Source organism: Microbacterium sp. NPDC056736 (assembly GCF_042790415.1).
In the GTDB taxonomy this organism is placed as follows: domain Bacteria; phylum Actinomycetota; class Actinomycetes; order Actinomycetales; family Microbacteriaceae; genus Microbacterium.
Genome location: NZ_JBHTZE010000010.1, coordinates 44324 through 89159, shown reverse-complemented (window position 1 = coordinate 89159; position 44836 = coordinate 44324). Strand labels below are relative to the sequence as shown.

Here is a 44836-nt window from a genome sequence, read left to right as displayed (position 1 = left end):
CCCCCATGCCGGAGCATGGGGGTTCGCGCGTTCTGCGGGCCTTCGGACGTGCGCCCGCGGGCGGACCGTCGCAGCAGGTGTCAGCGCGTGACGCCGCGGCGGCGCGTGACGGCCACGTAGATGCCGAGGACGATGATCGCGCCGATGATCGAGCCGATGATGCCCGACGGCTGCAGGAAGCCGCCGTTGGGGTCGGCGCCGAAGATCAGGAAGCCGAGGAAGCCGCCGACGAACGAGCCGACGATGCCGAGCACGATCGTCATGAGGATCCCGATGCTCTGCTTGCCGGGGATGACGGCGCGAGCGATGAGACCGGCGATGAGGCCGATGAGGATGAGTCCGAGGATTGTCCAGAGCATTTGATCTCTCTCCTTTTCTCGTGGACGCTGCGGGGGGTTGCGGCGTCTCGTGTGAGATGACGAAGACGCTACAGCGACTGTCGACCCTCCTGTGAGAATGCGGATGCCCCTACCCATCCGCGTCCGCGAACGCTACAATCACTGGCCGCCGAGTCGGGGGAAGCGTTTTCCGTCATCCTGCGCCACAATGGAGGCGTGCCCGATTTCCTCCTCCGCCTGGATGACACCTCCCTGACCGTCACTGCCGCAGGCGTGGACATCGCCCGCTATGCGTTCGACCCGGGCGGACCCGTGGCCGAAGGCCCGAAACCCTTCTTCCACCCCGTGCGCGCGCTGGACGGCGCACCGCTGACCGCGTACCGGCCGTGGGACCACCGCTGGCACAAGGGGCTGCAGTTCACGTGGACGCACGTGTCGGGGCAGAACTTCTGGGGAGGAAACACGTACCGACCGGAGCACGGCGACTACGTCCTTCTCGACAACGTCGGCCGCATCCGCCACGACGGCTTCACGTCGGTACGGGATGCCGGATCCGAGGCGTCTTTCAGCGAGGACCTGACCTGGATCACGCAGGCCGGCGTCGAGTGGCTCAGCGAGGTGCGCACGCATCGCTTCCACAGCCTCGACGAGGATCGGGGCATCTGGGCGCTCGACTTCGCCACGACGCTGCGCAACGTCTCCGACCAGGACCTCGAGTTCGGCAGCCCGACGACGCAGGGCCGGCCGAACGCCGGCTACACCGGCTATGCGATCCGGATGCCGCGCGCCTGGACGGGCGCCCGGGTGCTGGCGGCGGGCCTCGCCGACGACGCCGGGGCCGACGCCGTGATGGGCCGCGTGGCCGAATGGGTCGCCTTCTCGGGTGAGCACGACGAGGTCGACGGCGGCGGCACGGTGCTCGCGTTCGCCGGCACGTCCACGGGCGGCCCCGCCATCCGCTGGTTCGTGCGCAGCGAGCCGTTCCCGATCGTCGCACCGTCGCCCTCGTTCGACGAGCACATCGTGCTCGCGCCGGGCGAGGAGCTGGCCCTGCGCCATCGGCACGTGTTCGGCGCCCGGATCTGGACCCCCGGGCAGACGCGTGCCCTCGCGGAGGAGTTCGCGCTCTGACGATCGCCGGGCGATCTCGCACGGCGCCCCGCGAGCGGCCCACCGCTCGGGTGGCTCAGAGGGCGATGGGGACGCGGCTGGTGAGCAGTCCGGCGTCCGCGAGGAATCGCTCGAGCGCGGTGGTGGCGACGCCCGTCGCGACCGAGTTGCGGCTGATGGTCGAGACCTCCAGCTCGAGCTCGCGGGCCGACCACCCCGGGGACTGCTCGCGCAGGTGCATCCCCGTCGCGGGGAGGAGCTTGTCGGCCAGCGCCCAGACCGTCCAGCCGGTGAGCACGACGGCCTCGGGGTTGACGATCGCGACGAGATCGGCGATCGCCGAGCCGAGGTAGTACGCGGTGCGCTCGATCGTCTCGGTCACGGCGGGATCCGGATCGGCACTGTCGGCCGCGCGCGCGAGGGCGGCGATGAAGTCGCTCTGGTCGAGCCCCACCAGGGCGTGGTCGGGCGCGAGCTCCCGGAGCGTCTGCTGGATGCCGGGCACACCGAGGTAGGCCTCCACGCAGCCGTGACGCCCGCAGCGGCACCGGCGGCCGTCGAGCACCAGCAGCGAATGCCCCCACTCCCCCGCAGAGTTCGTCGCGCCGCGCAGGATGCGCCGCTCGAGCACGATGCCCGCGCCGACGCCGGTGCCGAGGTTGATCGTCACGAGGCTGGAGCTGTAGCGGCCGCGACCGAGCCACAGCTCGGCCGTCGTCATCGCCTTCAGCGGGTTGTCGATCACCAGCGGCAGTCCCACGCGCTCGCGGAGCCGGTCGAACTCCAGCTGATGCCACGACCATTTCGGCACCACGACCGACACCGACGTGGGACCCTGCACGAGGCCGGGCAGCGACACGCCGACGCCCAGCACGTCGGAGCGCGCGATGCCGGCCTCGGCGATGACGCGCTCCAGCGCCGTGCCGATCCCCTCGACCACCGAATCCGGGTCGAGCACGTGCTCGTCGCGCACCACCTGCGCGTGGGCGATCTCGACGAGCGCGGCGTCGAACAGGACAGCGCGGATGTACGTCTCGGCCACGTCGATGCCGATGACGCGGCCGCGCGCGCCGTTCATCGCGAGGGTCGCGGTGGGGCGGCCGATGCGGCCGGCGGTGGTCTTCGTCTCGACGACGAACCCCCCGGCCATCAGCTCGCCCACGACCGTGGCGATCGTGGCGGCGCTGAGCCCTGTCAGCTGGGCGAGCTCGTTGCGCGTCGTCTCACCGGCCGACAGCACCGCGTGGAGGACGTCGAGGCGCGAATCACTCCGGATGTCGCGCGACGTCCGTCGAAGCACCCCCATGCTCACCTCTGCACCCTGGCGGCCGCCGACGCCGGAACGCCCGGATCGGATGGGCTGCGACTCGGATCTGGCCAGTATGTCACGCCCCCTGCACCACCAGGGCGCCGTCGAGGCCCGGGCTGCTGAGCCGGACCGAAGCACCCTCGGAAGCACGCACGAACACCACCAGCCGGCCGTCCAGCGTGCGCCGCGCGGCGCTGTCGTAGGGGGTGTCGTCAGCGAGGTCGCCGTTCTCGATGCCCAGGAGCTCCCCACCTTCGACCGCCACCTCGATGACCCTGTCATCGCAGGCGACGCCGCCGTTGGCGTCGCGGAGCACGCATTCGATCTGGACGATGCCCTCCAGCGCGATTCCGGCGCGCCGGCACGCGTCGGCGACGTCGGCGGGAGACTCCCAGACCGCGGCGGCGATCGCCACGGCCTCGCCGCGCGCGCGCAGCTCGTCCCGTGCGACGACGCGGCCGTCGCGCCACGACTCCAGCACGAGCGGCTCGTCCCGGCAATCGGTCACCGCCGCCCACCAGCCGTGCTCGTCGTCGCGTTCGAGCGGTATCCGCTCGCCGCCGCACGAGAGCGAGAGCTCGTCGCCGTTCGCGAACGCGAGCACCTCGAGCTCGCCTGGGACCGCGGCATCCCACGTCCGGGATACCGGGTGGGTCCAGAACGAGCGCTCCTCGTCGCCGGTGTGAGGGCGGGTGACGAGGTAGGCAACCGGGTCGTCCGCCCACCAGCTGCGCCGCAGGTGCCACGTGTGCTTCTCGTGGCCGGCCAGCGTCAGCAGCCCCGCAACGGAGCCGCGCACGGGCCAGCCGCGGGCCTCGCCGAGGTAGTCGATCCCGGTCCAGAGGAACTGGCCCGCGACGAAGTCGTGACGCGTCACCGGCAGCCACTGCGCATAGCCGTGCCCGTTCTCGCTGCCCAGCAGCGGCTTGTCAGGGAACCGCGCGTGATCGGCCTCGTAGAGGTGCTCCTTGTAGTTGTAGCCGACGACGTCCAGGTCGTCGAGGAGGCCCGTGCGGCTCGACAGCTCGGGGAACGCGGCGGCGAGTGTCACCGGACGCGACGGGTCCGTGCGCCGCACGATGCCGGCCAGCCGCCGCGCGATCGTGGTGAGCCGCCGCACGTCGGGCCGGCTGGCGTCGTACAGGCGCTCGGCGGCGGGCTTGTTCGCGTCGTTGTTGCCGGTCATCTCGGCGAAAAGCGGGCTCGCGTAGGGGTCGTTCGGGTAGTCGACCTCGTTGCCGATGCTCCACGCGATGACCGACGGGTGGTGGCGGTGCGCCTCGATCATCGCGACGAGGTCGCGCTCATGCCACTCGAGGAAGTCCTTCGCGTACCCCTCGTGGCGCGGCGGATAGACGTTGTGGCCCTGCCACCACTTGTTCTTCGGGTTCTCCCACTCGTCGAACGCCTCGTCGACGACGTAGAAGCCCAGCAGGTCGCACAGCGCGTACAGCTCGGGCGCGTGCGGGTTGTGGGCCATGCGCACCGCGTTGCAGCCCATCCGCTTGAGCGACAGCAGCCGGCGCACCCAGACCGCGGCGGGCACGGCGGTGCCGAGGCATCCGGCGTCCTCGTGGAGGCAGACCCCTCGCAGCACCCGCGGCTGCCCGTTGACGGAGAACCCGCGGTCGGCGTCGAAGGCGAAGGTGCGGATGCCGGTGACCAGGTCGTACGACGCACGGCGCTCCGCGCCGTCCGACCGCCACTCCAGCGTCGTCGTCAGCCGGTGCAGCGCAGGGTCGTCGTCGGACCACAGCTCCGGGTCGGGGACGACGGCCTCGAGGGCGATCTCGGCGGCGTCGCCGGCGGGCACCTGCACCTCGGCTCCGAAGCGGTGGACGCGATCCGTCGTCAGCGAGCGCAGCTCGTGGAGCACGCGCACGGCCACGGCCTCGTCGCCGTCGTTGCAGACCGTCTGGCCGATGCGCAGCGTCGCGGTCGCGGCATCCGCCGACACCGTCGTCACCGACGTGCCGTGCTCGCGCAGCCGCACCCGCTCGTGCACCTGCAGCTCGACGCCTCGGGTGATGCCCGAGCCGTTGTACCAGCGGGAGTCCGAGATGTCGGTGTGGTCGACGCGCACGCTCACCACGAGGTCGTCGTCGGGCGCGTAGGAGAGGATCTCGGTCAGGTCGAAGGAGAACGGCGCGTAGCCCGAGGGTCGACCGCCCACGTGGTAGCCGTTGACCCAGACGTCGGCGTTCTTGTACACGCCGTGGAACGCCAGCCGCACATGCTGGTCGGCCTGGGCGGCGAGCTCGCGCAGCGAGACATGGGCGCGGTACCAGCCGACACCGCCGGGCAGGTAGCCGGTGCCGCTGGAGTGCGCTGCCGAGAACGGCTGCTCGACGCTCCAGTCGTGGGGGACGCGCACGGCACGCCACCCCGAGTCGTCGTAGCGCTTGGCACGGGCGCCGGGGTCGTCGGCGAGCGCGAACGACCAGCGTTCGAGCGGGAGGGTGCGCATGGTGGGTCAGTCCTGTTCCGGGGAGAGGGCGGCGGGCATCGGGGCGTAGCGCGCGAAGACGCGCGCGAAGAGCAGGGCCCCCAGGTAGGCGAGGCCGGCGAAGCCGATGAGCAGCCACAGCAGCCCGTAGCCGGTCGCCTGGGGCGAGAAGATCGTGACGACAGCGGCGAGGAAGGTCAGCACGAGGACCGCGAGCGGGGCGAGCGGATGCCGCAGCGACAGCAGCCGCGCATTGCGCAGGACCTCGCCCAGCGTGCCCTCGAAGCTCGCCAGGTAGGGGAAGACGTACAGCGCGGCCATGGCGGCGAGGAAGGCGAGCGCGTACCAGACCGCCAGCAGCGCGAACTGCGCGACGGGCGCGGTGACCAGCTCGGTCGCCACGAGATACCAGGCGGCGAGCGCGGCGGCGAACGCCGCGACGACGAGTCCGGCGAGCGTCGCCTGCCGGAAGTTCTGCCGGAACGACCGAAGGTAGTCCCCCACGATCGTCCGGTCGGTGTCGGAGGCGATGCGCAGCGTGACGAAGTTGAGCGCCGTCAGCGACGCCCCGAGGGTCACGATCGGCAGCGACGTCACGATGAAGAGGACGTTGAGGATCATCAGATCGGCGATCCGCGTGAGGAACCGCATCAGCGCCGAGTCGGGCGCGAAGATGCTGCTCATGTGTTCTGCCTTCCTCGCAGAGCGATCGTGTGGGAGGCCGGGCGGGCCCGCGGGCGCGCGGGCCCCCCCCCGGACGGGGGACGAGGACGATCAGTCGAGGCCGCCCGCGTCGGCCCATTCCTGGACCTGGCGCTCCAGTTCGGCGCGCGCGTCCTCGAACCCGACGTCGGCGAGCTTCTGCCGCATCTCGGCGACCGCGGCGGCCGGGTCCTCGAACTTGCCGTACTGCAGCTGCGGGATGTACTCCGACAGCACTCCGCTGACGGCTGCGAGCGTCGAGTCCAGCGGCGTCTTGTCGACCACGAAGGTCGAGTACGGGTAGTCCTTGGCCACCGCCGAGAGCTCGTCGTAGATCTCCTGCTTGTTCGGCGCGTCGGTCACCTTGTCCGGCTCGAACTCGTCCATGCGTCCGGCCCAGAAGTTGGAGCCGAGCGAATCGGTCGACGGGTCGTAGCCCTCCGGGTACCCGAGCTTGCCGTCCTCGGTCATGACGTAGTCGGTGCCCTCGATGCCGAAGTTGAGCAGGCCGTAGTTCTCCTCGTCGTTGCGGAGCAGATCGTAGACCTCGAGAGCCTTCTCGGGGTGCTTCGAGTTCGCGCTGACCGCCATCGCCCCGTGCGTCTTGATGTCCTTGAAGAAGTTGCCGTTCTCCTGGCCCCACGAGAACATCCGCGGGTCGGAGCCGGGCTGCTTCTCGTTCATGTTGTAGACGATCTGCGTCACGAACGTCTGCGTGTGGTGCTGGTCGGCGCCCGTCAGCCCGGCGTAGAGCGACTCGCGCGTGTCGCCGTCGTAGTTGAGCGCGTCCTCCCGCCACACGCCGATGTCGTTCCACTCCTTCGCGAGCTCCGCGGCCTCGATCAGATCGTCGCCCTCGGTGTACCAGGAGGTCACGCTCGTGGGGTCGGACTCCGACGTCTGGAACGGGAAGTAGTTGCCCGCGGTCACCTGCTGGATGGTCTGCAGGTCGGTGTGGCCCTGGAGGTAGCCGGTCAGCGCCGACTCGTTCGCGCCGACCACGTCCCAGGGGTAGACATCGGGCTTGTTGTCCTTGATCCACTGGAAGTAGGTGGTGAAGTCCTCGAACTGCGTGATCTCGCCGTCCGCGAAGCCGGCCTCGGTGGCCCAGTCGCCCCGGTAGAAGAAGCCGTGGTTCGTGTACTGGGTGTAGTTGTCCTCGGGGATGAAGTAGATGCTGCCGTCGAGCTTGGTCAGCTCCCAGTCGCCGTCGGCGTCGACCTGCTCCCATGTCTTGGGCGCGTGCTCCTTGAGCATCTCCTCGGTGAGCGGCAGGAAGGCGCCCTTCTCGGCGTTCTCCCACGCGAAGAGCCAGTCGGTCGCAGTGGTGATGAGGTCGACGTTGTCGTCGCCCGAGAGCAGCTGCAGGTTGTACTGCGTCTGCCAGTCGGCCCATTCGACGTAGAAGAGGTCGAGCGTGGCGTTCGCCTGCTCGACGAGGTTCTCGTTGAGCTTCTCGAGCATCGCCTCGAGCCGCCCGTTGGTGGGCTTGTTGCCCAGCACGAGCATGGTGATCTCCGCGGGCTTGTCGGGGTCGTCCTGGCTGTCGGCTGTGCAGCCGGCGAGCGCGGCCGTGGCGAGGCCGAGGGCGGCGAGTCCCGCCGCGCCCTTGATCAGGCGGTGTGTCATGTGAGGCTCCTTCGACTCATTTCTTGGAGGGGGTGCGGGATGCCGCGCCGGTGGGCGGCATCCCTCGTCGCGGTCCGCACGGGGGCGAACCGCTGATCGTCAGCGGGGAGTTCAGCCCTTCACGGCGCCGACGGTGATGCCGCTGACGAAGTACCGCTGGACGTAGGGGTAGGCGAGCAGGATCGGGCCCGTCGCGATGACCGCGCTCGCCATCTTGAGGGTGTTGCTGGGCAGTTCGGCGATGCTGACGTTCGCGCCCGCGACGGAGGTGCGCAGAGCGTTGGCCGTGTTGATCACGTTGTAGAGGTAGTACTGCAGCGGTTTGAACTCGACGGTGCTGCCGAGATAGAGCGAGGAGAGATACCACTCGTTCCAGTAGCCGAGGGCGAGGAACAGTCCGACCGTCGCGAGCGCGGGCTTCATCATCGGCAGCGACAGCTGCCAGAAGATCCGGAAGTCGCCCGCCCCGTCGACCTTGCCCGACTCGACGATCTCGTACGGGACGGTGCGCATGAAGTTCTTCATCAGGATGATGAGCCACGGCGTCATCAGCAGCGGCAGCCAGACGGCGAGGTAGCTGCCGCGCAGGCCGAGCGTGCGGCTGATCCAGAGGAACGTGGGTGCGAGTCCTGCCGAGAACAGGGTCGTGAAGTAGATGAAGAACGTGATCTGGTTGCGGAAGCGGAAATCCTGCCGGTAGAGCGCGTACCCCGTCATCGCGATGATGAGGAGGCCGACCGCGGTACCGGTCACCGTCATCGTGACGGTGACGATGTACGAGCCGATCACCTGCTGCGGGGCGGCGAAGATGTACTCGTACGCCGTGAAGGTGAACCCCTTCGGCAGCAGCCCGAACCCGGTCTTCATGATCTCGTCCTCGCTCGAGAGCGACGCCGACAGGATCAGCACGAAGGGCAGCAGGCAGAACAGCGAGAACAGCGAGATGAAGACGTACGAGATGCCGCGAAGCACGTAGTCGCTGCGCGAGAGGCGGACCGGCCGGGCGCGGTTGGATGCCGTCCACCAGCGCCGTTTGCCGGGGGCCGTCGTGAGCGTCTCGGTCACCGAGGGCAGCAGCAGATCAGAAGAGGGCATAGTCCTTGTTCATCTTTCGGACGATCCAGTTCGCCAGCAGGACGATGGCGAAGCCGAACAGGGATTGATACAGGCCGACGGCGGTGGACGTGGTGAAGTTGTTCTGCGACATGACCATCCGGTAGACGGAGGTCTCGATGATGTCGGTGGTCTGGAAGAGGGCGGCGTTGTTGCCCACGAGGTTCCAGAACAGCCCGAAGTTGCCGTGCATGATCCCGCCGAGCGAGAACAGCAGGAGGATGATGAAGGTCGGCTTCAGGCTCGGCAGAATCACGTAGCGGATGCGCTGCCACGCCGACGCGCCGTCGATCGCCGCCGCCTCGAAGAGCCCCTTGTCGATGCCCATGATCGCCGCGAAGTAGACGATCGATCCGTAGCCGGTGCTCTGCCACAGGAAGACGATGATGATGATGAGCGGCCAGGCGCCGGCCATGCTGTAGATCTTGATCGGGTCTCCGCCGGTCTGCTCGATGAGCGTGTTGAGCGCACCGGTGTCGTAGTTGAGCAGGTTGAAGGCGATGACGCCGACCAGGACCACCGAGATGAAGTACGGCAGGAACATCACGCCCTGCGTGATCTTCTTGAAGAACTTCAGGCGCACCTCGTTGAACATGATCGCGATGGCGATCTGGAGCACGTTGCCCACCACGATGAACGCGAGGTTGTACAGGATCGTGTTGCGGGTGAGCACCCACAGCTGGCCGGACTTGATGAGGAACTCGAAGTTCTGGAACCCCACGAACGGGCTGCCGAAGACGCCGTCGGTGTAGTTGAAGTTCGTGAACGCGATCCACACGCCGGGCAGCGGGCCGTAGCTGAACACGAGGAAGAACAGCACCGCCGGCACGCACATGAGCAGGAGCATCCTGCTGTCCTTCACGTGCCGCCAGAACGATCGGCGACGGCGCGGCGGCGTGTCGTCGGGCCACGCCGGGGTGGGCGGCGCGCTCTCTTGCCGTGCTTCCAGTACAGACATCCTCCGCCTCTCTGCGGTGGGCCGGGCATCGACGCCGACACCAGGAACGAGGATAAAACTAACCCTCGAAGAAACTTCGGCCAGCGTATGGTGAGGGGTATTCCGAGCGCAAGCCCCAATTTGTCCGGACATGAAAAAGCCCCGGACCGGCGGTGTTTCCGCGGTCCGGGGCGAGGACTGCCCGCGCTCTAGCCGCCGTCGGCGATCTCGAGTGAGGCATCTGTCCGGAGATCCCACGCCGAGGGTCCGGCGGCGATCGTGTACGAGCCCGGCTGCACCCGAAGGGCACCCTGATGGAGCCAGTCGTCGACGGCGCCGGGCAGGCGCACGGCGTCGTCCCATACGGCCAGACGCCCGGGCGAGAACGAGAGCTCGACCTCCCGCACCTCACCCGGGGAGAGGACGACGCGCCGGTAGGCGACGAGGAGCCGGCGCGGCGCCGCCAGGGCGAGGTCATCGGCCGGGAGCGCGTAGAGCTGCACGAGTTCCTCCGCAGCCCGCTCCCCCGCGTTGCGCACCCGCACGACGGCGCGGACGGCGGCCTCGCCGGGCCGCGGCTCGAAGGACGGATGCCGGTGGGTCGGCGGCGGCGCCGCGGTCGCGGCATCCGACAGCTCGACGCGCTCGTAGACCACCTCGGTGTAGGTGAGGCCGTGACCGAAGGCGAACGTCGGCTCCTCGGCCTGATGCCGGTACGTGGCCCCCTGCCGGAGCGTGTCGTAGTCGAACAGGTCACCGGCCTGCGCCTCGGTCGCGGGCCAGGTCTGCGACAGCCGGCCCGACGGCTCGCGGTCGCCCGAGAGCACGTCGATCACCCCGTGCCCGAGCTCCTGCCCACCGTGGCTCGACCACACGACGGTCTCGGCATCGACGCCGGCCAGCACGTACGGGTAGCTCGAGACGATCGTGAGCACCGCGCGGGGGTTCGCCTCGCGGGCGACGCGCCACAGCTCTGCCCACGCCTCCGGCAGTCGCAGGTGGGGGCGGTCCTCGGTCTCGCGCCCGTTGAGGTGCGGGTCGTTGCCGACGGCGACGATGACGGCGTCCGCCGCCGCAGCCGCCTCGGCCACCTCCTCCGCGCCGGACCGGATGACGCGCACGCCGAACCGCTCCGCCTGCTCGAGCGTGACCGCCTCGGCGGCGAGCAGGCCCGAGTCGCGGAACACCCGCACCCAGCGACCCGATCCGAGGTGCAGCAGCGACCACGTCCCGTCGGCGTGGACGTGCCGGCGGAAGCTCTCCTGCACGACCCACTCGCCCACCCGTGCCGCGTCGGCCCGCGTCGGCCACTTCCCGCCGGTGAGGAGCAGACCGCTCGCGTGGGAGCGGAGGGTCAGGATGCCGTCGCCCCAGTCGGTCACGTCGAACAGCGCGTCCGCGCCGGCGGCGGCGCCTGCCGCCTCGACGACCGATCCCTCTGCGTTCGTCACGACGTAGCGGCCGGTCGAGACCGCGCGGAGCGCGACCGTGTCGGCTCCCGTGACGACCTCGGCCTCGCTGAAGCGCTCGGTCGCCGCCGCGCCGATCCCGACCGCGTACGGCGGCGTGCCGGCGTACCAATCGGTGAGCACGAGGTCGGCGAGGTTGCCGACCACCGCGACCCGTGAGGCCCGGGAGAGCGGCAGGACGCCGGCGTCGTTCCGCAGCACGACGACCGAGCGCACCACCGCCTCCCGGGCCAGCTCGCGCGCACCCGGCGCGTCGATGGCGTCGGCGCCGATGCCCCCATAGGGGTCGGCGTCGCCGTCGAACTCGCCGGTGCGGATCCTCAGCTCCAGCAGGCGCAGCGCCGCCTGGTCGATGTCGTCCGTCGAGAGCAGGCCCTGGGCGATGGCGTCGCGCAGGTAACCGATCGTCGGCGCCGCGTCCGCGTCGTTGTCGGTGAACGAGTCCAGCCCGGAGCGCACGAGGGCGGCCGCGGCATGGACGTGGTCGGGCTGCGCGCGCTGCGTGGTGACGAGGAAGGTCGGGGCCCCGGCATCCGACACCACCGCGATCGACTCGTCCGCCCAGGACCGCGCCTCGGCGACCAGCTCGGGCTGCGTGTGCGCGGGGACGCCGTTCACCCGGTTGTAGGCGAGCATCATGCCGCCCGCAGCGCCCGCCTCGATCGCGCCGCGGAAGGCGGGCAGCTCCTCCTCGTGGAGGGTGCGCAGCGACATCTCGGACGACGTCGTCGAGCGGTCCGTCTCGTTGCTGTAGCCGAGGAAGTGCTTGAGCGCCGGGACGGTGCGCCACACGCGCGGATGGTTCCCGCGCAGGCCCCGGGAGTACGCCGTGCCGAAGACCGCGGTCACGTGCGGGTCCTCGGAGTAGCCCTCCTCGTTGCGCCCCCACCCCGGGTGGCGCAGCGTGTTGACGACGGGCGCCCACACGTTGAGGCTCACCAGCGGGTTCTCGGCGCGCTTCGCGCGCACCTCGACCGCCGCCACCTCCCCCACCCGCTCGACCAGGTCGGTGTCCCATGTCGCGGCGAGTCCGACCGACTGGGGGAACACCGTCGCCCGGCCGAGCCACGCGGCGCCGTGGAGCGCTTCGCAGCCCGTGCGCCACTCGGCCACGCCGAGCCGCTCGATCGCGGGGGCCGCCTGATGCAGCATCGCGAGGCGCTCGTCCGGCGTCAGCCGATCCAGGAGGTCGCGCGCCCGCGCCGCCAGGGGCTGGTCGACCTGCCGGAACAGCGGCTGTCCGCCGGCCGCGTCCGCCGCAGGCCGCGGGGCCGCGGCCGCCGGATCGAGTGGGCGCTCTGCGCCCGTATCGAGATCATCCGTCATCGTCTCGGTCATCGCTGGTCCTCCTCGATCTCGATCCGGAGCTCGCCGGATGCCTCGGTCCGGGCGATCCGGTCGCCCGTCTGCAGCGCCCACGGCGCGCGCGCGTCGTCCGACGACGCGATGATCGCCGCGCCCTCGCGACGGACCCGGAAGGTCGTCGCCGGTGCTCCATCGTGCCCGGGCACGGTCGTGACGGCGTCGTAGCCGTCGGGGAGCCGGAAGCAGCGCAGCGTCACGCCGTCCGCCCAGTCGTAGTCGGGGCGGTCCTCGACGGCGCCGATCGGCAGCACCGTCCCCGGCCGCACCCGCAGCGGCACCGAGTCGTAGCCGTGCGACTCGGTCACCCACCGGCGTCCGTCGGCGACCGAGCCGTCGAGCAGCGACGTCCACTCCCCGTCGGGCAGGTAGTACTCCACCGATCCGTCGGCGGTGAGCACCGGCGCCACCAGCAGCGCGTCGCCCAGCATGTACTGGCAGTCGGCGTCGAAGCCGGTGCGGTCGCCGGGGAACTCCAGCACCATCGGGCGCATCATCGGCGTGCCGTCGGTGTGCGCCTCCTCCGCGACGCGGGCGAGATAGGGCATGAGGCTCATCTTCAGGCGGGTGAACTCCCGCGCGACGTCGACGGCCTCGTCGTCGAAGGCCCACGGCACCCGGACCGACGACGAGCCGTGCAGGCGCGAGTGCGACGACAGCAGGCCGAACGCGAGCCACCGCTTGAACAGCCCGGGGTCGGGCGTCCCCTCGAAGCCGCCGATGTCGTGGCTCCAGTATCCGAAGCCCGACATCGCCAGCGACAGCCCGCCGCGCAGCGACTCGGCCATCGAGAGGAAGGTGGAGTCGTTGTCGCCGCCCCAGTGCACCGGGAACTGCTGCGAGCCCGCGGTCGCCGAGCGGGCGAACACGACCGCGTCGCCGACGCCGCGGTGCTGCTCGAGGGCGCGGAACACCACCTCGTTGTAGAGCTTCGCGTAGTAGTTGTGCATGCGGTGCGGGTCCGACCCGTCGTGCCACGCGACGCCCTCGACGGGGATCCGCTCGCCGAAGTCGGTCTTGAACGCGTCGACGCCCTGGTCGAGCAGGCCCTGGAGCTTGCCGACGTACCACTGGGCGGCATCGGGGTTCGTGAAGTCGACGAGCGCCATGCCCGCCTGCCACATGTCCCACTGCCAGACGCTGCCGTCGGTGCGCTTGAGGAGGTAGCCCTGGTCGGCCGCCTCGCGGAACAGCGCCGAGCGCTGCGCGATGTACGGGTTGATCCACACCGAGACGTGGACGCCCCGCTCGTGCATGCGGGCGATCTGGCCGACCGGATCGTGGAAGGCGCGGGAGTCCCACTCGAAGTCGGTCCACTGGTACTCGCGCATCCAGAAGCAGTCGTAGTGGAACACCGACAGCGGGATGTCGCGCTCGGCCATGCCGTCGACGAAGGCGCTGACGGTGTCCTCGTCGTAGCTGGCGGTGAACGACGTCGTCAGCCACAGCCCGAACGACCACGCGGGCACGCGGGCGGGACGCCCGGTGAGGGCGGTGTAGCGGCGCAGCACGTCCTTCGGCTCGGGGCCGGCGATCACGTAGTACTCCAGCGACTCGCCCTCGACCGAGAACTGCACGCGCGAGTTGACCTCGCTGGCGACCTCGAAGGAGACATTGGCGGGGTTGTCGACGAACACGCCGTAACCGCGGCTCGTGAGGTAGAGCGGCACGTTCTTGTACGACTGCTCGCTGGAGGTGCCGCCGTCGGCGTTCCAGGTGTCGACGACCTGGCCGTTCTTGACGAAGGCGCCGAACCGCTCGCCGAGCCCGTAGACGCGCTCGCCGGGCTCGATGGTCAGCTGCTGGTGCACCCACGTGGGCTGGGTTCCCCCGGCGGCCGTGCCCGCCGTCCCCGCGGTGCCGGCCGTGCCCGGGGTGCAGTACGTGCCCGTCGTGTCGGTGAAGTGGCCGATCGAGCGCGGCAGCGAGCTGGTGAGCACGCGGCCGTCGCTCTCGAAGTCGACCCGCCACTGCCCCGCCGACTTCACCACGCGCACCCGCAGCGGGCCGGAGTCGAGGATGCCGCCCTCGCCGTCGATCGAGACCTCGGGGCGGAAGCCGTCTTGCCCTGTCACCTCGAAGTCCGGACCCCGGTGCACCGCGCCGGCGTGCCGCTCGAGCCGCACCTTGACCACGCCCGGGGCCGGGGCCGAGAACGTGACCGTGAGCATCGGCCGGTTCAGCGTGTCGCCGCGGTCGCGGATGACGGCCGTCGGCGCGTAGACGGTCATGGTCCCCGCCGCCTCGTCGTGGCGGATGTCGTCGACCTCGACCGCGTAGAGCGGGGCGAGCCCGGGCCTGGTGAGCCAATAGCCATCGGTGAACTTCACTCTGCGTGCCTTTCGATGAGCACCATGGCGGCGCCGGGGGCCAGTGCGACCCGCCCCTCGACGTCCGCGTCGGTCAGGAGATCCCGGCGCCGGCCGGGCACGGTGACGTGCTGCGCCTGGTCGCCGTGGTTGAGGAGGAAGAGAGCCGCCCCGCGGCGGACGGCTTCGACGCCGTCCGGCAGCACACGCTCGGGAAGCACGCCGGTCACGTCGGCGGCGTCGAGCGCGTCGTCGAGCACGGCGGAGAGCGTGTCGTCCGCGACGACGGCGCCGAGATACCATGCGATGCCGGCGCCGACGCGATGCCGCGTGACGGCGGGCGCCCCCGTGAGGTGGCCGGAGGCGAAGCGCGCCAGGACGTCGGCACCCTCGGCGCGGAGCCGCTCGCCCAGCACGCCGGCCTCCGGCGTCGCGGGTGCGGAGTCCCAGTGGGGCTCCGCGGTGAGCGGGGTGGGGTCGTCCGGCAGGCCGACCCACTCCTCGCCGCTCACGCCGACGAGGTCGCGCAGGAGCACGGGCGACCGCCCGGTGAGCACCCCCGCGTTCGCATCGGCGACGCCGGAGAAGGGGCCGACGACGAGGCTCGCGCCCGCCTCGACCGCCCGGCGCAGGGCGGTGGCGGCGTCCGTCTCGACGATGTAGGAGTGCGGCACCAGCACGACGCGGTAGGCCGACAGGTCCGCACCCGGGCGCACCAGGTCGACCGCGATCCCGCGGCGCCACAGCGCCCGGTGCCAGCGCTGCACCTGCTCGAGCGTGCGCAGGCGCTCGGTGGGACGTGCCGGCTCCTCCGCCGCCCACCACGAAGGCCAGTCGAACAGGACGGCGACGGATGCCTCCACCCGCCCGCCCACGACGGGCCGGAGCGTGCGCAGGTCGGCGCCGAGCGCGATCGCGCCCCGGAAGACGTCGGTATCGGCGCCGGCGTGCGGCACGAGGGCGGAGTGGAAGCGCTCGGCGCCGGTGCGCGCCTGCCGCCACTGGAAGAAGCAGATCGCGTCGGCCCCGCGCGCGACGGCCTGCAGCGAGTCCAGGCGGGCGCGCTGCGCCGTCTTGGGCAGGTTGTGCGCACGCCAGGACGTCGCGCTCACCGACTGCTCCATCATCACCCAGGGGCTTCCGGCGCCGAGGGAGCGCATGAGGTCCTGCACGAGGGCGATGTCGGAGGAGGCTGTGGCCGAACCGTGGTCGGGGTACTGGTCGTCGGCGACGACGTCGACCTCGTCCGCCCACTCCCACAGGTCGGTGAGCGGCTCGAAGCCCATGAAGTTCGTGGTGATGGGCTGCTCGGCACCGGTGGCCCGGATGGCGTCGCGCTGCTCGGCGTACACGCGCTGCAGCGCCCACGACGTGTAGCGCCGGAAGTCGAGCGACTGCGCGGGGTTGACGAGGTACGGCATGCGCCGCGGCGGCAGGATCTCGTCGAAGTCGCGATAGCGCTGCGCCCACACCAGCGTGCCCCACGCGTCGTTGAGCGCGTCGATGGTGCCGTACCGCTCGCGCAGCCAGAGCCGGAACTCGCGGGCCGCCTCATCTCCGAAGTCGATCTGGCCGAACTCGTTCCCGACGTGCCACATGCGCACCGCCGGGTGCGCGACGTAGCGCTCGGCCAGCGCGGTCGCGATGGACCGGGCGTGCTCGCGGTAGACGCGCGAGGCAGGGGTGAACTGGTTGCGGGAGCCCGCGACGAGCCGCACCCCGTCGGGGTTCACCGGCAGCGTTTCGGGGTGGAGCACGCCCAGCCATGGCGGCGGCGACGCCGTCGGGGTCGCCAGGTCCACCGCGATGCCGTGCGCGTGGAGGATGTCGAGCACCTCGTCGAGCCAGGCGAAGTCCCGTTCCCCCGGGGACGGCTCCAGGCGGGCCCAGCTGAAGACGCCCACCGTGACGAGATTCACCCCGGCGCGCACCATCAGCTCGGCGTCCTCGCGCCACACCTCGCGCGGCCACTGCTCCGGGTTGTAGTCGCCGCCGAAGCAGATGCCGAGATCGCCGGTGAGCTGCGACAAGGCGTCGGCGCGGCGCGGGAGCGGGGTGCGGGCCATGGCGGGAAGAACCTCTTCGCTGAGTTTCGGTCGGAGCGGCGGTCTGATGTCTGAGCGCCACGACTCTGCCACCGGCTTTCGAAGCGCTTCAACACCGAGACCATATACTAGGGACTGTGACGATGTCCACGCGCCGCGATGATGCGACCGACCAGCCCGCCGCCGAAGCGCTCCACGTGCTGCGCGCCTCTGCCCCCGCCTCCCGCTGGCTCGAGGCCTACCCCGTCGGCAACGGCGTGCGCGGCGCCATGTGCGCGGGCCTCGCGGGCGGCGATCGCCTCTGGCTGAACGACATCACGGCCTGGTCCGGCCACGCCGACCGCGACCCGCTCGAGGGTACGACCGCCCGCGGCGCCGACGCGCTGGGCGACGTCCGCGCGGCGATCGACCACGGTGACCTCGACGCCGCCGAAGGCCTGCTGCAGCGGATGCAGACCCCGTGGGTGCAGGCGTACCTTCCGCTCGGCTGGATCGACATCCAGGTGCTGGAGGCGGATGCCGCACCCCCGGCGGGCGCGTTCACGCGCCGGCTCGACCTCGCGACCGGCATCGCGACGCACGAGTACCGGATCGGCGACGCCGCCGTGCGCCACCGCACGTGGGCCGATCTCGTGACCGGCGCCCTCATGCACGAGATCACCGCCGACGCCCCCGTGCGCGCACGACTCACGGTGGGATCGCTGCTGCGGAGCCGTTCCGCCGCAGCGGACCGCGACGGCGACCTCGCCACCGACTGGTGGTTCCCGGTCGACGTCGCACCCGGCCACGAGGATCCCGCCGAGCCGATCCGGTACGACGATGCGGCAGGGCGCCACGGCGCCGTCGTCGTGCGCGCCCTGGGTCCGTCCGCGGTCGCCGAGGGCGCGCTGGTCACCGAGCCGGGGACCACGCTGCTGTTCGCGGTGGCCACGGGGACGGCCCCGTCGCTGCCCGGCGATCCGGACGTCGCCGGCGACGCGCTCGAGAGGGCCGCCGCGCTGCTGCACGGCATCCCGACCCTGTCCGATGTCGCCGCCGCAGCGGACCGCGCGCAGACGCACGCCGCCGCCCACCGCGCGCTCTACGAGCGCTGCCTGCTCGAGCTCCCCGACCCCGCGGACGGCGAGGCGATCGACACGGTGGAGCGCGTCCACCGCGCCCAGGAGCGCGACGATCCGGCCCTCGCGGCGCTGACCTTCCACTACGGGCGCTACCTGCTGATCGCGTCGTCGCAGCCCGGCGGCCTCCCCGTGACGCTGCAGGGGCTCTGGAACGCCGAGCTGCCCGGCCCGTGGTCGAGCGCCTACACCCTCAACATCAACACGCAGATGGCGTACTGGCCGGCCGAGACGACCGGGCTCGCGCAGTGCCACGAGCCGCTGCTGCGCTTCGTCCGTCGGCTCTCCGAGACGACGGGCCCGGTCGTCGCCCGCGAGCTCTACGGCGCCGACGGCTGGGTGGCGCACCACAATTCGGATGCCTGGGCGCACGCCGCGCCGGTCGGCGCCGGGCACGGCGACCCGGCGTGGGCGAACTGGTCGCTCGGGGGCGTGTGGCTCGCGCTGCACCTGTGGGAGCACTACGCCTTCGGCGGCGACCGCGCGTACCTGCGCGACGAGGCGTGGCCCGTGCTGGCCTCCGCCGCGGCCTTCGCGCTGTCGTGGATCCAGGGCGACGACGAGCGCGCGTGGACGAGCCCCTCGACCTCGCCCGAGAACCACTACCTCGACGACGGCGGCCGCGAGCGCGGCGTCGCGACGACCGCGACGATGGACGTCGCACTGCTGCGGGAGCTGGCCGTGGTGTGCCGAGCCGCCGCGAGCGTCCTCGGCCTCTCCGAGCCCTGGGTGGAGGAGCTCACGGCCCGCACCGGCGCGCTGCCGGATCCGCAGGTGTCGGCGCGCGGCGAGCTGCTCGAATGGGACCGCGACCGCGTCGAGGCCGAGCCGCTGCACCGTCACCTCTCCCACCTCGTCGGGCTGTTCCCGTACGCGCAGATCACGCCGGAGGCGACGCCTGAGCTCGCGCGCGCGGCGGCCGAGTCGATCCGCCTGCGCGGCCCCGAGTCGACCGGCTGGGCGCTCGCCTGGCGGGCCGGCATGCAGGCCAGGCTCGGCGACGGCGAGGCCGTCCACGCGCAGCTGCGCCTGGCGCTGCGACCGGCCGACGAGGACTCGCACGAGCACCGCGGCGGCGTGTACCCGAACCTCCTCAGCGCCCACCCGCCGTATCAGATCGACGGCAACCTGGGGGTGACCGCGGCCATCGCCGAGGCGCTGGTGCAGTCCTTCCACGAGCCGGTCGCCGCGGGCGATCCCGGCCCCGGGGTGGCGCAGGACGCGCCGGCGCCCGCACGTGTGCGGGTGAAGCTGCTCCCCGCGCTCCCGCCGGCGTGGCCGGACGGGGCGGTGCGCGGCATCCGCTCGCGTGGCGATGTGGCGGTCGACCTGGAGTGGGCGGGCGGACGCCTCGTGCGCGCCCGGTTCGAGGCGGGGTCGCGAACGACGACAATGAGTGTGAGCGGACCCGACGGTCCGATCGACACGTTCGAACTCGCCCCCGGAACCTCGAGGGTGATCGACGCGAGAGAGCTGGGTACCTCATGGTGACGATCGCGGACGTCGCACAGGCGGCGGGCGTGTCGATCTCGACCGTCTCCTACGTGATGAGCGGCAAGCGCGCCATCTCGCAGGAGACGCGCGTGCGCGTCGAGAAGGCGATCGACAGCCTCGGATTCAGCCCGCACGCGGGTGCCCGGTCGCTCGCGTCGCGGTCGACCAACGTCATCGGCCTGCAGGCCCCGCTGCGCACCGGCGTCGACGTCCACGTGGTGATGCAGATCGTGACCGGCGTCGTGACGCAGGCGCGCAAGCACGGGTACGACATCCTGCTGCTGGCCAGCGACGACGCGAAGGCGCTGCAGCGGGCGGCGAAGGGGTCGATGGTCGACGCCCTGCTGGTGATGGATGTCGAGTCCGACGACCCGCGCATCGAGACGCTGTCGGGGCTGGGGCATCCGAGCGTCCTCATCGGCCTTCCCGAGGGCCGCCGCGCGATCCCCTGCGTCGACTTCGACTTCGAGGCCGCCGGATGGCTCGCCGTCGACCGGCTCGTCGATCTGGGACACCGGCGCATCGCGCTGATCGGCTCGCCGCCCGAGGTCATGTCGCGGCACACGTCCTATGCCGACCGACTCGTGCGCGGCTTCCTGGCCGCGTGCGAGGCGAACGGCGTGACCGGGACCGTCCATGCCTGCCCGAGCACGGCCGAGGCGGCGGCCACGGTCGACGCGGTGATGGACGAGAACCCCGATATCACCGGCTTCTTCGTGCACAACGAGGGCGCGCTCCCCCACGTCGCCGCCACGATCGCGCAGCACGGCCGCAGGCGCAGCGACGAGCTCTCGGTCGTGGCCCTCTGCCCCGAGGACGTCGCCCGTTCCGTGGCGGGACTCGCCGACAGCATCGCCGTGCCGGCCGAGGACATCGGGGCCGCCGCGACCGACATGATCTGCGAGATCCTCGCGAACGGCGCGAAGCCGGCCGTGCGCCTGCTGCCGCCGGCGCTGACCGGAAGCACGCCGGCCCTGTGAGGGCGAGACGAGCCGCCCGCCCGCGCGGCGGCAGGTGACCACGGATGCGAATCGACCCCGACAGCCGCGCCCTGAACGGCTTCTCGACCTTCCTCACGTTCGTCGCGCTGAACCTGCTCTACATCGTGCTGTGCCTGCCGGTCGTGACGATCGGGGCCGCCACGAGCGCCCTGTTCGAGGTCACGATCCGGTACTCCGACGACGAGAGCGGCCGGCCGCTCAAGGACTACCTCCCGGCATTCCGGGCGAACTTCGGGCGGGCGAGCGTCCTCATGCTGTGCCTGCTCGCGCCGGCCGCACTGCTGGGATTCTCGAGCGTGTTCTGGTTCGCCCATCCCGCGCTGTTCGCCGGTGTGGCGGGCGTGCTCGCGATCATCGGCGCTGTGTACCTGTTCGCGGCGTTCCTGTACGCCATGGCCCAGGTCGCGTACTTCCGCAACACCGTGCGCCAGACCCTCCGCAACGCGCTGCTCCTCCCCGCCGCCGAGCCGGTGCGCACCCTGGGCCTGCTCATCATCCCGGTGACCGCCGTCGCCCTCACGATCCTCTTCCCGCCGGTGGGCTTCCTCGTGCTCACGATCGGCTTCTCCGTCGGCGCGTACGCCACGGCGTTCCTCTTCCGCAGCGTCTTCGCCCGCCACGAGGCCTGATCGCCGCGGCGTCCGCGTCGACGGATGCCTCGGCCCCACGGCATCCGTCCCCCCTCCCCTCCCCTCCCCGGCGCGGCGACGCACGCCTCGTCGTCCCCGCGGTCGGACGCCGGGTCCCGAGTATGTGGGCAAACACCGCAGATGCGACGACACACCAGCGCGCGGCGTCGTGTCTCGTCGCGAACGCGGTGTATCGGCCGCCTCAGGGCGACGGAACGCGGGGTGACGACGGGACGCGGTCGACGCCCCGGCGCGGGGTGGGACGGCAGAAGGGCCCGGAATGCCGCAGCATCCCGAGCCCCTCGCCTGCCGGCCTGTGTCAGCCGGCGAACTCCTCCGTCACGGCGACGCGGGCGTCGTCCTGCGCCTTGGCGTTCTCCATGTCGAACTCGAGCACCTTCTCGTAGCCGAGACCGTTCGCGGTCTCGATCAGCTCGTCGCGCAGCGACTCGAACTTCGCCTCGCTGTCGGCGAAGACCATCTGCCACGAGAACTGCTTGACGATCTCCTTGACCTGGTTGCGCAGCGTCTCGATCTCGGAGCTGTCCGCCGGCGGCGCGTAGCTGGCGCCGGGGGCCACGAGCACCTGGTCGTTGGTCTGCAGGTACTCCATCGTCGAGGTCGCGCCGCCCATCTTGGCCGACCAGTCCTCGGTCAGCGGGTTCGCGATCGCCGCCTGATAGGTGGGCCAGAAGGTGTAGCTGTACGGGAAGCCCGTCTCGGTGTCGACCTCGATCGGCAGCACGGCGCTGATGTTGAGGGCCGAGACGCCGTCGGCGTAGTCGCCGCCGCCCCACTCCTCGGGGACGGTCCCGCCGCCCTCGAGGAAGACCTGCTTGCCGAAGTCGGTGAGCTCCGGCTCGCCGGCGTCGTTGACGTCCCACGTGAGACCCTGCGGCCCCGCCGAGGCGCCCGTCTGCGCGTTGTTGGCGTAGGCGCCCTCGGCCGAGTACAGCCAGTCGATGAACGCGGCGATCCGCTCCGGGTCCTCGGCCTTGGAGCCGATCGCGAAGATCGGCTTGCCGCCGTACGCCTCGGCGCCGTAGGAGAAGATCTCCTGGTCCTCCATGGGCACCATCTGGAAGCCCTTGCCCGCGGCCATGTTCTCCTCGGTGTTGAACGCCGACTGGCCGAGCCACGGCCACCACGAGAAGAGCACCTGGCCGTTCTGGAACTTCGAGAACAGGGTGTCGTAGTTCTGCGTCGTCGACTCCGGGTCGACGAGTCCGAGCTGGTTGGCGTCGAAGTAGAGCTTCAGGCTGCGCATGTACTCGCCGTCCGGATCCAGGATGCCCTGGTAGTCCGAGCCGTCGGCCTTGGCCAGCACGAAGCCGATCTCGTCGTAGCCGTAGAAGCAGGCGGGCTGCTTCGCGGTGACCATCATGTTGCCGTCCCAGTCCTTGAACAGCGAGAAGCCGTAGACGGGCTGGCCGTTGTCGGTGGTCGGGTGCGCGGCCTGCATGTCGGCGAGCACCGGCAACAGGTCCTCGAGCGTGCCGATGTCGGGGTAGCCGAGCTCCTTGTAGTAGTCCCACCGCACGAAGGGGCCGAACGTCGGGTTGAGACCCTCCGACGGCTCGGTCGGCTTCAGCGACGACACCGACGACGGGAAGGCGAAGACGCCGTCCTTGCCGTCGTTGAGGTGCTCGACGGCCTTGTCGAACTTCGACACGCTCTCCATCGCCGGGTAGTAGTCGGCGGCGTCGAGCACAAGGCCGCCCTGCACGAGCTCGTCGAGCTGCTCGCCCTTGTTGACGATGATGAGGTCGCCCAGCTCGCCCGCGGCGACGCGGGTGTTGTAGAGCGTGTCACCGCCGCCGGCCACGTTGGGGGCGATGATGTTCAGCTTCATGTTGAACTTGTCTTCGACGATCTTGGCGAACCAGCCCTGCTGCACGCCCATGTAGTTGGCGAGGCCGTCGAAGACGTCGATCGTGATCTGCTCGTCCCACTTCTCGGGGAACTCGTCGATCGCGCCCTGTTCGTCACCTCCCCCCGCGCTGCACGATGCCAGCGATCCCGCGGCGAGCAGCGCCACGAGTGCGAGGGACACCTTCTTCCTCAGCTTCATTGCTTTCCTTTCTCGGTGGTGCGTGGCCGCCGTCAACCCTTGACGGCGCCCAGCATGATGCCCTTCACGAAGAAGCGCTGGAACAGGGGGTAGATGAAGATGATGGGCAGCACGACGAGCACGGAGACCGTCATGCGGATCGACGTCGGCGTCTGCGTCGTCGCCGCGCCCGCGATCTGCCCGAGATTGCCGCCGGCGTCCTGTGCCGCCTGGGCCAGGCTCGACGCCTGGTTGATGAACATGTAGAGCAGGTACTGCAGCGTGTACAGGCTCTGGTCGGTGATGTAGATGAGGGTGTCCTGGAAGCTGTTCCACTGCATCACGGCGCTGAAGATCGCGATCGTCGCGAGGATCGGCGTCATGTTGGGCAGGTACACGCGGAAGAACACCTGGAGGATGTTGGCGCCGTCGACCTCCGCCGCCTCCTGGAGCTCCTTCGGCATCGACTCGACGTACGTCTTGGCGAGGATCACGTTGAACGGCTGGACGACGAACGGCAGGACGTAGACCCAGAAGTTGTTCGTGAGCCCGAGCGACTTCATGATGATGAACACCGGGATCAGGCCCGCGCTGAAGTACATCGTGATGATGAGGAAGCGGTACCAGAACTTGCGGCCCCACATGCGCGTCTGCGTGAACATGAAGCCCAGGAACGCCGAGGCGAGGACGGTCAGGACCGTCCCGATCACCGTGCGGCCGATGGAGACGACCGTCGCCATCGGCAGGCCGGGCAGCTGGAACACCTGCCCGTAGTTCGACAGGTGGAAGTCGACCGGCCACAGTCGCACATCGCCGAGCGCCGAGACGTCGTTGGCGCTGACGGAGTTGATGATCAGGTAGTAGAACGGGTACGCGCAGATCAGGGCGAACACCGCGAACAGCACGTAGTTCAGGAACCGGAACAGGATGTCTCCGGCCGACGGCCGGTACCGGGCCGAGCTGTCGCCCCGGTGGGCGGTCGTGAGCGTCTTGGTCATCGTCGTGGTCATGGCCCGGCCCTCAGACGATCGATTCGCCGCGGACACGCTTGGAGACCGCGTTGACGGTGAGCAGCAGCGCGACCGAGATGAGGCTCTTCAGCATGCCGATCGCGGTGGCCAGCGACAGGCTGTTGCCCGTCATGCCGATGTTGTAGACGTACAGGTCGAGCACCTGGATCCACTCCTTGTTGAACGCGTTCTGGAACACGTAGTACTGCTCCATGCCGTTGTTGAGGATGTTCGCGATCGACAGCAGCAGCAGCACCAGGTACGTCGGCATCAGCTGCGGGATGGTGATGTGGCGCATCAGCTGGAAGCGCCCGGCCCCGTCGATGCGCGCCGACTCGTACAGCGACTGGTCGATGCCGGCGATCGCGGCGAGGTAGATGATCGCGCCCCAGCCCAGCCCCTTCCAGATGCTCCAGAGCGTCATGGTGAGCCAGACGTTCTCGTCGGTGTCGAGGAACTTGACCGGGGCCGTGACGAGCCCCGCGTCGATCAGCACGTCGTTGACGAGACCCGAGCTCGAGAACAGCGAGAACGCGATCATGTACACGAGCACCCACGAGATGAAGTTGGGGAGCGCCGTGAGCGTCTGCACCGAGTTGCGGAACCACGGCGCCTTCACCTCGTTGAGGAGGATCGCGAAGAAGAGCGGGAGGACGGATGTCGCGATCCCCAGGAAGCTGATCGCGAGGGTGTTCATCAGCACCTGTCCGATCTGCGCCATCTGGGTCGGCGAGCTGACGAGCATCTGGAACCACTGCAGGCCGACGAACTCGCTGCCCTCGAGGCCGAGCGCGGGCTTGTAGTCGTAGAGCGAGTAGATCCAGCCGTACAGCGGGAGGTAGGAGAACAGGAACGCCAGCACCAGGAACGGCACGATGCAGAGGAAGAGCTTGAACGACGTCCTGCTGCCGGCCGGGCGGATCCGCGGGCCGCGGCGCTTGCGGGTGTTCTTCTCGAGGTTGTGGACGGCCGCCTCCTGGAAGACCGTCTGCGCCTGAGCCTGCGTGGTCATCGGACCGTGACTCGGAGAAGGGCGTCCGGGTCGGATGCCGTCGGGTGAGCATGCCGCGCTTCCATGTCACTCCTTCGTGTACGAGGGTGCCCCGGGCGGGGGCGGGATCCGTGGTAAACAGTCGAACCGCTTCGATTTCGAACCGCTTCGATTGAAGAGTAGGCGGGACGTGTTCGGTTCGTCAAATGTCTTCTCGTAACGCGGGGGTAACGATCGTCGCCGGGGGCGCAGCGGCGGCGTGCGTCGGAAAGCGCCTACCATAGTCGGACCGAGCGCGCAGGCGGGATCCACGTCCGCGACAGGGAGCAGGACGGGACGACCGAGATGAAGCGAGTGGGCATCCGCGATGTCGCGGAGCGCGCCGGCGTCTCGATCAGCACGGTCTCCAACGCGCTCAACCGGCCGCACATGGTGAGCGAGCGGCTCGTCGCCCGCGTCCGGTCCGCGGCCGATCAGCTGGGGTACGTTCCACTGCAGGCGGCGCAGGCGCTGCGCGCCGGACGCTCCGGCCTGCTCGGCATGACGGTCATCAACATCGCCAATCCCTTCTTCGCCGACATGGTCGCCGGCGCCGAGGACGCGGCATCCGCCGCAGGCCTGCGCGTCCTCGTCGGCAACAGCTCCGACGACATCGCGAAGGAGCGGGACCACCTCGAGCTGTTCGAGCGCGTCCAGGTCGAGGGTGCGCTGGTGAGCCCGTTCGGCCCGCTCGCACCGTGGCTCGACCGGCTGCGCGGGCGCGGCATCCCCGTCGTCCTCGTCGACGCCGTCGACGACGCCGGCGAGCTCCCGTCTGTCTCTTTCGACGATGTCGCCGGCGGTCGGCTCGCCGCGGAGCACCTCCTCGCGACGGGACGACGCCGGCTCGCCTTCGTCGGCGCCCGTCAGGCCGTGCGGCAGGTGCGCGAGCGGCTCGAGGGCGCGCGGCAGGCCGTGGCGGCCTGCCCGGGGGCGACCATCGAGCCGATCTGGACCGAGCGCACGACGTCCGCGCGAGGGCTCGCCTTCGGCGAGCAGCTGGCCGCACGCCCCCCGGCCGAACGGCCCGACGGCCTGGTCGCCTCCAACGACCACCTCGCGATCGGACTGGTGCACGGTCTCATCGCGGGAGGCGTGCGCGTGCCCGAGGACGTCGCCGTCGTCGGCTACGACGACATCGAGTTCGCGGCCATCGCGGCGGTGCCGCTCACGTCGGTGCGCCAGCCGGCGCGCGAGATGGGCCGGACCGCCGCCGAGATGCTGCTCGCGCGGATCTCGGGAACCGCCGGTCTCGACCTCACCGATGTGGTCTACCAGCCGGAGCTGATCGTGCGGGCGTCCACCGCGCGGTAGCGGCACCGCTCAGCTGACGAGCTGCGAACCCCGGGCGGGCTCGTCGCCGTCGCGCCTCTCGATCGCGCGGAGCGAGCGTGCGACGAAGGCCGCGATGCGCCGTGCGCCCCGCTCTTCGTCGTCTCCGGACCCGCGGGGGCGGCATCCGTCTACCATGTCATCATGGCGCAGAAAGCGTTTACCGGGACCATCCGCGTCATCGCGATCGCCCAGCATCCCAAGCCCGGCCGCTCCGTCCTGCGCCTGCTCGCCCGTCGGCCCGGGCGGATGACGCTCGCCATCCTCGCCTTCGCGTGCAAAGAGATCCCACTGTGGTTCCTCCCGGTGGTGACGGCGCGGATCATCGACCTCGTGGCGACGGGCGGCGACGTGTCGACGGTGCTCATCTGGTTCGTCGTGGCGGGGGTGCTGCTGATCCAGAACTACCCGATGCACATCGCGTACACGCGCAACTTCATGACCGTCGTGCGCGACACCGGGGCCGACCTGCGCAACGCCCTCGCCGCGCGACTGCAGAGCCTCTCGATCGGCTACCACACGCGCGTGAGCTCCTCGATCGTGCAGACCAAGGTCGTGCGCGACGTCGAGAACGTCGAGCTCATGCTGCAGCAGGTCACCCACCCGCTGCTGTCGGCGACCATGGTGCTGATCGGCGCGGTCGCCATGACCGCGATCGCGGTGCCGCAGTTCCTGCCCGTCTACGCACTCGCGGTCCCCATCGCGCTCGGCCTGCGGTGGGCCCTCAGCCGCCGTTCCCGCGCCCGCAACGAGGTGTTCCGGCGCGAGGTCGAGGGCTTCGCCGCCCGCGTCGGAGAGATGGCATCCCTCATCCCGGTGACGCGGGCGCACGGGCTCGAGCGCACCGCCGTCTCGCGCGTCCAGGCGGGCGCGGACGGGGTGCGCCGCGCGGGGCTGCACCTCGACATGCTCAACGGCCACGTGGCCTCGATCTCGTGGGTCGCGATGCAGCTGCTCGGACTCGGATGCCTCGTCGCCGCCGCCATCTTCGCCCTCACCGGGATCCTCCCCATCACGCCCGGCGAGGTCGTGCTGCTGTCGACCTACTTCACGCTGCTGACCCAGGGCCTCACGTCGCTGCTGATGCTGATCCCCGTCGGCGCGCGCGGCATGGAGTCCATGCGCTCGATCTCGGAGGTGCTCCAGGAGCCGGACCTCGAGCAGAACGAGGGCAAGCGCCCGGTCGCGACGGTGGACGGGCACCTCGAGCTGAAGCACGTCTCGCACCGCTACGACGGCGCCGACCGGGATGCCGTCCACGACGTGTCGCTCGACATCCGGCCCGGGGAGACGGTGGCCTTCGTCGGCTCGTCCGGCTCGGGCAAGTCCACGATGCTCAACCTCGTCCTCGGTTTCGTGCGCCCGACCTCCGGGCGCCTCCTGCTGGACGGCGACGACATGCAGGACCTCGACCTGCGCACCGTCCGGCGCGCGGTGTCGGTGGTGCCGCAGGAGTCGGTGCTCTTCGAGGGCAGCATCCGCGAGAACATCGCCTACGGCCTCGACGACGTGTCGGACGAGCGGCTGCGCGCGGCGCTGCGCGACGCCAACGCCGCCGAGTTCGTCGACGCGCTGCCCGACGGCTGGGACACCGTCGTGGGCGAGCGCGGCGCCCGCCTCTCGGGAGGACAGCGGCAGCGGCTCGCCATCGCCAGGGCGCTCGTGCGCGATCCGCGGATCCTGCTCCTCGACGAGGCGACGTCGGCGCTCGACCCCGAGTCCGAGGAGCTCGTCAAGGAGGCGCTCAACCGTCTCATGCGGGGGCGCACGACACTCGTCGTCGCGCACCGCCTGTCGACGATCCGCCAGGCCGACCGCATCGTCGTGCTCGAGCACGGCGAGGTGGTCGAGATCGGCAGCCACGACGACCTCGTCGCCGCCGGGGGCCGCTACGCCCATCTGCACGCGACCCAGGCCGGCCTCCAGCGCTGAGCGGGCGCGGCGTGTCCCCTCCGGCGGGCGCGATCCGGAATTCGGAGACCGGGCGCCTTTCCGGAGCGACGCGCCGGCGGCGGTCCGGAAAACGTGCGGAAGTCCGAATTCCGGATCGGCGCAACGGCGGCGGCGCGGGGATGGGATAGCGCTTTCCGCCCCGAACGCCTACCCTGGAGGGGACGGGATGCCGGCGGCTGCGGCATCCGCTCGATCCCGAGGAGCCACCGTGACCGACACCCTTCGCTGCGCCATCGTGGGCACCGGAGCCATCGCGCACTCGCACATCCGAGCGATCGCGGCCTACCCGAACGCCGAGCTCGTCGCCGTCACCGACCTCTCGCGGGCGTCGGCCGAGGCGTTCGCGCAGCAGTACGGCGGGCCCGCGGTCTACGACGACCTCGACGTGCTCCTCGCGGACGCGAAGCCCGACGTCGTCCACATCTGCACGCCCCCGGTCGCGCACACGTCGCAGGCGATCGCCGCCTTCGCCGCCGGCGCGCACGTCGTCGTGGAGAAGCCCCCGGCGCCGTCGCTGGACGAGCTGGAACAGATGACGGATGCCGCCTCCGCCGCCGGCCGCGAGCTCGCGGTCGTCTTCCAGCAGCGCACCGGCACGGCCGCCGCTCACGTGAAGCGGCTCCTCGACTCCGGCGCGCTCGGGCGTCCGCTGCTCGCCCAGTGCCAGACCCTCTGGTACCGGGACGCCGCCTACTTCGCGGTGCCGTGGCGCGGGAAGTGGGAGACCGAGGGCGGCGGCACGACCCTGGGGCACGGCATCCACCAGCTCGATCTGCTGTCGTACCTGCTCGGGGACTGGGAGCGGGTCGAGGGCCGTATGTGGCGGCTGGACCGCGAGACGCAGACCGAGGACGTCTCGACGGCGACCGTCGTCTTCCAGGGCGGCGTCGTCGCGCAGGTCGTCTCGAGCACGCTCTCGCCGCGCGAGGTCAGCTCGATCCGCATCGACACCGAGAAGGCCACGATCACCGTCGATCACCTGTACGGCCACGGCCACGAGAACTGGCGGATCACGCCGGCGGCCCACATCGACCCCGCCGAGGCTGCGGCGTGGGAGCTCACCGGGCCCGAGGAGCGCAGCGACCACGAGTTCCTGCTGCGCGACGTGTTCGACGCGCTGCGGTCCGGCGCACCGCTGCCCTCGACGGCCGACGCGCCCGCGCGGACGTTCGAGCTGGTGGCGGCGATGTACGCGTCGGCGGACGCCGACGGCGCGGTCATCACTCCGGCGGACCTGGCGGCCCACCCGACGCACCGCCGCAGCTTCGCGAGCACCGTGATCGACCTGCGCCCGGAGCGATGACGACCACGCCCCCGTCGATCGACCCCGGAGCGCCCGCGCCCCGCCAGCTGTACCGGGATCCGGTGTACGACGGCGCCACCGACCCGACCGTCGTCCGCGACGGCGACGGCCAGTGGTGGCTGTTCTACACGCAGCGGCGGGCGACGCATCATGACCCCGGACCCGGGGTGGCGTGGGTGCACGGCAGCCGGATCGGCGTCGCCCACAGCGACGACGGCCTGCGCTGGCGCTACGCCGGCACGCTCGAGCCGAGCGAGGACGCGCTCGTCCTCCGGGCCGGCACGCCTCCGCTCGTGGTCTCCGAGACGCACTGGGCGCCCGAGGTGGTGCACGACGGCACGCGCTGGCGCATGTACCTGACCCGGATCGACGGCATCCCGACGCGGTGGGAGGGCCACGAGCGCCACATCGTCGAATACGTCTCGGACGACCTGCGCACGTGGACCAGGCGCGGCGTCGTGCCCCTCGCGAGCGACCGGGTCATCGACGCCGCCGTCGCCCGCTGCCCGGACGGACGGTGGCGGCTCTGGTGCAAGGACGAGGCCGCCGACTCGACGACGGCCGTCGCGGTCTCGGACGACCTCGAGACGTGGCATCGCGCCGGCACCGCGATCGGCGGGCGCCCGCACGAGGGCCCGTACGTCTTCGAGCTCGGGGACTGGTGGTGGATGCTCACCGACGAGTGGCGCGGCATGGCGGTCTACCGCAGCGACGACGCCGAGTCGTGGACACGACAGGGTGGGGCGGATGCCGTCATCCTCGGTGACAGCGGCGCTGCGGCCGACGGCGTGCAGATCGGGCGCCACGGGTCTGTCGTGGTCACGGACGGTGAGGCGCGACTGTACTTCTTCACCCACCCGTGGTGGGACGGCAGCGAGCTCGCCGACGCCGACGAGCGCACGCATCGCCGCAGCGCGATCCACGTCGCCCGCCTCCGCGTGGTGGACGGCGAGCTGATCGCCGAGCGCTGACGCGAGCCGGGCCGGCATACCCGCCGCCGTCCGCAACCTGGACTGTGACCGGGCACAGTTCCGGTGCGCGGAGAGCGGCACGCCGTTACTGAATCGTTTAAATTTCTCGCGTTCATGTCTTGCGAAACGTTTTTGGCTCGGGTACCGTAGCGGGCAAGCGCTTTCCAGCACCGCATTTTCCGCACCGAGGGACGCGCCACACCGCACACCAGACGACGAACGTCTCGCGGCGAACACGAACGCAGACGTTCAAGAGAGGACAAGGATGTTCAGCAAGAAGCGGGCATTCGCCGTCACCGCGATCGCGGCCGGCGCAGCCCTGGTGCTCGCCGGCTGCGCCGGCGGCAGCGAGGACAGCCCCGAAGCCGACCCCACCTTCGACCCGAACGAAGAGGTCACGCTCGACCTCGCCTTCTGGGGCAACGACGTTCGCGCCGGGCTCTACAACGAGGCGATCGAGGCGTTCAACGAGGAATACCCGAACATCACGGTGAACTCGACGTTCCTGGGCTTCCCGGAGTTCTGGGAGAAGCGTCAGACCGAGGCTGCGGGCGGCAACCTGCCCGACGTCATGCAGTTCGACTACTCGTACCTGCGCCAGTACTCCGAGAACGGGCTGCTGCTCGACCTCGAGCCGTACCTCGGCAACATCATCGAGACCGACCCGATCCCCCAGAACATCCTCGACATCGGCGTCGTGAACGACACGACCTACGGCATCGCCACCTCCACCAACGCGTGGGGCCTGTTCACCAACCCGGTCCTGCTCGAGCAGGCCGGCGTCGACCAGTTCGAGGGCGGCACGTGGGAGGACTACACCGAGTGGATGGGTGAGGTCACCGACGCTTCGGGCGGTGCGTTCTGGGGTGGCAGCGACTTCACCGGCCGCATCCAGAACTTCGAGGTGCAGCTGCGCGCAGAGGGCGAGAACCTCTTCAACGAGGACGGCACGCCCGGCTTCGACGAGGAGCGCCTCGCCGAGTTCTGGGAGTCCGGACAGGACATCCGCGACGGCATCGGCATCCCGCAGCAGCGCGTGGCGGAGGTCGCCCCGAAGGGCGCCTTCGACAGCGCGCTGACGGCGAGCGAGCTCACGTGGGACAACTTCGGCGCCGGCTACCTCGCGGGCCTCGGCGAGTCCTACACCGAGCTCGGCCTCATCGCTCCCCCGGTCACGGAGGAGGGCGCCAAGGACCTGTACCTCAAGCCCTCGATGCTCCACACGATCTCGGCCAACACCGAGCACCCGGAGGCTGCGGCGACGCTCGTGAACTTCCTGGTCAACTCGCCGCAGTCGGGTGAGATCTTCGGCACCAACCGCGGCCTGCCGGCCTCGGAGACCGCGCTGGAGGCTGCCGAGCTCGACCCGCTGAGCCAGCAGGTCAAGGACTACGAGGCCTCGATCGCCGACCGCCTCGGCGACGCCCCGCCGGTGCCGATCGTCGGCTACGGCACCCTCGAGGAGAAGTTCCGCCAGCTCGGGGAGGAGCTGAACTACGGCACGATCACGGTCGATGACGCGGTCTCGCAGTTCTTCGCCGAGATGGACGTCGTCCTCAACCAGTGACAGCTTCCGGGTCCGGGCGTACGATGCGCCCGGGCCCGGAACACCACCCGAATCCGTATCGGAGAGTCCACGTGAGCACCACAGCGACCAGAGTCATCGTGACCGGTGAGAAGCCTTCGCGCCGGTCCCTGTTCCGCCGGAGCAGGCCCGAGCATGTCAACCGTCCGGGCATGCGACAGCGTGCCGTGAAGGAGACGGTCGCCGGCTACGGCTTCCTGGTCCCGTGGCTGGTGGGCTTCTTCGGCCTCACGCTCATCCCGATGGCGTACTCGCTGTACCTGTCGTTCACGGCGTACAACATCTTCTCCCCGCCGCGCTGGATCGGCTTGGACAACTACGTCCGGATGTTCACGTCCGACCCGGCGTTCGTGCAGTCCGCGCAGATCACCCTCATCTACGTGCTCGTGGGCACCCCGATCACCCTGGCCGCGGCGCTGGGCGTGGCGATGCTCCTCAACTACCGCGACAGGGGCGCCGGCTTCTTCCGCTCGGCGTTCTACGCCCCCTCGCTGATCGGCGGATCGGTCTCGGTCGCCATCGTGTGGCGGGCGATGTTCGCCTCCGACGGCCCGGTCGACAACGGCCTGTCGGCCATCGGCATCGACCTGGGCGGCTGGATCGGCAATCCCGCGCTCGTGCTGCCCGCGATGATCCTCCTCGCGGTGTGGCAGTTCGGCGCGACCATGGTGATCTTCCTCGCCGGTCTCAAGCAGATCCCCAAGGAGCTGTACGAGGCGGCCGAGATGGACGGCGCCGGCGCCTGGCACCGGTTCCGCGCGGTCACCCTGCCGATGCTGTCGCCGGTCATCTTCTTCAACCTGCTGCTCGGCCTGATCGGCGCGTTCCAGGTCTTCGCGTCGGCCTACATCATCTCCAACGGCACCGGCGGCCCCGCCGGCATGACGAACTTCATCACGCTGTACCTGTACAAGCGCGGCTTCTCCGACGGCCAGATGGGCTACGCCGCCGCCATCGCGTGGGTGCTGCTGATCGTCGTCGCCATCATCGCCTTCATCCTCTTCCGCACTCAGCGAAGCTGGGTCCACTACGCCGGAGACAACCGATGACCACGACATCCTCGTTCGGCGAGAACGCGCTCCTGCTCACCGAGAACCAGGTCGACCCCGACCAGAAGTCCAGCTCCGCCCCACGCCGCAAGATCAAGACCAAGACGTGGCAGACGGTGATCTGGTTCGTCGTGCTCCTCGTCGTCACCGCGGTCGTGCTCTACCCGCTGGTGTGGCTGCTGTTCTCCACCTTCAAGCCCAACAGCGAGTTCGGCTCGAACATGGGCCTCATCCCGAACAACCCGACCATCGACAACTACGTCAAGGTGCTCGAGGGCATCGCGGGCGTTCCGATGTGGCGGTTCTACCTGAACTCCCTCATCATCGCCGTCGGCTCGGTCATCGGCGTACTGCTCTCGTCGTCGCTGGCCGCCTACGCGTTCGCCCGCATCCAGTTCAAGGGCCTCGGCATCCTGTTCGCGGCGATGATCGGCACGCTCCTGCTGCCGTTCCACGTCGTGATCATCCCGCAGTACATCATCTTCAACCGGCTCGACATGATCGACACCTTCTGGCCGCTGCTGCTGCCGAAGTTCCTCGCCACCGAGGCGTTCTTCGTGTTCCTGCTGGTGCAGTTCATCCGCCAGATGCCGCGCGACATGGACGAAGCGGCCCGCATCGACGGCGCCGGCCACGTCCGCATCTTCTGGTCGATCATCCTGCCGCTGATCAAGCCCGCCCTGATCACCTGCTCGATCTTCGCGTTCATCTGGTCGTGGAACGACTTCCTCGGACCGCTGCTGTACCTGACCAGCCCCGAGAACTACCCGCTGCCGATCGCACTGCGCCTCTACAACGACCAGACGTCCGTCAGCGACTACGGTGCCACCGTCACCGCCTCGTTCATCGCGCTGATCCCCGTGCTCCTCTTCTTCCTGGTGTTCCAGCGCTTCCTCGTGGACGGCGTCGCCACCCAGGGCCTCAAGGGATAGGGCACCCCTCATGGACCGCCGAGAACTCCGCGCCGCGCGTCGCGCCGATGCGACGGGAAGCGGGCCGACGCTCGAAGAGCGCGAGCCCGCCCGCTTCCCCGGCGCGAAGGGGGCGTTCGCCCTCTTCGGCGAGGTGCTGCTGACGGGCCTGCTCGTCACCGCCGGCGGGCTGCTCGTGATCACGCTGCCGGCCGCCCTGGCCGCCGGCATCCGTCACCTCCGCCGGTACGTGAACGCCGAGCAGTCGCACGTGCGGACGTTCTGGCAGGACTGGCGCGCCGCTCTCCCGGGCGGGGTCGTGGTCGGCGTGATCGGAGCGCTCCTCGCCGTCGTGCTGACGCTCGACATCGATCTCGCGAACTCCGGTGCGCTGCCCGGCGGCCCGGCTGTCGCGGTCGTCGGCTGGGCGGGTCTCGTCGTCGGCGCGACCGCCCTCCTCGTCGCGGCCGGTGCGTGGACGCCCGAGCGGGGCTGGCGCGGCGCCGTCCGCGGCATCCCCTCGGCCGTCACCGGTGACCCCGTCGCCACCGTCTACCTCGCGGCCGCGGCCGTCCTCGTCGCGGTCGTCACGTGGATGCTCGCTCCCCTCCTCATCGCCGGGCTCGGCTGCGCCGCGTTCGCCGTGGTCGCCGTCCCCGCGCGCCGCGGCCGCCGCGGCTGATCCCGACCCCTCCCCCACCGCAACCTTCGAACAAGGAGCTGCTCGACGTGCTCTACGGCGCCGACTACAACCCCGACCAGTGGCCCGAGGAGGTGTGGGACGAGGACGTCCGCCTCATGCAGGAGGCCGGCGTCAACATCGTCAGCCTCGGCATCTTCGCGTGGTCGCGCATCCAGCCCGCCGAGGACGTCTGGGACTTCGAGTGGCTCGACACCGTCATCGACAAGCTCCACGCCGGCGGCATCCAGGTCAACCTCGCCACCGCGACCGCGTCCCCGCCGCCGTGGGTGAGCGCGACCTACCCCGAGACGCTCCCCGCCGACGAGTCGGGCGCCTCGTACTGGCCGGGCAGCCGCCAGCACTTCGCGCCGTCCTCGCCGACGTACCGCGGTCTCGCCGGCGAGCTGGTGCGCCGCCTGGCGGAGCGCTACGTCGATCACCCGGCGGTCGTCATGTGGCACGTCGGCAACGAGTTCGGCTGCCACCTCTGGATGGACTTCTCGGATGCCGCGCGCGACGCGTACCGCGCCTGGCTCGCGAAGCGGTACTCCACGATCGAGGCGCTCAACGAGGCATGGGGCACGAGCTTCTGGTCGCAGCGCTACGGCTCGTTCGACGAGGTGTTCCCGCCCCGGCTGGCGCCGTACAGCCACAACCCGTCGTCGATGCTCGACTGGCGCCGCTTCACGAGCGACATGCTGCTGGAGTGCTACCTCATGGAGCGCGAGATCCTGCTCGCCGCGGGCGCGACGCAGCCGATCACGACGAACTTCATGGGGCCGTTCAAGCCCGCCGACTACCGCAAGTGGGCGCCGCACATGGACGTCATCGCCGACGACTGCTACCCCGATCCGGCGAACCCGCATCGCGTGCGCGACGCCGCATTCCAGCGCGACCTCATCCGTTCGCTGAAGCCGGGCGTGCCGTGGCTGCTGTGGGAGCAGGCGACGGATGCCGTGAACTGGCGTCCCGCCAATCCCGGCAAGCGTCGCGGCGCCCTGGTCGCCGAGTCGGCCCAGTCCATCGCGCGCGGCGCGGACGGCATCATGTTCTTCCAGTGGCGGCAGTCCCGCGCGGGCAGCGAGAAGTTCCACTCGGCGATGCTCCCGCACGCCGGCACCGGGACCCGCACGTGGGACGCGGTCACGGCGCTGGGTGCGCGCCTGGCCGCACTGCCTGAGCTTCCCGCCCCCGTCCGCGACGCCCAGGTGGCGCTCGTCTTCGACTGGGAGAACTGGTGGGCGGTCGAGGAGCGCGACCACCCGACCGAGATCGACTACCTCGCGCTGACCCTCGAGTGGTACGGCGCCTTCCACTCCCGCGGCATCCAGGTCGACATCGTCGGGCCCGAGGAGGTGGACCGCTCCTACGACCTCGTCGTCGCACCGGCGCTCTACCTCCTGCGCGACGAGGGCGCCGCGGCGATCACCCGCTTCGTCGAGGACGGCGGCACCCTGCTCACGGGACCGTTCAGCGACATCGTCGACGCGCACGATCAGTTCCGCGACGGCGGCTTCCTCACCCAGCTCGGCCCGGTGCTCGGCCTGCGCTTCGAGGATTTCGGCGCGCTCGCCGGTGCCGCCGCGAGCGCCAACGGCGTCGGCGCCCTGAACGTCGAGGCGCTCCACGCCGCACGCTCGGCTGCCGCCGGCGGAGCCGTGTCGTTCACGCTCGGCGGCTCGTCGCAGACGGGGCGCCTGGTGGCGGAGGCCGTGCACGCCACGGGCGCCTCCGTGGTCGGAACCTTCGCATCCGGCCCGCAGGCCGGCTCCCCCGCGCTGACCCGTCACCGCCTCGGCGCGGGCGAGGCGTGGTACGTCGCGACGCAGCCCGACCCCGACGGCATCGACGCCGTCGTCGCGGCCGTGGTCGAGGCATCCGGTGTCCGCCCCGTCGTCGACGGGCTCCCCGCGGACGTCGAGGCGGCCCGCCGTGGCGACCTCGTCACGCTCATCAACCATGGCGAGACCGCCGTGACGGTCGACGTGGCGGGAACGGATGCCGAGACCGGCGCGGCCGTCCACCGCGTCGTCCTCGATGCGCAGGGTGTCGCCTTCCTCCTCGTGCCCGCCTCGCCCGGCGCGCCGGCGTCCGCCCCCGCCGCAGAACTGTCCGCCGCCCGCTGAGCGGCGGCCCCCCGACCCTCGCCCAACCGCACCCACTGGAGACATACCCATGCCCGCACCTCGCCTCCTCGCAGCGGCCGCCCTCACGGCGACCGCGGCGCTCGTCCTCGCCGGATGCTCCGGCGACACCTCCGATGACGCGGCGGCGTTCGACCCCGACGAGAAGGTCACCATCGACTTCGCGTTCTGGGGCAACGACGACCGCGCGACCCGCTACAACGACCTGATCGCGGCGTTCAACGAGGAGTACCCGAACATCACGATCAACACCTCGTTCACCGACTTCCCCAGCTTCTGGGAGAAGCGGCAGACCGAGGCCGCCGGCGGCGGACTGCCCGACGTGTTCCAGTTCTCCGACAGCTACCTGCGCCAGTACGCCGAGTCCGGCAACCTCCTCGACCTCGCCGAGGTCGCGGACTACGTCGACACGACCACGTTCGACGAGTCGCTGCTCGGCACCGGCGCCCTCGACGGAACGCAGTACTCGCTGCCGACGGGCTACAGCCTGTGGGCGAACTTCATCAACGACGACCTCGTCGCACAGGCGGGCGTCGAGGCGCCCGAGGCCGGCGGCAGCTTCGCCGACTTCGACGAGTGGATGGCCTCGGTCACCGAGGCGACCGGCGGCACCGTGTACGGCGGCACCGATTACACGCAGCGCATCCAGGTGTTCGAACTCGTGCTCCGCGCCGACGGCGGCAACCTGTACACCGAGGACGGCGAGCTCGGCTTCACCGAGGACGAGCTGCGCGACTTCTGGGAGTCGGGCGCCGACATCCGCGACGGCGTCACCGTGCCGCAGCAGACGCTCGAGGAGCTCTCCCCCAAGTCCGGATTCGGCGCGGCCGTGACGGCGAGCGAGATGAGCTGGAGCAACTTCCTCGGCGGGTACCTCGCCGACTCGGGCGCCTCATCGATCTCGATCGTCGCCCCGCCGACCGCGGAGGAGGGCTCGAAGGACCTGTACCGTCAGGCGGGCCTCCAGGTCGCGATCGCGCAGAACACCGAGCACCCCGAAGCCGCCGCGCTGTTCCTCGACTTCGTCGTGAACAGCCCCGAGGCCGGCGAGATCTTCGGCACGACGCTCGGCTTCCCCGCCTCGTCGTCGAAGCTCGAGGGCACGACCCTCGAGGGCGCCGACAAGCAGGTCGCCGACTACATCGAGTCCGCCGCCGACCGCATCGGCGACGCCCCGCCGGTCCCGGTCGTCGGCTACGGCTCGCTGGAGCAGACCTTCTGGGACCTCGGCAAGTCCATCGGCCTGGGCGCCCTCTCGGTCGACGACGCGGTGACCCAGTTCTTCGCAGAGGCCGACGCGATCCTCGGCTGACCGACAGCAGGACGACGGATGCCGCGGCTCATCGAGCCGCGGCATCCGTCTGTTCGTCTGTGGGAGGGCCTGGTCAGGCCAGGCTGACCTCGACGGCGACCCGCTCGGTCGCCGAGCGCTGCGCGGCGTCGGCGAGGATCAGCGCAGCGCGTCCGTCCTCGAAGGTCGGGCTCGACGCGGTCTCGCCGCGGGCGAGGCGGACGAACTCCCCCAGCTCGGCGGCGTAGGCCTCGGCGTAGCGCTGGAGGAAGAAGTCCTCGTACGGTGCCCGGGTCTCCACGCCGTCGCCGGTGGAGAGGCTCACGAGGCTCGTCGAGCGGTTCGCGACCTGCAGGGTCCCGTTCCCGCCGAACGCCTCGAGGCGCTGGTCGTAGCCGACGGCGCTGTGCCGCGAGTTGACGATCGTGACGAGCGCCCCCGACGCCGCGCGCAGCGTCACCACCGCCGTGTCGAAGTCGCCGTGCTCGCTCGCGCCGTCGTCGAACGTGCGCGAGCCGACCGCGCTGACCTCGACGATGTCGGGCAGGAAGCTGCGCGCCATGTCGAAGTCGTGGATCGTCATGTCGCGGAAGATGCCACCCGAGACGGCGATGTAGTCCGCCGGCGGCGCGGACGGGTCGCGACTGATGATGGTGAGCTGCTCCAGGGCGCCGATCTCGCCGGCGGCGACTCGCGCGCGGACTTCCGCGAACGCGGGGTCGAAGCGCCGGTTGAAGCCGAGAGCCACGGGGATGCCGGCCGCCGCGACCTTCGGGCGCAGCCTGTCGACGCGCGCGATGTCGAGATCGATCGGCTTCTCGCACAGCACCGGGATGCCGGCATCCACCGCCCTCTCGATGAGGTCGACGTGCGTCGGGGTGGGCGAGGCGATGAGGACGGCGTCCACGTCGCCCGCGGTGAAGACCTCGTCCGTGTCGGCCGTCGCCCGTCCCCCGAAGCGGTCGGCGACGCGACGCGCCCCGTCGACGAACGGGTCGGCGACCCAGGCGAGGGCGGTGTCCGGGTTCGCGGCGATGTTCTCGGCGTGCACCTGGCCGATGCGGCCGGTGCCGATGAGACCGAAGCGGAGAGGGGCGTGGGGCACGGCGGATTCCTTGTCTGTGTCGGAGAAGAGGCGGCAGCGTGGGTCAGACCCAGCGCGTGAGCGCAGCGCGGTTCACCCGCTGGTCGTCGCCGCGCGCGGCACGGAAGGTGTCGATCGCGACATCGGGGGCGTTCAGCACGTCCTGTTCGACGACCACCCAGCCGTCGAAGCCGCGTTCGTCCATGGCATCCATCACGCGCGCGAGATCGAGGTCCCCGCGGCCGAACGCGGTGAACGCCCCCGACGACCAGACCTCGGCCATGCCGCCGCCGGCCGCCAGCACCCGCCGCAGCTCGGCGCGGTCGACGTCCTTCAGATGCAGGTGGTTGATGCGATCGCCCCAGCGCGAGACGGCCTCCGCCGGGTCGCCGTCGGCGATGAGCAGATGACCGGTGTCAAGGGTGAGGTCGACGTCGACGTTCGCGAGGAACCGGTCGATCTCATCGGGCGACTCCACGAAGGTGCCGGCGTGGTGATGGAAGGTCGGCTCGAAGCCGGCGGCGCGCACGAGCGCCGCCGCGCGCTCGGTGTTCGCGAAGAGGCGATCCCATGCCTCGGGAGCGAGCGGGTCCGCGGCCGCTCCGCGGCCGGGGTGGGCGCGGCGCGCCACGGAGCCGTCGTCAGCGAGCGTCGGCAGCGGCAGCCTCCCGGGGCCCGCCTGCGCCGCGTCGGAGAAGACGCGAAGCGCGTCGGTCAGAACGGGGAGGGATGCCTCGAAGGCCTCGTCATCCGAGAACGGCAGCTGCACCCATCCGCCCGCCAGCTCCAGCTCGAAGCGGGCGAGCCGCGCGCGAAGCTCCGCGCCGCGGCCGAGGTACCCCACGGGGCCCAGGTCGACGCCGCGGTACCCGGCATCGGCCAGCACCTCGAGCAGGTCGTCGGCGGACACGGTGGCCGCGCCGTCCGGCGTCATCTCGAAGACGCCGAAGCTCACCGGGGCGCCGGCGACCTCCGCCTTCATCGGGTCTCCTCGAACGTGCGCATGGGTTCTCCTCGGTCAGAGATCGGTGTGGACCAGGCGGGCGGCCGCGTCGACGGCGGCGGCCACATCGCCGTCCGGCGGGTAGAGCAGGGCCCGGCCGGCGGTGAGCCCGCGGACGCCGGGAAGCGCGAGAGCATCCTCCCATGATGAGAAGGTCTCGTCCGGATCGCTGCCCGAGTCGCCCCCGAGCAGCAGCGTCGGCAGGGTGGTCGCCTCCATCACCCGTTCCATGTCGGGCACGACGGGCAGCTTCATCCATGTGTAGGCGCTGCTGACCCCGAGGCCGGCGGCGATCGCGAGGGACAGCACGACGGCGTCCGCGGTGAGGTCGTTGCCGATGCGACCGTCGACCCAGCGGCTCATGAAGGGCTCGAGCATGATCGGCATCCGGGCCTCCGCCGCGGCGCTCACCGCGTGGGCGGCGGACTCGAGCGTCGACGCGGTGGCCGGGTCGGCGAGGTTCACGCGCAGCAGCACCTTGGCGAAGTCGACGCCCGAGCGCACCATCGCGGGCACGTCGTACCCCGTGAAGCGGTCGTCCATCTCGAAGGCCGACCCGCGCAGCCCGCCGCGGTTCATCGAGCCGACCACGACCTTGTCGTCGAGCAGGCCCAGGACGGCGAGATCGTCGATGATGTCGGGCGTGCCCAGCACACCGTCCACACCCGGGTGGCTGAGGGCCACAGCGAGCCGCTGGAGCAGCAGATACCGGCTCGCCATCGCGTGGTCGCGGTCGCCCACCGACAGCGCCCCGCGTGCGGGGTGGTCGGCCGCGACGATGAAGAGACGCCCGTCCCCGCGCACGATGTCGCGGCGGCGGCGCGTCGCGAGCGCCTCCTGGACGGCGTGCGGCCGTTCGGCGCGCAGGGCGCGGAGGGTGTCGAATTCGAGCGCGTCCACGGTCACCGCACCCATCGGACGGCTCGCTCGGCGCGGAGGCTGAACACGAGGCGTGCGGGTGATCGTCCGGTGAGATACAGGCGCGAGCCGTCAGCGGCGTCGGTCGCGCCGAGGAACGCGTAGTCCTCGCCCGGGTGGTACGTGCCTGGGCCGGCCGAGCGGTACGCGTCCCCCGCCTCGACGGCGATCGCGTCCTCGCCGACCCGGTAGACGCAGGCGCCGTGCGTGAGCAGGTGGCTCCCGTTCTCCTGCGGCGTCGCGCCCTCGCCCTCGAACCGCCCGCCCTCACGGAAGGCGAGCTCGAGCGCCCAGGGACTGTCGGGTCCGTCGACGGAGAGGGTGAGGATCGCGCCGTCATCCGTCGGCTGCACGTCGACCGAGGTCCGCAGCGCCACCTCGTCACGGCCGCGCTGCGCGAACGCCATCGAGCCGTAGAACCTGCCGTCGTCGGTCAGCTCGTACTCGCCGGACGGCGAGCGGAGGTCGGCGGGCATGGGCTGGTAGTAGTGCGCCGCGACGGTCTCCGTCAGCCGGTGGCTCGGTCCGCCGTCGTCGCGATCGGTCGCGAGACCGTCGGCGCGGAACGGACCGAGTCCGAAGAAGTCGCGCGAGAGGCGCACGGAGTCCAGGACCGCTTCGCCGGCGAACAGGCGGAGGAACGTGGGGTTCGTCGACAGGCCCGAGCGGACGCGCCGGAAGCGCGGGTAGTCCGACCCGCCGAACACCACGAGGCGGCGCTGCGCGTTGTCGTCGATCACGAGGCGGGACTGCGCCCAAGTGCCCTGCGCGGATGGCGCGGTCGCCTCGGGCAGCTCGTCGCCGAGGGCGGGCTCGAGCAGGAGCTCGGCCAGCGTGGACGGCGCGTGGACGACGCCGTCGCGCAGGGCGCGCTCCGCGGCCCACGCGAAGTCACCGCGTCCCAGCTGGACGGCGTACCGCCGGTAGGCGACCAGGTAAGGTCCGAGCGGGAACCGGGTGAGCTGGTCCTGACGGCGCGAGTGCACGGTCTCGACCGTGCCGTCCGGGTGGATGAGCCCGAGCGTGCTCTCGAGGTTGCGCACGACGGCGGCGTGCGCATCCTCCCGCCCGAACACCTCGGCGATGGCCGTGAGCGACGGGTTGGACACCCACGCGGCATAGTTCGCGCTCCGCTCGGAGTAGACCCCGTCGGCCGTGATGTCGACGCCCTCGGCGAGCCATTCCTCCGCACGGCGGCGCAGCGCCTCCGAGGGACGGCGGCGGTGCAGCCGCGCCAGTGCCGCCGAGATCTCCCACCGGTGGTTGGGCGTGTGGACGCCGCCGGCGATGAGCGCCGGTTCCACGGCGTCGGCGACCGCGTCCAGCTCGGCGGCGAGCGCGGCCAGGCGGTCGTCTCCCGCTGCGGCGTCGACGGTGCCGATCACCTGCAGGGTGTCGCAGAGGTCGTTGACCGTGAAGGACGAGTCCGGAGGAGAGTCGACGTTGTCGCCGCCGATGAACAGGCCGCCGGGCCCCTGGAGCGCCCGCAGGGCGCGGACGTTCGCCTCCGCGCCGGCGAGCAGCGCCGGGTCGCCCCGATCGTCCGACTCGGGCCACAGATAGGCGCAGACCAGGAGCTTGGCGCGCTCCATCAGCCGGCGGTGCCTGTCCGCGGGGCTCGCGCCCTCGGCGAGCGCCCGCCGCACGTCTTCGGCGACGGCGTTCCGGAGCGCGCCGAGGAACGGGGATCTGTCGGGCATCTCAGTCCTTCAGACCGGAGTTCACATCGGCGTTCATGATCTGCCGCTGGAAGATGGCGAAGAGGACCACCATCGGGACCAGCGAGATCACCGAGGCCGACAGGAGCACCGACCAGTCGATGTTGTCGGCGCCGACGATGGATCGCAGCGCGACCTGGAGCGTGTAGCGGTCCGGGTCCCTCAGCACGATCAGCGGCCAGATGTAGTCGTTCCACCGCCACTGGAACGAGAAGATCGCGAGCACCACGGCGATCGGCTTCGCGAGGGGGAGCATGATGCGCCAGAACGCGCCGAACTCCGACACACCGTCGATGCGGGCGGCCTCGAGCAGCTCGTCGGGGATCGTCTTGAAGTACTGACGGAACATGAAGATGCCCGTCGCGGTGATGATCGACGGCACGATGATGCCGGCGAGCGTGTTGTACAGGCCCAGGTCGCGCACCACGGCGAACGAGCTCGGCATGATGACCTCGGTCGGCAGCATGGTGGTCGCGAGGACGCAGATGAAGAAGAACTTCAGCCACCAGGCCTTGTACTTCGCGAACGCGTAGCCGGTCATGGCGCTCACCAGCACGGTCAGCACCGTGGTGACGACCGCCACGATCGAGGTGTTGAGGAAGTACTGGGCGAAGTTGAACCGGTTCCACGCGGTGGTGTAGCCGCTGATCGTCCAGTCTTCGGGGAACAGCCGGAGCGGGAGGCTGAAGAGCTCCGAGCCGGGCTTGAACGAGCTGAGGATGAACCAGGCGACGGGGATGATGAAGCCCAGCGCGAGCAGCCACAGCAGCAGCGTGCTCGGCAGCGAGCGGAGCCCGCGGCGGCGCGGTCGCGCCTCTTGTCGGAGAGTCATGCGAGGTCGTTCCTCTTGTCGAAGCGCATCTGGATGACCGCGATGACGATGAGGATCACCATGAGGACCATCGATGCGGCACTGGCGTAGCCCACATCGGCACGCTCGAAGCCGGTGCGGTAGATGTACTGGACCATGAACATGTTCGAGGTGCCCGGTCCACCGCCGTTGAGCGCCTGGACCATCGCGAACTCCTTCATCGACCCGATGGTCGTCAGGAGGATCACCATGAACGAGGTCGGGCGCAGCAGCGGCAGGGTGATGCGGTAGAAGCGCTGCCAGCTGTTGGCGCCGTCCAGCTGCGCGGCCTCCAGGTACGACTGCGGGACGTTGCGGATCGCGGCGATGAACAGCAGCATGTTGAACGCCGTGCCGCCCCACGTGCTCACGATGAGGATGAGCACGAGCGCGAGCGTCGGGTCGGTCTCCCATCGCAGGCCCTGGCCGCCGAGCGTCTCGATCAGATAGTTCACGAGACCGAAGTTCTCGCCGAAGAGCCACTTCCAGATGACACCGGCGACGATCGGCGAGATGAGCCACGGCAGGAAGAAGATGATGCGGGCCGTGGACTTGCCCTTGGCCATGCTGTTGGTCAGGAGGACCGCGATTCCGAGCGCCGCGACGTAGTGCAGCGGGACCGACAGCAGGGTGTACAGGAAGGTGCGGCCGAGCACGCTGTAGAACACCGGGTCCTGGGCGAGGTCGACGTAGTTCTCGACGCCGATGAACTCGGGGGTTCCGACACCGGTGTAGTCGGTGAGCGAGTACCAGAGCCCGAGCGCTCCCGGCCACAGGAAGAACAGGGCGAACAGCACCACCGAGACGGCGATGAAGGTGAGCGGCGCCAGGACGAATGTCGTCGAGCTGCGCCGCCGCGGGGGGGGGGGGCCGGGCCCCCGCCCCCCCCCCCCCCGAAGGGCACAACGGTGGTGTGGGGCGGCCCCCCCCCGCCACGGTGG

At 70.5% G+C, this 44836-nt stretch carries 33 protein-coding genes; 14 read left to right on the top strand and 19 right to left on the bottom strand.

Going from position 1 to position 44836, the window contains the following annotated elements:
* Positions 1 to 80: 80 nt before the first annotated feature.
* Complete coding sequence (locus ACFRAL_RS16690) at positions 81 to 359, bottom strand: GlsB/YeaQ/YmgE family stress response membrane protein (RefSeq protein WP_336394579.1); 279 nt, start codon at positions 357 to 359, stop codon at positions 81 to 83.
* A gap of 195 nt (positions 360 to 554) precedes the next feature.
* On the opposite strand from ACFRAL_RS16690, the gene ACFRAL_RS16685 reads away from it, so the two are divergent.
* Positions 555 to 1469 (top strand): PmoA family protein, encoded by a 915-nt coding sequence (locus tag ACFRAL_RS16685; protein ID WP_378885078.1) that lies wholly within the window; start codon positions 555 to 557, stop codon positions 1467 to 1469.
* Between the two features lie 55 nt (positions 1470 to 1524).
* Here the strand turns inward: ACFRAL_RS16685 and ACFRAL_RS16680 are convergent, their stop codons facing one another.
* The 9 genes from ACFRAL_RS16680 to ACFRAL_RS16640 form a co-directional block, all read right to left on the bottom strand.
* Positions 1525 to 2754 (bottom strand): ROK family transcriptional regulator, encoded by a 1230-nt coding sequence (locus ACFRAL_RS16680; protein ID WP_378885084.1) that lies wholly within the window; start codon positions 2752 to 2754, stop codon positions 1525 to 1527.
* Between the two features lie 79 nt (positions 2755 to 2833).
* Positions 2834 to 5224, bottom strand: coding sequence for a glycoside hydrolase family 2 TIM barrel-domain containing protein (locus ACFRAL_RS16675; RefSeq protein ID WP_378885075.1), 2391 nt, complete (start codon positions 5222 to 5224; stop codon positions 2834 to 2836).
* A 6-nt stretch (positions 5225 to 5230) separates the two neighbouring features.
* The gene (locus ACFRAL_RS16670) at positions 5231 to 5887 is read right to left on the bottom strand and encodes a YesL family protein (RefSeq protein ID WP_378885072.1); all 657 of its coding nucleotides are present in this window, start codon (positions 5885 to 5887) and stop codon (positions 5231 to 5233) included.
* Between the two features lie 90 nt (positions 5888 to 5977).
* A complete protein-coding gene (locus ACFRAL_RS16665; RefSeq protein ID WP_378885069.1) occupies positions 5978 to 7534 on the bottom strand; it encodes an ABC transporter substrate-binding protein in 1557 nt (518 codons plus the stop codon).
* Between the two features lie 111 nt (positions 7535 to 7645).
* Positions 7646 to 8629, bottom strand: coding sequence for a carbohydrate ABC transporter permease (locus tag ACFRAL_RS16660; RefSeq protein ID WP_378885066.1), 984 nt, complete (start codon positions 8627 to 8629; stop codon positions 7646 to 7648).
* Positions 8616 to 9494: an ABC transporter permease subunit gene (locus ACFRAL_RS16655; RefSeq protein ID WP_336394573.1), complete on the bottom strand. Its 879-nt coding sequence runs from the start codon at positions 9492 to 9494 to the stop codon at positions 8616 to 8618. Before ACFRAL_RS16655 ends, ACFRAL_RS16660 begins: the two co-directional genes overlap by 14 nt.
* 299 nt (positions 9495 to 9793) lie before the next feature.
* Complete coding sequence (locus tag ACFRAL_RS16650) at positions 9794 to 12391, bottom strand: glycoside hydrolase family 3 C-terminal domain-containing protein (RefSeq protein ID WP_378885062.1); 2598 nt, start codon at positions 12389 to 12391, stop codon at positions 9794 to 9796.
* On the bottom strand, positions 12388 to 14745 hold the full coding sequence (gene yicI / locus ACFRAL_RS16645) for an alpha-xylosidase (RefSeq protein ID WP_378885059.1): 2358 nt from the start codon (positions 14743 to 14745) through the stop codon (positions 12388 to 12390). Before yicI ends, ACFRAL_RS16650 begins: the two co-directional genes overlap by 4 nt.
* Positions 14742 to 16790, bottom strand: coding sequence for a beta-galactosidase (locus tag ACFRAL_RS16640; RefSeq protein WP_378885056.1), 2049 nt, complete (start codon positions 16788 to 16790; stop codon positions 14742 to 14744). The genes yicI and ACFRAL_RS16640 overlap by 4 nt, the downstream gene beginning before the upstream one ends.
* 122 nt (positions 16791 to 16912) lie before the next feature.
* Here ACFRAL_RS16640 and ACFRAL_RS16635 point away from each other — a divergent pair, with 122 nt between their 5' ends.
* From ACFRAL_RS16635 to ACFRAL_RS16625, 3 genes are read left to right on the top strand one after another with little or no spacing between them, the layout of a single operon-like run.
* Complete coding sequence (locus tag ACFRAL_RS16635) at positions 16913 to 19378, top strand: glycoside hydrolase N-terminal domain-containing protein (RefSeq protein ID WP_378885082.1); 2466 nt, start codon at positions 16913 to 16915, stop codon at positions 19376 to 19378.
* Positions 19372 to 20361, top strand: a complete 990-nt coding sequence (locus tag ACFRAL_RS16630; RefSeq protein ID WP_336394569.1) for a LacI family DNA-binding transcriptional regulator — start codon at positions 19372 to 19374, stop codon at positions 20359 to 20361. The genes ACFRAL_RS16635 and ACFRAL_RS16630 overlap by 7 nt, the downstream gene beginning before the upstream one ends.
* Before the next feature lie 44 nt (positions 20362 to 20405).
* Positions 20406 to 21011: a DUF624 domain-containing protein gene (locus ACFRAL_RS16625; protein WP_336394568.1), complete on the top strand. Its 606-nt coding sequence runs from the start codon at positions 20406 to 20408 to the stop codon at positions 21009 to 21011.
* Positions 21012 to 21330: 319 nt separating this feature from the next.
* On the opposite strand, the gene ACFRAL_RS16620 is transcribed toward ACFRAL_RS16625, so the two are convergent.
* Genes ACFRAL_RS16620 through ACFRAL_RS16610 form a run of 3 tightly spaced genes read right to left on the bottom strand, consistent with a single transcriptional unit; the run spans position 21331 to position 25083 of the window.
* A complete protein-coding gene (locus tag ACFRAL_RS16620) occupies positions 21331 to 23082 on the bottom strand; it encodes an ABC transporter substrate-binding protein (protein ID WP_378885052.1) in 1752 nt (583 codons plus the stop codon).
* Positions 23083 to 23114: 32 nt separating this feature from the next.
* Positions 23115 to 24071, bottom strand: a complete 957-nt coding sequence (locus ACFRAL_RS16615; protein ID WP_378885049.1) for a carbohydrate ABC transporter permease — start codon at positions 24069 to 24071, stop codon at positions 23115 to 23117.
* Positions 24072 to 24081: 10 nt separating this feature from the next.
* Positions 24082 to 25083, bottom strand: a complete 1002-nt coding sequence (locus tag ACFRAL_RS16610) for an ABC transporter permease (protein ID WP_378885047.1) — start codon at positions 25081 to 25083, stop codon at positions 24082 to 24084.
* Between the two features lie 324 nt (positions 25084 to 25407).
* Between ACFRAL_RS16610 and ACFRAL_RS16605 the strand changes: the two genes are divergently transcribed.
* The 10 genes from ACFRAL_RS16605 to ACFRAL_RS16560 all read left to right on the top strand — a co-directional run bounded on the left by ACFRAL_RS16605 (position 25408) and on the right by ACFRAL_RS16560 (position 38343).
* Positions 25408 to 26415, top strand: a complete 1008-nt coding sequence (locus ACFRAL_RS16605) for a LacI family DNA-binding transcriptional regulator (RefSeq protein WP_378885044.1) — start codon at positions 25408 to 25410, stop codon at positions 26413 to 26415.
* A gap of 162 nt (positions 26416 to 26577) precedes the next feature.
* A complete protein-coding gene (locus ACFRAL_RS16600) occupies positions 26578 to 28365 on the top strand; it encodes an ABC transporter ATP-binding protein (protein ID WP_378885041.1) in 1788 nt (595 codons plus the stop codon).
* A gap of 229 nt (positions 28366 to 28594) precedes the next feature.
* On the top strand, positions 28595 to 29689 hold the full coding sequence (locus ACFRAL_RS16595; protein ID WP_378885038.1) for a Gfo/Idh/MocA family protein: 1095 nt from the start codon (positions 28595 to 28597) through the stop codon (positions 29687 to 29689).
* Positions 29686 to 30660, top strand: coding sequence for a family 43 glycosylhydrolase (locus ACFRAL_RS16590; RefSeq protein WP_378885035.1), 975 nt, complete (start codon positions 29686 to 29688; stop codon positions 30658 to 30660). The genes ACFRAL_RS16595 and ACFRAL_RS16590 overlap by 4 nt, the downstream gene beginning before the upstream one ends.
* Positions 30661 to 30925: 265 nt before the next feature.
* Complete coding sequence (locus ACFRAL_RS16585; RefSeq protein WP_378885032.1) at positions 30926 to 32227, top strand: ABC transporter substrate-binding protein; 1302 nt, start codon at positions 30926 to 30928, stop codon at positions 32225 to 32227.
* A gap of 170 nt (positions 32228 to 32397) precedes the next feature.
* The gene (locus tag ACFRAL_RS16580; RefSeq protein ID WP_336394559.1) at positions 32398 to 33294 is read left to right on the top strand and encodes a sugar ABC transporter permease; all 897 of its coding nucleotides are present in this window, start codon (positions 32398 to 32400) and stop codon (positions 33292 to 33294) included.
* The gene (locus ACFRAL_RS16575) at positions 33291 to 34226 is read left to right on the top strand and encodes a carbohydrate ABC transporter permease (RefSeq protein ID WP_378885029.1); all 936 of its coding nucleotides are present in this window, start codon (positions 33291 to 33293) and stop codon (positions 34224 to 34226) included. The genes ACFRAL_RS16580 and ACFRAL_RS16575 overlap by 4 nt, the downstream gene beginning before the upstream one ends.
* A gap of 10 nt (positions 34227 to 34236) precedes the next feature.
* A complete protein-coding gene (locus ACFRAL_RS16570) occupies positions 34237 to 34887 on the top strand; it encodes a DUF624 domain-containing protein (RefSeq protein WP_378885026.1) in 651 nt (216 codons plus the stop codon).
* Between the two features lie 47 nt (positions 34888 to 34934).
* On the top strand, positions 34935 to 37013 hold the full coding sequence (locus ACFRAL_RS16565; RefSeq protein WP_378885023.1) for a beta-galactosidase: 2079 nt from the start codon (positions 34935 to 34937) through the stop codon (positions 37011 to 37013).
* Positions 37014 to 37062: 49 nt separating this feature from the next.
* Complete coding sequence (locus ACFRAL_RS16560) at positions 37063 to 38343, top strand: ABC transporter substrate-binding protein (protein ID WP_378885021.1); 1281 nt, start codon at positions 37063 to 37065, stop codon at positions 38341 to 38343.
* Between the two features lie 73 nt (positions 38344 to 38416).
* On the opposite strand, the gene iolG is transcribed toward ACFRAL_RS16560, so the two are convergent.
* From iolG to ACFRAL_RS16530, 6 genes are read right to left on the bottom strand one after another with little or no spacing between them, the layout of a single operon-like run.
* Positions 38417 to 39427: an inositol 2-dehydrogenase gene (gene iolG / locus ACFRAL_RS16555; RefSeq protein WP_378885018.1), complete on the bottom strand. Its 1011-nt coding sequence runs from the start codon at positions 39425 to 39427 to the stop codon at positions 38417 to 38419.
* A 43-nt stretch (positions 39428 to 39470) separates the two neighbouring features.
* Complete coding sequence (locus ACFRAL_RS16550) at positions 39471 to 40388, bottom strand: sugar phosphate isomerase/epimerase family protein (RefSeq protein WP_378885015.1); 918 nt, start codon at positions 40386 to 40388, stop codon at positions 39471 to 39473.
* A 36-nt stretch (positions 40389 to 40424) separates the two neighbouring features.
* Entirely contained in the window at positions 40425 to 41324 is a 900-nt protein-coding gene (locus ACFRAL_RS16545) for a deoxyribose-phosphate aldolase (protein WP_378885012.1), read from the bottom strand.
* Positions 41312 to 43027, bottom strand: coding sequence for a hypothetical protein (locus ACFRAL_RS16540; RefSeq protein ID WP_378885010.1), 1716 nt, complete (start codon positions 43025 to 43027; stop codon positions 41312 to 41314). Before ACFRAL_RS16540 ends, ACFRAL_RS16545 begins: the two co-directional genes overlap by 13 nt.
* Before the next feature lies 1 nt (position 43028).
* Positions 43029 to 43877 carry a carbohydrate ABC transporter permease gene (locus ACFRAL_RS16535; protein WP_336394550.1) on the bottom strand — a complete coding sequence of 283 codons (849 nt, stop codon included), beginning with the start codon at positions 43875 to 43877 and terminating at the stop codon, positions 43029 to 43031.
* Entirely contained in the window at positions 43874 to 44695 is an 822-nt protein-coding gene (locus tag ACFRAL_RS16530; protein ID WP_336406415.1) for a sugar ABC transporter permease, read from the bottom strand. Before ACFRAL_RS16530 ends, ACFRAL_RS16535 begins: the two co-directional genes overlap by 4 nt.
* Positions 44696 to 44836 lie beyond the last annotated feature (141 nt).

Bases quoted from the DNA above. Each gene is read 5' to 3' on its own strand.
- ACFRAL_RS16670 (WP_378885072.1), bottom strand. From the start codon at position 5,887: ATGAGCAGCATCTTCGCGCCCGACTCGGCGCTGATGCGGTTCCTCACG.
- ACFRAL_RS16655 (WP_336394573.1), bottom strand. From the start codon at position 9,494: ATGCTCCTGCTCATGTGCGTGCCGGCGGTGCTGTTCTTCCTCGTGTTC.
- ACFRAL_RS16680 (WP_378885084.1), bottom strand. From the start codon at position 2,754: ATGGGGGTGCTTCGACGGACGTCGCGCGACATCCGGAGTGATTCGCGC.
- ACFRAL_RS16540 (WP_378885010.1), bottom strand. From the start codon at position 43,027: ATGCCCGACAGATCCCCGTTCCTCGGCGCGCTCCGGAACGCCGTCGCC.
- ACFRAL_RS16620 (WP_378885052.1), bottom strand. From the start codon at position 23,082: ATGAAGCTGAGGAAGAAGGTGTCCCTCGCACTCGTGGCGCTGCTCGCC.
- ACFRAL_RS16640 (WP_378885056.1), bottom strand. From the start codon at position 16,790: ATGGCCCGCACCCCGCTCCCGCGCCGCGCCGACGCCTTGTCGCAGCTC.
- ACFRAL_RS16590 (WP_378885035.1), top strand. From the start codon at position 29,686: ATGACGACCACGCCCCCGTCGATCGACCCCGGAGCGCCCGCGCCCCGC.
- ACFRAL_RS16585 (WP_378885032.1), top strand. From the start codon at position 30,926: ATGTTCAGCAAGAAGCGGGCATTCGCCGTCACCGCGATCGCGGCCGGC.
- ACFRAL_RS16650 (WP_378885062.1), bottom strand. From the start codon at position 12,391: ATGACCGAGACGATGACGGATGATCTCGATACGGGCGCAGAGCGCCCA.
- ACFRAL_RS16690 (WP_336394579.1), bottom strand. From the start codon at position 359: ATGCTCTGGACAATCCTCGGACTCATCCTCATCGGCCTCATCGCCGGT.
- ACFRAL_RS16535 (WP_336394550.1), bottom strand. From the start codon at position 43,877: ATGACTCTCCGACAAGAGGCGCGACCGCGCCGCCGCGGGCTCCGCTCG.
- ACFRAL_RS16580 (WP_336394559.1), top strand. From the start codon at position 32,398: ATGCGACAGCGTGCCGTGAAGGAGACGGTCGCCGGCTACGGCTTCCTG.
- ACFRAL_RS16675 (WP_378885075.1), bottom strand. From the start codon at position 5,224: ATGCGCACCCTCCCGCTCGAACGCTGGTCGTTCGCGCTCGCCGACGAC.
- ACFRAL_RS16545 (WP_378885012.1), bottom strand. From the start codon at position 41,324: ATGGGTGCGGTGACCGTGGACGCGCTCGAATTCGACACCCTCCGCGCC.
- ACFRAL_RS16560 (WP_378885021.1), top strand. From the start codon at position 37,063: ATGCCCGCACCTCGCCTCCTCGCAGCGGCCGCCCTCACGGCGACCGCG.
- ACFRAL_RS16630 (WP_336394569.1), top strand. From the start codon at position 19,372: ATGGTGACGATCGCGGACGTCGCACAGGCGGCGGGCGTGTCGATCTCG.
- ACFRAL_RS16605 (WP_378885044.1), top strand. From the start codon at position 25,408: ATGAAGCGAGTGGGCATCCGCGATGTCGCGGAGCGCGCCGGCGTCTCG.
- ACFRAL_RS16610 (WP_378885047.1), bottom strand. From the start codon at position 25,083: ATGACCACGCAGGCTCAGGCGCAGACGGTCTTCCAGGAGGCGGCCGTC.
- ACFRAL_RS16660 (WP_378885066.1), bottom strand. From the start codon at position 8,629: ATGCCCTCTTCTGATCTGCTGCTGCCCTCGGTGACCGAGACGCTCACG.
- ACFRAL_RS16665 (WP_378885069.1), bottom strand. From the start codon at position 7,534: ATGACACACCGCCTGATCAAGGGCGCGGCGGGACTCGCCGCCCTCGGC.
- ACFRAL_RS16635 (WP_378885082.1), top strand. From the start codon at position 16,913: ATGTCCACGCGCCGCGATGATGCGACCGACCAGCCCGCCGCCGAAGCG.
- ACFRAL_RS16570 (WP_378885026.1), top strand. From the start codon at position 34,237: ATGGACCGCCGAGAACTCCGCGCCGCGCGTCGCGCCGATGCGACGGGA.
- ACFRAL_RS16625 (WP_336394568.1), top strand. From the start codon at position 20,406: ATGCGAATCGACCCCGACAGCCGCGCCCTGAACGGCTTCTCGACCTTC.
- ACFRAL_RS16575 (WP_378885029.1), top strand. From the start codon at position 33,291: ATGACCACGACATCCTCGTTCGGCGAGAACGCGCTCCTGCTCACCGAG.
- ACFRAL_RS16600 (WP_378885041.1), top strand. From the start codon at position 26,578: ATGGCGCAGAAAGCGTTTACCGGGACCATCCGCGTCATCGCGATCGCC.
- ACFRAL_RS16615 (WP_378885049.1), bottom strand. From the start codon at position 24,071: ATGACCACGACGATGACCAAGACGCTCACGACCGCCCACCGGGGCGAC.
- ACFRAL_RS16550 (WP_378885015.1), bottom strand. From the start codon at position 40,388: ATGAAGGCGGAGGTCGCCGGCGCCCCGGTGAGCTTCGGCGTCTTCGAG.